Origin of the sequence: Enterovibrio coralii (assembly GCF_001559595.1) — a bacterium.
In the GTDB taxonomy this organism is placed as follows: domain Bacteria; phylum Pseudomonadota; class Gammaproteobacteria; order Enterobacterales; family Vibrionaceae; genus Enterovibrio; species Enterovibrio coralii.
Genome location: NZ_LNTY01000011.1, coordinates 1 through 41,498, shown reverse-complemented (window position 1 = coordinate 41,498; position 41,498 = coordinate 1). Strand labels below are relative to the sequence as shown.

Annotated in this window: 32 protein-coding genes, 1 tRNA gene and 7 pseudogenes; 7 read left to right on the top strand and 33 right to left on the bottom strand. The window is 50.0% G+C overall.

Annotated elements, in window-relative coordinates; genetic code table 11:
- Positions 1 to 364: 364 nt before the first annotated feature.
- The 3 genes from clpB to rluD all read right to left on the bottom strand — a co-directional run bounded on the left by clpB (position 365) and on the right by rluD (position 4,745).
- On the bottom strand, positions 365 to 2,938 hold the full coding sequence (gene clpB, locus ATN88_RS04520) for an ATP-dependent chaperone ClpB (protein WP_067412077.1): 2,574 nt from the start codon (positions 2,936 to 2,938) through the stop codon (positions 365 to 367).
- A 92-nt stretch (positions 2,939 to 3,030) separates the two neighbouring features.
- Positions 3,031 to 3,765, bottom strand: coding sequence for a peptidoglycan editing factor PgeF (gene pgeF / locus ATN88_RS04515; RefSeq protein ID WP_067412074.1), 735 nt, complete (start codon positions 3,763 to 3,765; stop codon positions 3,031 to 3,033).
- A gap of 2 nt (positions 3,766 to 3,767) precedes the next feature.
- On the bottom strand, positions 3,768 to 4,745 hold the full coding sequence (gene rluD, locus ATN88_RS04510; RefSeq protein WP_067412071.1) for a 23S rRNA pseudouridine(1911/1915/1917) synthase RluD: 978 nt from the start codon (positions 4,743 to 4,745) through the stop codon (positions 3,768 to 3,770).
- Positions 4,746 to 4,937: 192 nt separating this feature from the next.
- Between rluD and bamD the strand changes: the two genes are divergently transcribed.
- The 3 genes from bamD (at position 4,938) to pheA (ending at position 7,812) form a co-directional block, all read left to right on the top strand.
- On the top strand, positions 4,938 to 5,669 hold the full coding sequence (gene bamD / locus ATN88_RS04505) for an outer membrane protein assembly factor BamD (RefSeq protein ID WP_067412069.1): 732 nt from the start codon (positions 4,938 to 4,940) through the stop codon (positions 5,667 to 5,669).
- Between the two features lie 360 nt (positions 5,670 to 6,029).
- Entirely contained in the window at positions 6,030 to 6,365 is a 336-nt protein-coding gene (gene hpf, locus ATN88_RS04495; protein ID WP_067412065.1) for a ribosome hibernation-promoting factor, HPF/YfiA family, read from the top strand.
- Positions 6,366 to 6,639: 274 nt separating this feature from the next.
- Positions 6,640 to 7,812: a prephenate dehydratase gene (gene pheA, locus ATN88_RS04490; RefSeq protein WP_067412064.1), complete on the top strand. Its 1,173-nt coding sequence runs from the start codon at positions 6,640 to 6,642 to the stop codon at positions 7,810 to 7,812.
- 61 nt (positions 7,813 to 7,873) lie between these two features.
- On the opposite strand, the gene ATN88_RS04485 is transcribed toward pheA, so the two are convergent.
- The 14 genes from ATN88_RS04485 to ffh form a co-directional block, all read right to left on the bottom strand.
- Positions 7,874 to 8,959, bottom strand: coding sequence for an alkene reductase (locus ATN88_RS04485; protein ID WP_067412063.1), 1,086 nt, complete (start codon positions 8,957 to 8,959; stop codon positions 7,874 to 7,876).
- Positions 8,960 to 8,989: 30 nt separating this feature from the next.
- Positions 8,990 to 9,736, bottom strand: a complete 747-nt coding sequence (locus tag ATN88_RS04480; protein ID WP_198158328.1) for an EamA family transporter — start codon at positions 9,734 to 9,736, stop codon at positions 8,990 to 8,992.
- A gap of 2 nt (positions 9,737 to 9,738) precedes the next feature.
- Positions 9,739 to 9,879 (bottom strand): hypothetical protein, encoded by a 141-nt coding sequence (locus tag ATN88_RS26040; RefSeq protein WP_198158327.1) that lies wholly within the window; start codon positions 9,877 to 9,879, stop codon positions 9,739 to 9,741.
- A gap of 373 nt (positions 9,880 to 10,252) precedes the next feature.
- The gene (locus ATN88_RS04475) at positions 10,253 to 10,963 is read right to left on the bottom strand and encodes a helix-turn-helix transcriptional regulator (RefSeq protein ID WP_067412062.1); all 711 of its coding nucleotides are present in this window, start codon (positions 10,961 to 10,963) and stop codon (positions 10,253 to 10,255) included.
- Between the two features lie 279 nt (positions 10,964 to 11,242).
- Complete coding sequence (gene tyrA, locus ATN88_RS04470) at positions 11,243 to 12,403, bottom strand: bifunctional chorismate mutase/prephenate dehydrogenase (protein WP_067412061.1); 1,161 nt, start codon at positions 12,401 to 12,403, stop codon at positions 11,243 to 11,245.
- 5 nt (positions 12,404 to 12,408) lie between these two features.
- A complete protein-coding gene (locus ATN88_RS04465; protein ID WP_067412059.1) occupies positions 12,409 to 13,485 on the bottom strand; it encodes a 3-deoxy-7-phosphoheptulonate synthase in 1,077 nt (358 codons plus the stop codon).
- A gap of 249 nt (positions 13,486 to 13,734) precedes the next feature.
- Complete coding sequence (locus tag ATN88_RS04460; RefSeq protein WP_067412057.1) at positions 13,735 to 14,118, bottom strand: DUF2799 domain-containing protein; 384 nt, start codon at positions 14,116 to 14,118, stop codon at positions 13,735 to 13,737.
- An 84-nt stretch (positions 14,119 to 14,202) separates the two neighbouring features.
- Positions 14,203 to 14,787, bottom strand: coding sequence for an HdeD family acid-resistance protein (locus ATN88_RS04455; RefSeq protein WP_067412055.1), 585 nt, complete (start codon positions 14,785 to 14,787; stop codon positions 14,203 to 14,205).
- 224 nt (positions 14,788 to 15,011) lie between these two features.
- Entirely contained in the window at positions 15,012 to 15,686 is a 675-nt protein-coding gene (gene yjjG, locus ATN88_RS04450; protein ID WP_067412053.1) for a pyrimidine 5'-nucleotidase, read from the bottom strand.
- Positions 15,687 to 15,804: 118 nt separating this feature from the next.
- Positions 15,805 to 16,158 (bottom strand): 50S ribosomal protein L19, encoded by a 354-nt coding sequence (rplS, locus tag ATN88_RS04445; protein WP_067412051.1) that lies wholly within the window; start codon positions 16,156 to 16,158, stop codon positions 15,805 to 15,807.
- Between the two features lie 26 nt (positions 16,159 to 16,184).
- On the bottom strand, positions 16,185 to 16,940 hold the full coding sequence (gene trmD, locus ATN88_RS04440) for a tRNA (guanosine(37)-N1)-methyltransferase TrmD (RefSeq protein WP_067412048.1): 756 nt from the start codon (positions 16,938 to 16,940) through the stop codon (positions 16,185 to 16,187).
- A gap of 37 nt (positions 16,941 to 16,977) precedes the next feature.
- Entirely contained in the window at positions 16,978 to 17,505 is a 528-nt protein-coding gene (gene rimM / locus ATN88_RS04435; protein WP_067412045.1) for a ribosome maturation factor RimM, read from the bottom strand.
- Positions 17,506 to 17,536: 31 nt separating this feature from the next.
- Positions 17,537 to 17,785: a 30S ribosomal protein S16 gene (rpsP, locus tag ATN88_RS04430; protein ID WP_067412040.1), complete on the bottom strand. Its 249-nt coding sequence runs from the start codon at positions 17,783 to 17,785 to the stop codon at positions 17,537 to 17,539.
- A 221-nt stretch (positions 17,786 to 18,006) separates the two neighbouring features.
- Positions 18,007 to 19,383, bottom strand: coding sequence for a signal recognition particle protein (gene ffh / locus ATN88_RS04425; protein ID WP_067412035.1), 1,377 nt, complete (start codon positions 19,381 to 19,383; stop codon positions 18,007 to 18,009).
- A 270-nt stretch (positions 19,384 to 19,653) separates the two neighbouring features.
- On the opposite strand from ffh, the gene ATN88_RS04420 reads away from it, so the two are divergent.
- From ATN88_RS04420 to ATN88_RS28130, 3 genes are all read left to right on the top strand, one after another.
- Positions 19,654 to 20,451, top strand: a complete 798-nt coding sequence (locus tag ATN88_RS04420; protein WP_067412029.1) for a cytochrome C assembly family protein — start codon at positions 19,654 to 19,656, stop codon at positions 20,449 to 20,451.
- Between the two features lie 90 nt (positions 20,452 to 20,541).
- On the top strand, positions 20,542 to 21,816 hold the full coding sequence (locus ATN88_RS04415) for an HlyC/CorC family transporter (protein ID WP_067412025.1): 1,275 nt from the start codon (positions 20,542 to 20,544) through the stop codon (positions 21,814 to 21,816).
- Positions 21,817 to 22,034: 218 nt separating this feature from the next.
- The gene (locus ATN88_RS28130; protein WP_067412082.1) at positions 22,035 to 23,333 is read left to right on the top strand and encodes a methyl-accepting chemotaxis protein; all 1,299 of its coding nucleotides are present in this window, start codon (positions 22,035 to 22,037) and stop codon (positions 23,331 to 23,333) included.
- Positions 23,334 to 23,398: 65 nt separating this feature from the next.
- Here the strand turns inward: ATN88_RS28130 and ATN88_RS04405 are convergent.
- The 5 genes and pseudogenes from ATN88_RS04405 to ATN88_RS04385 form a co-directional block, all read right to left on the bottom strand.
- A pseudogene (locus tag ATN88_RS04405) lies at positions 23,399 to 24,497 on the bottom strand (ABC transporter ATP-binding protein).
- A gap of 5 nt (positions 24,498 to 24,502) precedes the next feature.
- Positions 24,503 to 25,384: a carbohydrate ABC transporter permease gene (locus tag ATN88_RS04400; RefSeq protein WP_067412013.1), complete on the bottom strand. Its 882-nt coding sequence runs from the start codon at positions 25,382 to 25,384 to the stop codon at positions 24,503 to 24,505.
- Positions 25,371 to 26,273 (bottom strand): carbohydrate ABC transporter permease, encoded by a 903-nt coding sequence (locus ATN88_RS04395; protein WP_067412011.1) that lies wholly within the window; start codon positions 26,271 to 26,273, stop codon positions 25,371 to 25,373. The genes ATN88_RS04400 and ATN88_RS04395 overlap by 14 nt, the downstream gene beginning before the upstream one ends.
- A 90-nt stretch (positions 26,274 to 26,363) precedes the next feature.
- Positions 26,364 to 27,609, bottom strand: a pseudogene (locus ATN88_RS28800) (ABC transporter substrate-binding protein).
- A gap of 73 nt (positions 27,610 to 27,682) precedes the next feature.
- Positions 27,683 to 28,687, bottom strand: a complete 1,005-nt coding sequence (locus ATN88_RS04385; protein WP_067412080.1) for a LacI family DNA-binding transcriptional regulator — start codon at positions 28,685 to 28,687, stop codon at positions 27,683 to 27,685.
- A gap of 352 nt (positions 28,688 to 29,039) precedes the next feature.
- On the opposite strand from ATN88_RS04385, the pseudogene ATN88_RS04380 reads away from it, so the two are divergent.
- A pseudogene (locus tag ATN88_RS04380) lies at positions 29,040 to 30,274 on the top strand (YbiU family protein).
- A gap of 41 nt (positions 30,275 to 30,315) precedes the next feature.
- Here the strand turns inward: ATN88_RS04380 and ATN88_RS04375 are convergent.
- The 11 genes and pseudogenes from ATN88_RS04375 to ATN88_RS04330 all read right to left on the bottom strand — a co-directional run bounded on the left by ATN88_RS04375 (position 30,316) and on the right by ATN88_RS04330 (position 41,378).
- Positions 30,316 to 30,924 (bottom strand): transglycosylase SLT domain-containing protein, encoded by a 609-nt coding sequence (locus tag ATN88_RS04375; RefSeq protein ID WP_067412009.1) that lies wholly within the window; start codon positions 30,922 to 30,924, stop codon positions 30,316 to 30,318.
- A gap of 92 nt (positions 30,925 to 31,016) precedes the next feature.
- Positions 31,017 to 32,569, bottom strand: a pseudogene (gshA, locus tag ATN88_RS04370) (glutamate--cysteine ligase).
- A 133-nt stretch (positions 32,570 to 32,702) separates the two neighbouring features.
- Positions 32,703 to 35,533 (bottom strand): annotated as a pseudogene (locus ATN88_RS04365) (M16 family metallopeptidase).
- A 65-nt stretch (positions 35,534 to 35,598) separates the two neighbouring features.
- Positions 35,599 to 36,032 (bottom strand): annotated as a pseudogene (locus tag ATN88_RS04360) (YqaA family protein).
- Positions 36,019 to 36,288 carry an HAD-IA family hydrolase gene (locus tag ATN88_RS28125; protein ID WP_269748098.1) on the bottom strand — a complete coding sequence of 90 codons (270 nt, stop codon included), beginning with the start codon at positions 36,286 to 36,288 and terminating at the stop codon, positions 36,019 to 36,021. Before ATN88_RS28125 ends, ATN88_RS04360 begins: the two are co-directional and overlap by 14 nt.
- A gap of 134 nt (positions 36,289 to 36,422) precedes the next feature.
- A pseudogene (locus tag ATN88_RS28120) lies at positions 36,423 to 36,542 on the bottom strand (fructose-1-phosphate/6-phosphogluconate phosphatase); the annotation flags it as partial.
- 62 nt (positions 36,543 to 36,604) lie between these two features.
- Positions 36,605 to 37,537, bottom strand: a complete 933-nt coding sequence (locus ATN88_RS04350) for an NADP-dependent oxidoreductase (RefSeq protein WP_067412007.1) — start codon at positions 37,535 to 37,537, stop codon at positions 36,605 to 36,607.
- A 103-nt stretch (positions 37,538 to 37,640) separates the two neighbouring features.
- On the bottom strand, positions 37,641 to 38,771 hold the full coding sequence (locus tag ATN88_RS04345) for a sodium ion-translocating decarboxylase subunit beta (protein ID WP_067412002.1): 1,131 nt from the start codon (positions 38,769 to 38,771) through the stop codon (positions 37,641 to 37,643).
- A gap of 10 nt (positions 38,772 to 38,781) precedes the next feature.
- On the bottom strand, positions 38,782 to 40,578 hold the full coding sequence (gene oadA, locus ATN88_RS04340; RefSeq protein WP_067411995.1) for a sodium-extruding oxaloacetate decarboxylase subunit alpha: 1,797 nt from the start codon (positions 40,576 to 40,578) through the stop codon (positions 38,782 to 38,784).
- A gap of 37 nt (positions 40,579 to 40,615) precedes the next feature.
- Complete coding sequence (locus tag ATN88_RS04335; protein ID WP_067411994.1) at positions 40,616 to 40,861, bottom strand: oxaloacetate decarboxylase subunit gamma; 246 nt, start codon at positions 40,859 to 40,861, stop codon at positions 40,616 to 40,618.
- 440 nt (positions 40,862 to 41,301) lie between these two features.
- Positions 41,302 to 41,378 (bottom strand) — tRNA-Arg (locus tag ATN88_RS04330).
- Between the last annotated feature and the right edge of the window lie 120 nt (positions 41,379 to 41,498).

Below are 41,498 nucleotides of genomic sequence, written 5' to 3'. Positions count from 1 at the left end.
TGTTGCGCTCGCAACCTTCAAAACATCTTGTTGACTTGCCTCAATCGGACAATTTCCGTTGAAGCGGGCGGCAATTCTTACTGATTCGTTTCAACGCGTCAAGCGTTTATTTTCATTCAGCTTTCAAGCCTTCACCATCCGACCTTAGGACGTTTCCTTATTGGAAGCCGCTCTCCGTGTCGGTGAGGCGGCATTATAGGGAGCAATTGGATTGTGACAACCCTTTTTTGAAGAAAAGTATGAAAAAAAGGTTCTTTCGATTACTTTTTAAACCAAGCGACCAAAACATCGGCTTTAGATCACATTTTTCAGGCTATCAAAGACAAAAAAGGAGGCCCTTCGGCCTCCTTTTTGGCGATATCAATTACTGCGTCGCTTTGACTTGGTCATCTTCCACCACCAGCTTGACCGGTTTGCCCGGTTTCACCTCTCCTTTAAGGATCGATTGTGCCAGTGGGTTTTCCACGCTTTGCTGAATAGCGCGTTTGAGCGGTCTTGCCCCATAGACTGGGTCAAAGCCTGCTTGCGCAATTAACGAAAGGGCTTCGTCAGTCACTTCCAACGTCAAGTCTCTTTCTGCCATGCGTGACGCAAGATGCGCCAGCTGGATGCTTGCAATTGACTTGATATGTTCTTGGCCCAGAGGATGGAACACAACAGCTTCATCAATACGGTTGATGAATTCTGGACGGAAGTGTTTGCTCACAACATCCATCACCATCACTTTAATGCCGTCATAATCCAAATCACCGAAGTGCTCTTGAATTCGATCTGACCCTAAGTTCGATGTCATGATCACAACCGCATTACGGAAATCTACCGTACGACCTTGACCATCTGTCAGACGACCATCGTCCAACACTTGCAAAAGCAGGTTAAACACATCTGGGTGTGCCTTCTCCACTTCATCAAGCAAGATGACAGAGTAAGGACGACGGCGAACCGCTTCTGTTAGGTAGCCACCCTCTTCATAACCCACATAACCTGGAGGCGCACCAACCAGTCTTGCCACTGAGTGTTTCTCCATAAACTCTGACATATCGATACGCACCATCGCATCGCTGCTATCAAAGAGAAACTCTGCCAGTGATTTACACAGCTCGGTTTTACCTACACCGGTTGGACCTAGGAACAGGAACGAACCGATTGGACGGTTTGGATCTGCTAGACCTGCACGGCTGCGGCGAATCGCATTCGCTACAGACGTTACCGCTTCTGCCTGACCAATAACACGGCTGTGCAGTTCGTCTTCCATCTGAAGCAGTTTTTCTTTTTCACCTTCCAGCATCTTGGCAACCGGAATGCCGGTTTGACGCGAAAGCACTTCAGCAATCTCTGCGTCTGTCACGCGGTTACGTAGCAGCGTCATTTCCTGCATTTCTGCTTGGCTTGCCAGATCCAGTTGTTTTTCCAGTTCTGGAATACGCCCGTATTGCAGCTCAGACATACGGTTCAAGTCACCCGCACGGCGCGCAATCTCAAGATCGGTTCTCGCCTGTTCCAGTGCACTCTTAATGTGTTGTGTGCCAGACAGTGCCGCTTTTTCTGCGTTCCACACTTCGTCCAGCTCAGCAAAGTCACGTTCTTTATCGTCAATCTCTGCTTGAAGTGTTTCGAGACGCTTTTTACTCGCATCGTCGTTTTCTTTAGAGAGTGCCTGTTGCTCAATCTTCAGTTGGATAAGACGACGCTCTAAGCGATCCAGTTGCTCAGGTTTAGAGTCAATCTGCATACGGATGCTTGACGCTGCTTCATCAATCAAGTCGATGGCTTTATCCGGCAACTGACGGTCTGAGATGTAACGATGCGACAAGCTGGCCGCAGCAACGATTGCTGGATCAGTAATTTCCACCGCGTGGTGCAACTCGTAACGCTCTTTAAGACCACGCAGTATGGCAACGGTATCTTCTACTGTTGGCTCATTCACCAGCACTTTTTGGAAACGACGCTCAAGCGCAGCATCTTTTTCCACGTACTGACGGTATTCATCCAATGTGGTTGCACCCACACAGTGAAGCTCACCACGTGCCAACGCAGGTTTTAGCATGTTACCGGCATCCATCGCGCCTTCTGCTTTACCTGCACCCACCATGGTGTGGATCTCATCGATAAAGAGAATGACGTTGCCTTCTTCTTTTGCCAGCTCATTGAGCACTGACTTCAGACGCTCTTCAAACTCACCGCGGTATTTGGCACCGGCAACCAATGCGCCCATGTCCAGAGACAGCACGCGCTTGTTACGCAGTCCTTCTGGCACTTCGCCATTCACGATACGTTGCGCCAGACCTTCGACAATCGCGGTTTTACCTACACCCGGTTCACCGATAATGACAGGGTTGTTTTTGGTGCGGCGTTGAAGCACTTGAACGGTACGACGAATTTCCTCGTCACGGCCGATAACAGGATCAAGCTTGCCTTGCTCGGCTTTCTCCGTCAGGTCGATGGTGAATTTTTCCAGTGCCTGACGCGCTTCTTCTGCATTTGGATCATTGATGGCCTGACCGCCACGAACCTTGTCGATGGCATCTTCTACTTTCTTCGTGGTCAGACCCAAACTTCTCAGCAATTCACCCAAAGGGCCTTTGTCTTCGACGGCCGCCAGAATAAATAGCTCAGAAGAGATGTATTTGTCTTTACGCTTCTGCGATAGCTTGTCACACATGTTGAACAGCATGCCCATGCCATGGGAAAGCTGAACATCGCCACCCGTGCCGCTCACTTTTGGCAGCTTATCTAGCATCTCGCTCAGGCTTGAGCGCAGCTGGGTCACGTCGACATTAAGAAGCGTCATCAAAGGACGAATGGTGCTGCTGTCCTGATTGAGGAGCGACACCATCAAGTGCACAGGCTCGATATATTGATGATCGCGCCCAAGAGCCAATGACTGTGCGTCGGAAATGGCTAATTGAAATTTGCTGGTAAATCGGTCAAGGCGCATAGGCCCCCCTCTAATAACTTCGGTAGTTGCTTACCGAAAAAAATGGGAGCTGCCCTAACCAATTTCAAGTTGAATGGTGAAAAATTTGTCGCTTATCGGGAAGAAATCCAAATGCAGCTAGCCTGTCGGCCTGTACAATTTTCTCTACGATAGGAAAAGAAACGCTGAGGATCCGATACCGTACAGTGTTCCCCACCGTAAACTTTTGTTACCCCAGCTATTGCCAGTCGTTGTTTTGCCAGCAAGTAAATATCTGCCAACCAACGATCATTGTGGGGTTGGAATGCAAGATGTGCCTCTGGGTTGGCCGCGATAAATTGCTCGCGCACCTCGCCACCGACTTCAAAGGCGGTCGCACCAATAGCCGGCCCCATCCACGCCATCACTGTCGATTTGTCATCGAATTTCGCGAGCGTTTCTTCCAATACGCCATTGACCAAGCCTCGCCAACCCGCGTGGGCTGCACCGACTTGTGTGCCTTCTTCATTACAGAAAAGCACGGGCAAGCAATCGGCGGTCATCACAACGCACACTTGATCTTCAACAGACGTAAACGACGCATCTGCATCAGGAACCTCTGATGCAGATGACAGAGGCAAGGTCATTACCTCTGTGCCATGGACTTGGTTCAACCAAGCTGGTGCTGTTGGCATTTCCATCACTTCAGCAAGCACTGCGCGGTTCTGGGCGACGTGGTCAGAATGATCCCCTACGTGGTTTCCCAAATTGAGGCTGTCAAAAGGTGATGCGCTCACCCCGCCCTCTCGCGTTGTACTCACGGCTTTGATGTTTGCCGGTGCTGGCCAGTTTGGTTGAATCCAATTCATGCTTAGTAATCCAAATCGCCGAATTCCACGGTGTCTGCACGAAGTACTTCGGTCAGGTGCACCATGTCGTCTGGTACTGGCGCGTGCCATTCCATTACTTCTTTCGTCGTTGGGTGCTCGATACGCAGCATCACCGCGTGCAGTGCCTGACGGTCGAATTTACGCAGGGTTTGGATCAACTCGTCACCCGCGTTACGTGGTGGACGTGGACGACCGCCGTACAACTGATCACCGATCAATGGGTGGTTCAGGTACGCCATGTGAACACGGATTTGGTGAGTACGACCGGTTTCCAGACGCAGACGCAGACGGGTGTGTGCACGGAAGTGCTCAACCACGCGGTAGTGCGTGATCGCTGGTTTACCCAGCTCTTGTACCGCCATGTGTGTACGCTTGGTTGAGTGACGACCAATCGCCTTCTCAACGGTACCGCCACCTGTCATGGTGCCAATCGCAATCGCTTCATATTCACGGGTGAACTTCTTACGCTTTTGCAGAGCACGAACCAAACGGGTTTGGGTAGGGATGTTCTTCGCCACCACCATCAAACCAGTGGTGTCTTTATCCAGACGGTGCACGATACCCGCACGCGGTACTTCCGCGATTTCTGGGTAACGGTAAAGCAGACCGTTGAGCACGGTGCCATCTGGACAACCTGCACCCGGGTGAACCACCAAATCACGTGGTTTGTTGATAACCAGGATGTCGTCATCTTCATAAACGATGTTCAGTGGAATGTCCTGAGCTTCCCAACGCTTCTCGTCTTCAATCTCTGCCTGAACAACAATTTCTTCGCCACCCATCATTTTAACGCGTGGCTTATTGACGATCTCACCATCGACACTTACTTTGTCTGCCAGAATCCATTCTTTGATGCGTGATCGGGAATAATCAGGGAACAACTCAGCCAATGCCTGATCCAGACGTTGCCCAAGTTGGCTCTCATTAACTGTACTGCTTAACTCTAACTGCTGTGCCATAACGAACTTTTTGATTCTCTGTGAGACTAATACCTTAGCAGGGACTCAGCCCTTGGGCTTGGTCACGTTTACTTATTGGTATTATATCTGGTCGATGGGTAGAATAACCCTTATCGCGCCATTGTAGCTTTTTGCGGCTGTCTCCGTAATGGCAAAGGCTGAAAATATTCTTTCAAGGAAGCTCTCGTAGTAATGAAACGCCTTACACTCTCTTCTCTGCTCGCCATTTCTTTGCTGGCAGGATGCTCAAGCACCGAAGAAATCGTTCCTGATGTTCCGCCGTCTGAACTGTACCAAAATGCTCAGACTGCCCTGAATGAAGGCAACTGGAACACAGCCATTGAGCAATTAGAAGCACTCGACTCACGCTACCCGTTTGGTGCGTATTCAGAGCAAGTGCAGCTTGATTTGATTTACGCGTACTACAAAAACGACGATCTGGCGTTGGGCGAAGCGACGATTGACCGCTTTATGCGTATGAACCCGGGTCACCCACAAATTGACTGGGTACTGTACATGCGTGGTCTAACAAACATGGCGCAAGACCGTACCTTCCTGCACGACTTGCTGAATGTTGATCGCAGCGATCGCGATCCAGAACCTTCTCGCAAAGCGTTCGTTGATTTCCGTCGCCTGCTAGAACGTTACCCTAATAGCGAATACGCCGCCGATGCGCAAAAACGTCTGGAAGCATTGAAAAACCGTTTGGCCGATTACGAGCTGGCAACCGCTGACTTTTATGTGCGTCGTGAAGCTTGGGTGGCAGTGATCAATCGCTGTCAGCAAATCCAACGCGACTTCCCAGACACAGAAGCGGCGAAAAAATCGCTGCCATTGATGCTTAAAGCTTACGAAGAGTTGAAACTGGACGTGCCTGCGGAAAATACCCGTGAGCTAATGCGACTCAACGGCGTGTCGATTTAACGACGACCGAAAAGAGAAAAAGCAGCCCGAGGGCTGCTTTTTTTGAATCTGTTCATTGGTAATGATGATTTTCTGCACATCTTCTTGTTGATGAAAAATGCACCACAACCTTCTTTGGCACGAGTAAAGTCCCTAACGTACAGTGTTTGTTAGCGACCTTAACCTCTTCATCTTGCAACACTTCTGCAACGCTCTTCAAGCACTTTCTGGAAATTTCATTTCAGAGATTTTGAGGGGATCACAATTACCCGCTCCAGCCAAAAAACACAAACCAAATGTGATTTTGATCACATTTTTTCCTCTCCAGAAACGTAATCTGAAAGTGAGCCCAGCAAAGGGCAAGCAAAAGAGGAAACATCTATGAGAGTTGAAATTACTGGTAAAAACATCGACGTCACAGCTGCCATCCACGATCGTATTACGTCTCGCTTTGAAAAGTTAGAGAAATGGCAGGTCGCTCTCATTAACCCTCATGCCGTTATCAGTGAAGAGCCTGGTAACAAGTTTAAAATCGAAGCGGGTGTTTCCGTTCCAGGGGCAAAACTGATTGCATCAGCAGAGCATGAAGACATGTACGCTGCTGTTAACGAAGTCGGCCACAAATTGGAGAAACAACTGAACAAGCAAGTGCATAAAGGCGAAGCACGCCGCGCAAGCCACGTTGACGCACCAGCAGAAGAACCAGACGTGGTGTAAATCCACTTACCTAAGAAATCAATGTCTCAGCCCTGCATAATGCAGGGCTGATTCGTCTTGACATGAAAGCGTCAGCCCAATAAGGTTGAGTAATATTACGCCAATCAACAGACTATCGATGACACCGACTAACTCGTTTTTCTTTCGCTTTTTCTTCTGCTTCTAATGAGGCGGGGCTAAGGGCGAGCATCGATAACGAAAGATTCCCAGAAGCCTCCCTCAGACAGGGAGGCTTTTTTGTATCAGTCAGGGTCAGATTAAACAGGAAGAGGGAATGACCAAACCAACTTTGTCACTTGATGAAATTCGCGTAGGCGTCAGCAACATCGACCAACAGATCTTATCTTTGTTGGCCGACCGCCGTAAGCTGAGCCTTGAAGTTGCGAAAAGCAAAATCCAAACGCAAAAGCCCGTTCGCGATGTAGAGCGTGAGCAGGCATTGCTTGAAAAGCTGGTTGCTGATGGTCGAACCCACGAGCTGGACCCGCAATACGTCACCAAGATTTTCCACACCATCGTCGAAGACTCTGTGCTGTACCAGCAAGCGTTCTTGCAACGACTGGCAAATCCAGATAACGACCAGCCACTTGCTCGTGTCTCTTTCCTCGGCGGCAAGGGCTCGTACTCCAACTTGGCAGCGCGTAACTTCTTCGCACGCAAGCACACTAAGCCCGCTGAGATTCAGTGCCAGAGCTTCAAAGAAGTGCTGGAGATGGTGGAAACCGGCAACGCTGACTACGGCGTCTTGCCTATCGAGAACACCAGTTCAGGCTCCATCAATGACGTCTACGATCAACTGCAGCACACACGCCTGTCTATCGTGGGCGAAATTACCCTGCCGATTGAGCACTGCCTACTGACTGCGGTCGATACCGAGATTGATAAAATCGAAGTGCTTTACTCTCACCCGCAGCCGCATCAGCAATGCAGTGAGTTTGTGCGCTCCCTAGGCACAGACATCAAACAAGAGTATTGCTCAAGCACCGCGGAAGCGATGAAAGTGGTCGCAGAGATGGCAAGCCCTACCGTTGCCGCCATCGGTAATGCATCGAGCGGCGAACTATATGGCCTGAAGTCACTGAAGTTTGGCATTGCCAACCAGCAAGAAAACCACACTCGCTTTATTGTCGTCGCAAGAAAGCCTGTGGATGTGAACGGCCTTATCCCAGCGAAAACCACCTTTATTATGTCCACCGGACAAACGGCGGGTTCTTTGGTGGAGTGTTTATTGGTACTGCGTAACCACGGCATTAACATGACCAAACTGGAATCGCGTCCAGTGCTGGGTAATCCATGGGAAGAGATGTTCTATGTGGACGTGGAAGGCAACATGCGCTCTGACACCATGAAACTGGTGATGGAAGAGCTCATCAAACTGACGCGCTACATTAAGGTGCTGGGCACCTACCCTATCGAGAATGTCACCCCGACAGAAATCGACGTTTAATCGAAATCATCAATAAAAAGCCTGTGACGATTCATCACAGGCTTTTTTGTTTCACCGAGACTTACGCAGCCACTTCGGATTTATCCAGCGTTGGGTAGTCGGTATACCCTTTGTGGTCACCACCATAAAACGTGGTGGTATCTAGCTCATTAAGCGGCCCGTTAACGCGAATACGCTCAACCAAATCTGGGTTAGCAATAAACTGCGCACCAAATGCCACACCTTCACACAACTGCTGTTCCAGAACGTCACGGGCAATCGCACCAGTGACTGGGCCATCTTCAGCTCGGAGATGCGGATTCAAGATCAACGGACTCGTCAGTTTCGTTGCAATAGTTTCCGTCACATCACGCACGTTTGCTTCCATGATGTGGACATAGGCCAGTGTCGGTAAGTCGTCGACGAGAGCGGTATATAGCTCTATTGTGTCATCCTCTTTGATATCGTTGTAAGGATTCGCTGGAGAGATCCTCACCGCCGTTTTGTCGGCACCAATCTCTGCAATGAAAGCGGCAATCACCTCTCTTGTGAAACGCAATCTGTTCTCCACATTCCCACCGTATTCATCAGTACGCTGGTTGGCATTTGACGACATAAATTGGTGCAACAAGAAGCCATTGCCCGCGTGGATTTCCACCCCGTCAAAACCCGCTTCAATGGCATTTTTTGACGCAATCACAAACCCTTCAATCGCCAAATCAATGTCTGCTTTTGTCATGGCTTTTGGCATTGGAAAGTCCACCATGCCTGCCGGCGTATAGGTTTTCCCCTGCGCTTTCAGGGCAGAGGGTGCGACAGACTGATGCGCAGAAGGATAAAGCGCTGGATGACCAACCCTTCCGCAGTGCATCAATTGAGCAACGATTTTGCCGCCCGCTTTTTTCACGGCATCCGTCACCACGCGCCATCCTTCGACTTGCTCTTTAGAATGCAAACCTGGCGAGTTCATAAAGCCTTGCCCCAACACATCCGGCTGAATGCCTTCGGTGACAATCAATCCCGCCGATGCTCTCTGCGCATAGTACGTCGCCATCAAGGGGGTAGGCACACCGTATTCCGTTGCACGGTTACGGCTCATCGGTGCCATAACAAAGCGGTTTTTCGCGTGAATCGAGCCATAAGCCGTTGGCGTAAAGAGTGTAGTCATTATTCAAATCCTTTCGTTACTGAGTGTGCATCATGCGGTTTGTGGTGATTGTGTCTTTTTTTGCGTGCTTTGGGCTGCCCGTTGCGCCATAAACATTGAAGTAATAATTAAGGCAGCTCCGATGCCTTGCTCTAGGTTGAGTTGCTCATCCAGTACCAGATATCCCAAGGCAGCAGCGGATAGCGGACTCAAGAGCGTAATGATTGACACCAGGAAGGCTGGCAGACGTTGAATGCTTCTGAACCAAATGATGTATGTCAGTAATGCCCCCACCAAACAGAGGAAACCAAGCCCCAAATAGTTTTCCATCGTCATGGACTGAGGAAACGGTTCCCACCACATCGCCAGCGGCATCAATACTATGCCACCCACGGTGAGCTGCCAGCCTGTCAGATCTAGCAAGGAAACGCCTTCTGGCTTGCCCCAGTGCTTCGCCAGCACCACACCCAGAGCCATACAAATCGCACCAAGGATGCTTGCAGACACACCGGTGACATTCAAAGAGGCATCAGATTGAATCACCAATCCCGCGACACCAAGTGCACCGACGACGCATGCCAAGATATGTTGAGCTGTGAAAGCTTGGCGCAAGAGTACGGCACCAAATAGCAACACCCATAACGGTTGCGAAGAAATCAGCAGCGCAGCAATGCCACCGGGCATAGAGTAAGCCGCGAGAAACAACAGGTAGAAAAACGCACCGATATTCAGCGTGCCTAACACCAATGCACGCCACCACCATTGCCCTTGTGGAAGGCGGCGGCAAAAGACGAGCAATATCAGCCTGCGGGTAACGCGCGGAACACAGCACTCCAAAGCGGCGCGCCCTCCGGCAACCATTCTGTGGTCACGACGTAAGTGCTGCCCCAAATGATGGGCACCACCATTGCCATCAGCATATTAGGCAGCATTGCATTCATAATTGCCTCCTTGCACCGTCGTTCCAACGTATCGGCGCTCAAACCACCGTGTTTTCTCGTTACTGCTAGGCGCAGCATTCGTTACTGTCATTTCCATATGAGTTCTCACTGACGCGTTGAATCCTAGATAGCGCGAGTGAAGAGATATTTTCCTCTTCGCTACTAACAGGAATAACTATAAGGAAGAGAAAGAGAGACGGTAAGCTGGAAGATATGTCAGGTTTACGGATTATTTAGCCTGAGTTGCGCAAGAGGGATTAATACACACACAGAAATTAATGAAATAAAAAATATCACGCAAAGAGAAACGTTAGATTATTTTTATCTTTGAATGAACTGAAATGAATCACGTTTTATAACAGAATATTTATCGCTAAATTGCGGGCCTTATCAGTCCTAGAATAATGGCTTTCGATACGGCTTGGTACCGATTTGCACAGCCGAGTTTGCTCATGGCGTTAGTAAGATGAAAAACCACGGTTCTTTCTGAGCAACCGATAATTACCGATGTCTCCCAAGAGCTTTTTCCTTCAGAGACCCACAACAGACACTCTGTTTCTCGCTTGGTGAGGCTGATATCCGCTCTCTTCTTGAGTTGCGCCATCTTGTCGAATAATGCAGGTGCGACGATCTGCGCTTTCAAAATCGCACTATCAATGTGTGCCGTATCGTCACAAGAACTGCCAAAGTTAATCATGCAAAATTCACTTTTGGCCCCGTGAAGTGGAATACAAAATCCCGCTTTTAAGCCCGACTCATGAGCCTGAAGCATGAAGTCTTTTTGGGAGTGCTTTAACGGTCGCTCTCTTAGCTGGTGCCATGAAATAGGCGATGATCTCGATAAGCAATACTCGACACTCGGATCATGTTTGACGAGTTTTTCGCTTTTATATGTATTGCGCCACGCTGACGGGTAGTTATCGATAATGGTCGTTTCTGAGGAGAGCATAGATTCGGCTTTGGTATGCCCCAGCAAGTAATACTCAAGCCCAATGACTGACGTCATTTCTCCAAGAATGTTGCCGAGTTCATCTTTCGATTCAGCCATGCGTATTTTTTCGATAATCTCGAGAACGTCTTTCATGAATCCAACTACTAAAAACACTTTGGACAATAGTAAAATATTCTCAAACTAAAAACTTAATACGTTTTCCTGTGAGGTATCTAACAGCAGGTTTTCATTATTTTTCACATTATTTATCGAGGCAGGTAATATCGTGATATATCACCTTAATCCATACTAATGGGAAGGATATTCATTTGTTCATCGGCTTATGTTTTAAATCGTTTATGTCCTTATATTTTTCATGGGCTATTTTTATCCACTTCAATCGGCGATTTCAAAAAATATAAAAAAGCCAAGTTAAGAAAACTTGGCTTTTTTACACAATGGCTCATTAGCACGATGTGCGGTGTCGTTCGCTTGTCTCAGCAGGTTTTGGCTTTCTTTCATAAAGCGTGGTGCAAAATCACCGAACCAGTTTTCTACTTGGTTGAACGCAGACACAAAGCCTTGCTTATCTTTCTCATCCAACAGCTTGATGGCTTCGCCAAAGCGTGAATGGAAGCGTTTGATCATGTCTATGTTCTGCGGTGACGACATAATGATGTCACCATAAAGCTGCGCATCTTGCGCAAACAGACGTCCTACCATCGCCAGCTCCAATCGGTAAATCGGTGAGCTTAGAGCCGTTAACTGGTCGAGGTTAGGGTTCTCTTCCGCAAGGTGAACACCATAAACGAAAGACGTAAAGTGACGCAGTGCCTGAATAAGGGTCATGCCTTGGTCATGCTCAATCGCACTGATGCGGTGCAAGCTTGCGCCCCAAATACGGAACTGCTCCAGCAGCCATTGGTACGCTTCTGGGTTGCGACCATCACAGTACACAATCACCTGCTTGGCCAAACTGCTGATATCAGGACCAAACATAGGGTGAAGACCCACAACAGGCCCTTTGTGGGATTCCAGCATAGCCTGCAGCGGCTCGCTCTTAATCGATGTCAGATCAGCCAGCAAGCAATCATCAGGCAAATTGCCCAGTGCGCGGATCACGCCATCTGTTTTATGGATAGGAACGGTGACCACTACCATCCCCGCATCAGATAGCATCTCTTGAGCGTTATCCCAGTCCTGACTGCCCAAGACTTTCACTGTGTAACCGGAGAGGCGGAACAGTTTGCCAAACAGTTTACCGAGTTGCCCGTTACCACCGACAATCACGATAGGACGAAGTTCTGGGTTCAAACACTTAAAGCCGGAGTCATTCTCGCTGGCATAAGACTCACGCATGGTACGACGGAGAATGTCTTCAATCAGATCAGGTGGAACGCCTTTTGATACCGCCTCTTCACGACGGGAAGCCAGCATTGCCGCTTCACGATCAGGGGCATAAATTGGCAGGCCATGCTCGCTTTTTACTTCACCGACTTCCGCAACCAATGCTAGGCGACGGGCCAGCAGCTCCACCATTTGTTTATCAACTTCATCAATCTGATCCCTCAGGCGGGACAACTCTGCAACCATTTGGCTTATTTCCCTTGTAAACGCTGTTCTAAGAAGGGTGTCAGTTCGTCGTGTGCACGGTTAAGCAAGTTTTCCGTATCTTGCCAGTTAATGCACGCATCGGTAATCGACACGCCGTAAGCCATCTCTTCACGAGGCAGATCCGCAGACTGGTTACCTTCGTTGATGTTACTTTCAATCATTAAACCGATGATGGACTGATTGCCCTCACGGATTTGATGGAACACATCCTCCGCAACCAACGGCTGACGACGGAAGTCTTTGCGAGAGTTAGCATGGCTGCAGTCTACCATCAGCGAGGCTTCAAGCCCTGCCTGCTGCATCTCATTTTCGCATTCCGTCACAGAGACTGAGTCGTAGTTTGTTTGCTTACCGCCACGAAGGATGACATGACCGTCAGGATTTCCCTGTGTGGTCAGCAGTGCCACCTGCCCTTCTTTGTTGATACCCATAAAGCGATGGCCCGATGCGGCCGCTTTCATTGCATTGATGGCAGTAGACAGACTGCCGTCAGTGCCATTTTTGAAGCCGATTGGCATGGAAAGACCGCTGGCCATTTCGCGGTGAGTTTGTGATTCTGTGGTACGCGCACCGATTGCCGCCCAGCTAAAGAGATCACCAATGTACTGAGGACTGATCGGATCGAGGGCTTCAGTGGCCAACGGCAACCCCATGTCCGCAAGCGTAATAAGCAGTTCACGGGCTTTGTGTAACCCCGCTTCCACCTCGAAAGAACCATCCAGATTCGGATCGTTGATAAGGCCTTTCCAACCGACGGTTGTGCGTGGTTTTTCAAAGTAAACACGCATAACGATGTAGAGCTGATCACCCACTTTCTCAGACAATGCTTTCAGCTTTTTCGCGTATTCAATTGCCGCTTCGGTATCGTGAATCGAGCAAGGCCCACACACGATCAAAAGACGGTGGTCTTTTTTATGGATGATGTCTGCAATTTCCTGACGGCACTTGGAGATAAATGCCAGCGTCTCTTGCTTGACGGGCAACTTCTTTCTCAATTGATCAGGGGTGATGAGTACGGTTTCGTCCTGAATGTGTACGTTGGTCAGTAAATCTCTTTCCATGAAAACTTCCTGCGGCTTTTCTGTTGGTGCGTTGTATTCGTGTTAGCGCCATGCGCTTTGATTCACACCTTAACAGCCTGACAGATGATTGCAACCACTTCGTAAATAAAAAAATACAACGTAAAATTATATTTACACCGAGAGTTTTTCGCTTATTTTTAAAGGAGAATAGAGAGAAAAAGAAGAGAACGGTGGAAATAAAAATGAACAAAGGCCGAGAGTCGGCCTTTGTTTTAACGCACGTTTGGCTTAGAAGGTTTGATCCGCTGATTGGAAGTCTTCAAAACCACGTTGCCATTCAAGTTCGAAACGGACACCGTCTTCCATGTTTGCACACACACCAAGGTACTGCATGCCCGCCAAGCCGATTTCGTAGGCATTGTTCACATCACAGTATCTATCGACACCGTCGTTGTAGCCCAACTCATAATCTGCCACGTTAACTGTGCCAACACCTGCTTTTGCAGCCAGTGCCTTCAGATCGGACATGGAACGTGAAGGAATACCTCTCACACCATCACGCTCACCAACGGCAATCCAGTTACCTTCTTGAACCAACTTGGTGGTATCTTCAATGCCTGCGCAGCCAACCATTAACGCCGCCAGAAACAACACTCCGGATTTTTTCAGCATCCTATTCCTCAATTCTTTGGGTAAGCAGTCCGTGTTCAATCCATTATATTGGTTCAACGCACGATTCTCTAAGGGGTATTCGCGTTAAATGTCCATTTGCTCGGGTTTAAAACTTTTCAGTTTTACAGCCAAGGCAACAAACAACACACCAAACACAAAGGCATACATGGCGATCACCCAAATCAGGGTCAATGCACCTGCTGCTGGGTTTGCCATAAGAAAACCGCCGAACAGAATGGAGATCAAGCCAAGCAGCACCAGCAGCCACTCACCTTTGATTTCTTTGCGCAGTCTGATCGCCGCAATGATTTCCAGCACGCCTTTGGCAATCGCCCACACTGCAATGTAGAACAACAGTGCAACCGCTGTCAGTCCCGGTACGGTAAAGGTCATGATACCGGCCGCGATACCCACCACGCCCCAAAGAACCAACACGACCCAGTTATCGTGGGATTTTCTGTCCATCAACGCAGTCCAAACCTGCAACGAGCCGTCAACAAAGGCAAAGATACCAAAGACCAGTATCAAGGTTTCAATCGACTCTTGGGGTGGCAGCGTCCAAAGCATGATCGCAAAGAAGATGGAGGCAACGCCACGTAGTGCCAGCACCCACCAGTTCTTTGAAAGCGAACTCACCATTTGTTTTGCTAGGGTTTCCGGTGTACTCATCGCTTGTCTCCTCGCTTTTTCTTTTTTCGGTTGTAGGAACAACTCTATCCATTATTTTCTGCGGACAATGAAATGCGTCAGCATGAAAAAATGATACGCCCATCACAAGAGTTGCGTAAGCGCGTAAAATGAGAAAGTCGGCAATTTAACCGGAAACTTATTTTGCAAGGCGTTGAGAGAAAAGAAAAAGCGAGCATCAAGGGCTCGCTTTAGAGACAGGTAGATTAGTTCAGCAGGAAGGTTTTGATGTCCGCCCACGAGGTTGCGGTATAGGTCGGCGTGACGCCTTCTGGCAGTGCCTTACCATCAACATTCAGCCAACAGGTATCCACACCTGCATTGTTACCGCCGAGAATATCTGACGCCGCATTGTCACCAACCATCAGTACGCGAGATTTGTCCGGGTTACCCGCCAGTGCGAAGGTGTGCTCGAAAATGGCCACGTCAGGCTTTGCCACACCCACTTCTTCAGAAATCACGACCAAGTCGAAGTAGTCAGTCATGCCTGTGCGTTCGAGGCGAATTTGTTGCAGTTGAACGAATCCATTGGTGATGATGCCCAGCTTGGCGTGCTTTGCCAGCTCAGGAACGATATCTCTCACTCCCTCTAGCGGTTGGCAGACATCGGCCATGGCATCGAGGAATCGACGATTCAGTTCAGCAGGAGAAATGTTCAGTCTGTCTGACCAAACATTGAAGCGATCTTCTTGAAGCTGCTTGGCGGAGATCTCTCCGTCTTGGTATTGCACCCAAAGCGGCTTATTGACCAGTTGGTACTCCGCGAAATCTTCAGGCGTAAAGTCGACGTCCAAAGCGGCGAACATGGCTTTCAAGCCAGCATATGCATCAAATGAAAACAGGGTTTCATCGGCATCAAACAAAATCCAATCGTACTGCACGCGTATTCCTCCATTGCGAAGTCCAGATTATGCCTTACTTTCAGACCGCCAGAAACGAGAAAAGCCCGCCAAATGGCGGGCTTTTGCTATCCCTTTCGGGCAATAAACGCCGGAGCGATTATTTCTTAGCCAGACGCTCTTTGATACGAGCTGCCTTACCAGAACGCTCACGCAGGTAGTACAGTTTGGCACGACGTACTGCACCGCGGCGCTTAACAGTAATGCTGTCAACAACTGGAGAGTGAGTTTGGAATACACGCTCAACGCCTTCGCCGTTAGAGATCTTACGAACGGTGAATGCAGAGTGCAGACCACGGTTACGCTTAGCGATAACTACGCCTTCGTAAGCCTGCAGACGAGAACGCTCGCCTTCTTTAACTTTAACTTGAACTACAACGGTGTCACCTACGTTGAACGCAGGAACGTCTTGTTTAAGTTGCTCATCTTCGAGCGCTTTGATGATGTTACTCATGTTCTATACCCTAGAATAAACTGATACTAAATATCTTTAGGTACTTGACTGTGTTCATTAATGAACTCAGCAAGCAATAATTCCTGTTCGTCAGTCAGAGCTAGGTTTTCCAGGAGCTCTGGTCTTCTGAGCCAGGTGCGGCCTAACGATTGTTTCAATCGCCAGCGACGAATGTCCTTGTGGTTACCAGATTTGAGTACCGAAGGTACATCTAATCCATCCAACACTTCAGGTCGCGTGTAGTGAGGGCAATCTAACAAGCCATTTGCAAAAGAATCTTCTTCCGCTGACGCAAAATCTCCCAGTACACCCGGAACAAACCGAGATACTGCGTCGACTAACGTCATGGCTGGCAGTTCACCACCACTGAGCACAAAATCCCCGATAGACCATTCTTCATCGACTTCGGTTTGTATAATGCGCTCATCTACCCCTTCATAGCGTCCACAGATAAGAATCAAGTTCTCATTCTGCGCCAGCTCCTCAACACCCGCTTGGTCAAGCTTTCGGCCCTGAGGTGAAAGGTAAATCACTTTCGTCTTACCGTTGGCGGCATTTTTGGCAGCGTGAATGGCATCGCGCAAAGGCTGTACCATCATCAACATACCCGGGCCTCCACCATATGGGCGGTCATCAACCGTCCGGTGTTTGTCGTGAGTAAAATCGCGGGGATTCCACGTTTCTACTTCGAGCAGGCCTTTCTTTACCGCCTGGCCAGTTACCCCAAATTCAGTAACAGCACGGAACATTTCAGGAAAAAGGCTGATAATACCAACCCACATTTTTCCGCTCCTATTGCTTTAAATGTTACTGGGGGAATTAAAATCCAGGATCCCAGTCAACTTCGATCCGTTGAGCAGAGCGATCAATCAACTTGATGACTTGCCCATCGAGGAACGGTACTAATCGTTCCTTCTGTCCAAAAGCATCTTTTGGGTTCGCTTGAATGACCAATACGTCGTTCGAGCCAGTTTCCAAAATGTCGGTGACTTTACCTAGGTTGTAACCTTTGGTCGTAACCACTTCCATTCCGAACAATTCACGCCAGTAGAATTCTTCATCTGACAGTGCTGGCAGAGCATCCGCGTTGATAGCGATTTCAGCATTCGTCATTGCCTGAGCGTCTTCACGCTGATCCAGACCTTTCAGTTTGCCTACATAACCCTGACCGTGGCGTTTCCAGTCTTCAAGACTGAATTCTTTCCACTCACCACGCACCTTGATAAACCAAGGTGAGTAGCTAAAAATGCTTTCGGCTTCTTCAGTGTAAGAAAAAACTTTGAGCCAGCCACGGATGCCATAAGAAGAACCTAGCTTGCCTACTACAACCTTTTCTTGCTCACTCATAACTTTTTCTTTTAACCCTGACACTAATCAATTACGCAGCTTTAGCCGCGTCTTTGATCAGTCGTGCTACGCGGTCAGAAACTGCTGCACCTTCGCCAACCCAATGGTTAACGCGGTCCAGGTCCAGACGCAGCTTCTCTTCTTGACCTTGTGCAACAGGGTTGAAGAAGCCAACTTTCTCGATGAAGCGACCGTCGCGAGTTTGACGGCTGTCAGCTACAACGATTTGATAGAATGGACGCTTTTTCGCGCCGTGACGTGCCAAACGAATGGTTACCATATCGTCCTCTTTGCATTACTAAATTAAATTGGCCCCGTGCTAATACGGGGCCTCGTGCCAAAATAAAGCTCCGGAATTTTACGCTTTCTGTGATCGAATGCAACTGCTTTAGCTAAAAAAGCATCAGCAGTGACAAACAATCAATCACTTAGCGATTCCTTCGCTTTATGTTTTATTAGCGGGCGTTTACCCACCAAATTGAAAAGGGGTTAAGCGCGGTCTTAACGTGGGAACATGCCTCCGCCGCCACCCATGCCGCCCATCATGCCTTTCATATTGCGCATCATGTTCTTCATTCCGCCCTTCTGCATCTTCTTCATCATTTTCTGCATTTGGGTGAATTGCTTGAGTAGACGGTTAACGTCCTGAACCTGAGTACCTGAACCCGCCGCAATACGCTTCTTGCGAGAACCTTTGATCAGATCAGGGCGTGCACGTTCTTTTGGTGTCATAGAGTTGATGATCGCTTCCATCTGAACAAACATCTTGTCGTCCACTTGGTTTTTCACGTCATCCGGCAGATTCGACATACCTGGCAACTTGTCCAGCATGCCCATCATGCCACCCATGTTCTTCATTTGCTGAAGCTGGTCGCGGAAGTCCTGAAGGTCGAAACCTTTCTTCTCTTTGAACTTCTTCGCCAGTTGTTCCGCTTTCTCTTTATCTACGTTACGTTCTAGGTCTTCAATCAGTGACAGTACGTCACCCATGCCCAGAATTCGGCTTGCTACGCGATCAGGGTGGAACGGTTCCAGTGCGTCGGTTTTCTCACCCACACCCAAGAACTTGATTGGCTTGCCCGTAATGTGACGAACAGACAGTGCCGCACCACCACGTGCATCACCATCCACTTTCGTCAGAACCACACCGGTCAGCGGCAGTGCATCGTTGAATGCTTTCGCCGTGTTCGCCGCATCTTGACCTGTCATTGCATCAACAACGAACAGTGTCTCAACAGGGTTGATCGCAGCATGGACGTCTTTAATTTCGTCCATCATTGCTTCGTCGACGTGCAGGCGACCTGCGGTATCGACGATCACCACGTCGTAGAACTTCAGCTTACCATGTGCGACCGCTGCAGTAGCGATGTCGACAGGCTTTTGATCTGGCGTCGATGGAAAGAAATCGATACCCACATCGTTAGAAAGAGTTTCCAGCTGTTTGATCGCCGCAGGGCGATAAACGTCGGCAGACACCACCAGCACTTTCTTCTTGTGGCGCTCTTTAAGCATTTTACCCAGCTTACCGACGCTGGTTGTTTTACCTGCACCTTGCAGACCAGCCATCAGAACAACGGCTGGCGGCTGAGTGGTCAAATCCAAATCAGTGTTGGACTCACCCATGATCGCTTCAAGTTCAGATTGAACGATCTTGATGAACTCTTGACCCGGTGTCAGGCTTTTAGAGACTTCCAGACCCACTGCGCTTTCTTTTACTTTTTTGACGAAGTCGCGCACAACAGGCAGCGCAACGTCTGCTTCCAGAAGTGCCATACGCACTTCGCGCAGCGTGTCTTTAATATTGTCTTCGGTTAGACGTCCACGACCGCTAATGTTTTTTAGCGTTCGGGATAAACGATCCGTTAAGTTTTCAAACATGTCCTACTCGCTCTCTACGCGGCGACACCACTCAGCTCTGATGTTTGTCAGGTGGTAATAAACACAAAATTATGCCGATTATATCTTATTATCCGCTCCGCTTACATGATGGCTTTAATGATTGTTTTAAAGTGCATACGGCGATTTCACTGAGATTTGTAATGCGCGCCTCAGCTTCGAAGCAAAGTTTATTTCGCCATGAATAGCGACGCAGATTTGTGCGGGGTATACTGAACCCTTTCTTTTTTACTCAATGTTGTTGAAAGACACATGGATATTTTCATAGCCATATTGGCTGCAGTGCTGTATTTCTCTGCGCTATTACAGATTATTCCTGGGCTTTCTGGGCCGACTCAAATCCCGGCTAGAAACGTCTTTATTACTGCGTGTGGTGCATTGGGCCTTCATGCCTACTTGCTTGCCGACTTGATCCTGGCTGATGGCGGACAGAACCTCAGCATCTTGAATGTTGCCTCTTTAATTAGCTTTATCATCTCAGCCATCACCACTGGCTTGATGGTACGCATGCGCGTGTGGATATTGCTGCCAGTGGTCTACAGCTTTGCGGCGATTAACTTAACTGCCGCCACGCTCTTGCCCGGCGCATTTGTCACGCACCTTGAAGCCAATCCGCAGGTACTTATCCATATCTCATTGGCACTGTTCTCGTATTCAACATTGATGATCGCAACCCTTTATGCGATTCAATTGGCTTGGCTCGACCACCAGCTCAAAGCGAAAAAACGCATGGTGATGAACCCGAACCTGCCGCCGTTAATGGCCGTGGAACGTCAACTGTTCAACATCATCCTGATTGGTGAAATCCTGCTGACCTTAACCTTGCTAACTGGCGTGGCCTTCGTCCATGACATGATTGCACAAGGCAAAGCGCACAAAGCGGTTCTTTCTGCGATGGCGTGGGTGGTTTATGGCATTTTGCTGTGGGGACACTACCGCTCAGGCTGGCGTGGTAAGCGTGTTATTTGGGTAAGCATTGTTGGTGCCTTCCTGCTGACATTGGCTTACTTTGGTAGTCGCTTCGTGAAAGAGGTGATCATCGGGGCGTGACAACAATGTTGTATTTGCGCCATCAGGTTTGACAGAGTACAAACTTTTCGCCCTTAATTAGGGCTGAACTTTAAAAAAGGAATTTGAAATTTGGACGACATATCGACGGGAACGCTCGTTTCCCTTTTGGTATTGCTCATCGTCATCTCTGCGTACTTTTCCGGTTCTGAAACCGGAATGATGGCATTAAACCGCTACAGATTGAGACACCTTTCAAATCAAGGTCACAAGGGTGCCAAGCGTGTTGAAAAACTGCTTGAGCGCCCAGACAGGCTGATTGGCCTGATCCTCATCGGCAATAACCTCGTTAACATTCTCGCGTCCGCCATTGCCACCATTCTCGGCATGCGTCTTTACGGCGATCTCGGGGTTGCTATCGCCACAGGTGGCTTAACGCTTGTCGTCTTGGTCTTTGCAGAGGTCACACCAAAAACCATTGCTGCGCTGTATCCTGAACGCGTTTCCTACACCAGTTCATTGCTGCTTTCAGTATTAATGAAAGTGCTCTATCCGGTCGTATGGATGGTCAATGGCATCACCAATGGCTTCCTTCGCCTTGTGGGGCTGGGCAAAAACACTGACAACAAAGACCACCTCAGCTCAGAAGAGCTGCGCACTGTGGTTAATGAAGCCGGTAGCCTTATTCCTCGTCGCCACCAAGATATGCTCATCTCTATCCTTGAGCTTGAGGAAATCACGGTGAATGACATCATGGTGCCACGCAACGAAATCACCGGCATCAACGTCAATGATGACTGGAAAGCCATTCTTCGTCAGCTCACCCATGCGCCTCATGGCCGCATGGTGTTGTACCGCGACAACATAGATGAAGTCGTCGGCATGCTGCGAGTGCGCGAAGCCTATCGCGAAATGGTAGAGAACGAATTCACCAAAGAGCACCTGCTGCGTGCCGCCGACGAGGTCTACTATATTCCCGAAGGCACACCACTTAACGTGCAGATGTTGAAGTTCCAGCGCAATAAAGAACGTATTGGTCTGATTGTTGATGAATACGGCGACATCATTGGTCTGGTGACGCTGGAAGATATTCTCGAAGAGATCGTCGGTGAATTTACCACTTCCCTGTCGCCTAGCCTTGCAGAAGAAATCACGGCCTTGCCAGACGGCAGCTATATGATTGAAGGCAGTGCCAATATCCGTGATTTGAACAAGAGCCTGAACTGGGAACTTCCTACCGATGGCCCAAGAACATTGAACGGCCTCATTCTCGAACACCTTGAAGACATCCCCAACAGTGCGCTCAGCATTGAAGTGGAAGGTCACCAGATGGAAATTGTCGAAGTGGCAGAGAATATGGTCAAGCAAGTCAAAATCCTTCCCGTGCCAAAAGCCTCCAAGGCCTGACCCCAAATCGAAAACTAAAACACCAGTCAAAGACTGGTGTTTTATTTCATTCGTTGCGCCAAAAATTCGACTGGTAGCTCACGAGATTTAATCGTTCATTTGTAGGCAACGTCTCAATTATTAAACTATTTATTAATTAGGGAACATCTAATGATGCTGCTCTATTGCTCAATGAGTCGCTTAACCACACTTTGGGTTCACGTTTTAAGGGTAACAGCATGTTCAACGGCAAATTAAAAAAAGAATTAGAGTCTTTAAAGGAAGAAGGTATCCATAACAAAGCGGTATTGGATGCCATCAATAACAGTGTCGCCACCATCTATTTCACCCCTGAAGGCGTGGTTAAACACGCAAACGCGATTTTCCTCGGTGCGGTGGGTTTTTCACTGGAGCAATTGACAGGGAAGCACCATAGAGAGTTGTGTGACCCAGAGTATGGCCAAAGTGCAGAATACCAACGCTTTTGGGAACGCCTTCGCTCTGGTGAAGTGATCAGCGGCCAAGTCCCACGCTTGAACGCCAAAGGCGAGCGTCTGTGGTTGGAAGCCACTTACTTTCCTATCAAGGTCAATGGCGTTGTGACGGAAGTGATGAAGATTGCTGCCGATATCACGGCAGAAAAAGTGAAGCTCGATGACCAAGAAGCCGTATTTGAAGCACTCAACAAATCCATGGCGGTGATTGAGTTCCACCCAGACGGCACCATCATCAAAGCCAACGACAACTTCCTCGGCGCAGTGGGTTATACCCTTGACCAAATCCAAGGTAAGCACCACCGCATGTTCTGTCCCGACAAGTTCTATCAGGACAACCCTAACTTCTGGGGTGAGCTTGCCGCTGGTGATTTCAAAGGCGGACAATTTGAACGCAAAGACAGCATGGGCAATGTGCTTTGGCTTCGTGCGACCTACAACCCTGTGTTCGACAAAGCAGGTAATGTGGTGCGTGTCGTCAAGTTCGCCAACAACATCACGGAAAAAGTCACGCAAGAGCACGCGATCCGTGAAGCAGCACAAGTGGCTTACACCACGTCAGTGAAAACGGCAGAAATCGCGACCCGTGGGTCAGATGTGCTTGGTTCAACAGTCGCCACCTCGCAATCTATATCGGAGCAGGTGGTGGAAACGGCATCGTCTATTTCACAACTGAATGAACAGTCGAAAAGCATTGAAGCGATCGTTTCTACGATCAGTGACATTGCAGACCAAACCAACTTGCTGGCACTGAATGCCGCCATTGAGGCAGCCCGTGCCGGTGACCAAGGCCGTGGCTTTGCGGTGGTGGCCGATGAGGTGCGCCAACTTGCTGCGAGAACCAGCCAATCGACCTCTGAAATCGCAGACGTGGTGAAAAAGAACCGCGAGCTAACGTCAGAAGCCACCCGAAAGATGTCCAGCGTGTCAGAATCTGCAGGCAAAGGTACCCAGCAAATCTCCGAAGCCTCCGCAGTAATGGAAGAGATTCGCTCTGGGGCAGAGAATGTCGCTCAGACGGTATCAGGCCTCAACGTGGGCTAACGGCTATCGATAAAAAAGGGCACGCTTCGGCGTGCCCTTTTTGTTTGTCTATCTTGCACTGAATATCAGCGTATACGGCTGCCAGTTTTAGCATCAAACAGCACCAGCTTTTCAGGGTTAAACCAAGATGCGCCATATCACCCGCATTAAGCGCGGCGTTGGCAGGCATTCTTGCCACCACTTCCTTGCCGCCAAGCGATGTGATGACATAGGTATCCGCCCCAGTTGGCTCAGTGACATCGACTTTACACAGCAAGGTGTCTTCACCGTCTGCTTGTTCTGTGATGTCTTCTGGCCTTACGCCAAGGTTTACCGTTTGTCCTACGTAAGCACCTAGCTCAGCAAATCCCGTGTTAAATGCGATGGACTGGTGCGCACCATCAAAGCCTTCTAGCTCCAAGACGGTGCGATTGGCATCTGCTTCAATCACCTTGGCATCAATCAAGTTCATTGACGGGCTTCCCATAAAGGTCGCGACAAAGGTATTGGCCGGATCGTCATACACCTCAGCAGGCGAACCAAGCTGCTGCAACTCGCCGTCTTTCATCACCGCAATCTTGGTTGCCAGTGTCATGGCTTCAATCTGATCGTGAGTCACGTACACAATGGTGGCGTTTAAACGTTGATGGAGACGTTTAATCTCGGTACGCATATCAACACGAAGCTTGGCGTCTAAGTTTGATAGCGGCTCATCGAACAAAAATATTTTCGGGTCTCGTACCAAAGCACGCCCCATCGCCACACGCTGTCGCTGACCACCCGACAGTTGACCGGGTTTGCGACTCAGCAAATGTTCAATCTGCAACATGGCAGAGACTTCACCGATTTTTTTGTCGCGCTCTGGTTTAGGCACTTTACGCATTTCCAAACCAAAGGAGATGTTCTGCGACACAGTCATGTTGGGATACAGCGCGTATGACTGAAACACCATGCAATATCTCGGTCTGCCGGATGCAGGTCGTTAATCACGACATCCCCAATCGAAACTTGCCCATCACTAATACTGTCCAGCCCCGCAATCATGTTCAGCAGTGTGGACTTGCCGCAACCTGATGGTCCCACCAGCACCAGAAAATCACCATCGTCGATGGCAATGTCTATCCCTTTCAAAACTTCGATATGACCAAAGCGTTTTTTCACGTTATTGAGTGTCAAAGATGCCATTCAGATTATCCTTTTACTGAGCCTGCCATCAGACCGCGAACAAAGTAACGCCCTGCCAGGATATACACCAAGAGTGTCGGTAATGCTGCGATCATGGCTCCCGCCATGTGTACGTTGTATTCCTTCACACCGGTTGAAGAGTTCACCAAGTTATTGAGTGCCACCGTAATCGGTGCCGTGCTGCCCGACGAGAACGACGCACCAAACAGAAAGTCGTTCCAGATGTTGGTGAACTGCCAAATGATGGTGACCACAATGATGGGCCCCGAGCTTGGCAGTAAAATACGGAAGAACATTTGGAAGAAGCCCGCGCCGTCAATCATGGCTGCGCGAATAAGCTCACTCGGGAATGCTTCATAGTAGTTGCGGAAGAACAAGGTGGTGAAACCAAGGCCGTAGATGACATGCACCAAGACCAGCCCAGCGGTGGTGTTCGCTATCCCCAATGTGCCGAGCACCTGACTCATGGGCACCAACACCACCTGAAACGGGATGAAGCAGCCAAACAGCATGAGGCCGAACACCCATTTATGTCCGGGGAAACGCCACTTAGTCAGCACGTAACCGTTCAAAGCACCGAGGATCGTCGAGATCAGCACCCCAGGCACAGTGATCATAATGGAGTTGGAAAAATACCCGCTGATCCCTTCACATGTCAGGCCGATACACGCGGTTCCCCAAGCGGATATCCACGGCTCTACCGTCCAGACTTGCGGCAGCGCCAGCATGTTGCCCTGACGGATTTCATCCAGCTCTTTAAACGAGGTCACCAGCATGACGAAAAGCGGCAACAGGTACATGCAAGCAAACACAATCAAGGTGGTGTAAATCAACGCCCGCCAAAATTTCGCCCCTTGGAACGGCGATTTGTTATCAATGCTGTCCATGCTTAGGCTCCTTCAACTCGCTGTAGAGGTAAGGCACGATGATTGCCGCGATGGTCATCAGCATGATGATGGCACTGGCTGAGCCTACTGCCATTTGGTTTCGGGAGAAGGTGTACGAATACATGAAGGTGGCCGGAAGCTCGGTGGCATTACCCGGCCCGCCGCCAGTTAAGGCAATCACCAAGTCATAGCTTTTTATCGCCATGTGGGCGAGCACGATAAAGGCACTCAAAAACACAGGGCGCAACTGAGGGATGATGATCCGGCGGTACATCTGAAACGAAGATGCACCATCAAGCTGCGCAGCCTTGAGCATTTCACTGTCGATACCGCGTAAACCTGCCAAGAACATCGCCATGACAAACCCCGAGGTTTGCCAAACCCCCGCAATAACGACCGTGTATATCGCCATGTCGGGATTGATGAGCCAGTCAAAACTGAAACTCTCCCAACCAAACTCGTGCATGGTTTTTTCAAGGCCAAGGCCGGGATTTAAAAACCACTTCCAAGCCGTCCCTGTGACAATAAAGCTCAGTGCCATGGGATAGAGGAAAATCGGTCTTAACCCGCCTTCAATCCGTATTTTTTGGTCCAGCAAGATGGCAAGCAAAAGGCCTAGCGCACAACAAATCACGATGTAGAGAATGCCGAAAATGGCGAGGTTTTCGAGTGCGACCTGCCAGTTAAGGCTATTCCACAGTTTCTCGTAAGGGCGTGAGCCATCAAGGTTGTAGTTAGGCAGCATGCGCGATCGGCTGAATGAAATGTAGGTTGTCCAAGCAATGAAGCCATAGACAAAAAAGAGGATCAGCGCGAACGATGGGGCAATGACGATTTTTGGCAACAGTTGCTGCCAAAATTGCCGCGAGCTGTATTTTCCAGAGGCCATAGTTGATCCTTCAAACGGCGAGGTACGACTATCCGTAAGGTTGTCCAGCAAGACAAAGAGGAAGGGCGAATCCCTTCCTCTTATCGCTTGTTATTGTGCGTCTTGAACCGCTGCAACCAGTGCTTTAGTTGCTTGCTGCGAGTCCATGCCGCCATTGAAGTGGTTGGTCACCACATCATAAACGCCATTTTTCACTGCCGCTGGCGCTGCATGACCGTGAGCCATACTGCCCACAAGGGTGCCGTTTTTGTTTGCTTCAGCCAGGTCGGCCATGCCTTTCTTACCACACGCATCAAACGCTTCGTTAGAAACATCGGTACGCGCTGGCACTGAGCCTTTCACCACGTTGAACGCAGACTGGAACTCCGGCGACATGATGCTTTCGCCATCGCTTGCTGCGCTTTGGAATCGCCCACATCAAACATCACAAACTGGTCGGCGTTAAAGGTCACCATGCCTTGTGTGCCTGGCATGCGGAAACACAAGAAATCCTCGTTGGGTATTTTGCCCGCCTTGAGGAATTCCCCTTTCGCCCAGTCGCCCATGATTTGCATGCCCGCTTTGTCTTCAATCACCAACGCAGAGGCGAGGTTCCAATCACGGCCTGGGAAGTTCTTATCCACGTAGCCGCGAAGCTGCGACATACGGTCAAACACTTTCACCATGGTGTCCGAACCCAGTGCTTCTGGGTCTAAGTCAACCATGGCCTTCTTATAAAAGTCGATGCCACCTGTGGTCAGCACAACACCATCAAAAATGGTGGCGTCCTGCCAAGCTGGCCGCCGTGCGCGAGTGGGATATAACCCGCAGCTTTAAGTTTATCGAGCGTCGCAATCAGCTCGTCCCAGTTTTCAGGCTGCTTGGCACCGACTTCATCCAGCAATTTCTTGTTGGCCCAAATCCAGTTGGTGGAATGCACATTCACAGGCGCAGACACCCATTTGCCGTCGTATTTGGCAAACCCTTGCAGTGCACCCGGCACCACATCGTTCCAGCCTTCGGCATCAGCCACATTGTTCAGGTTTGCCACCACATCCTCTGCAGCCCAATCCTGAATATCAAAGCCGAGCATTTGCACCGCGGTAGGCGGATTGCCCGACGTAACACGAGCACGCAGTACCGTCATGGCGTTACCGCCACCGCCACCCGCAACAGGCATGTCCTGCCAGCCAATACCTTGTCCACCAAGGTCTTCTTTCAGAACATTGAGTGCGGCAGCCTCACCGCCAGATGTCCACCAATGCAGAACTTCTACGTCTTCTGCCTGAGCAACGGTTGCCGATAGCAGCAAAGTGCCTGCGAGGGGCAGGGTTTGCATCATGCCTGTTTTTTTCATGATTTTTGTCCCATCTCTGTCGTTGAACTGCGTTCCCGCAGTCTTCCATTCACACCGGGAAAACCTAGACTTGTCATCCAGCCCGTTCCCCCACGGAGCAGCACGAAGAACGCACCACCAGCTCCACACCAACTAAGGCACTTTCCGGCACGCTGTTGTTCTCTCGCCATTGCTGCAAACGCTCACATGCCACCCGACCAATGTCCTCAGCATTTACCCTGACTGTGGTAAGTGCTGGAGACATCAATCGGCTGTCCTCTAGGTCATCGAACCCGACAACCGCAATCTCTTTTCCTGGGGTGAGGCCGCGCTCCATTAAGGCGCTGTAGACCCCGTACGCCACCACATCGGTGAAACACATCACCGCCGTGATGCTGTTGTCACTGTCGAGAACGCGATGCAGTGCGACCTTTCCGCCTTCACGCTTGGTCGAACTCGGCACAATGTCTCCTGCCCGCACGGACAGTTGCGCCTCTTCCATTGCCTGAATAAACCCTTGTTTACGTTCCCGATAATCGGAAATCGTTTCTACCCCGCCTACAAAAGCAATGCGTTTGTGGCCAAGGCTGATCAGGTATTGTGTGGCGAGATAAACCCCTTTCACGTTATCCGGCATCACATAGGGCACATCACTGCCCGCCACGTCTCGCATTAAGCAGATCACTGGATGTTCTTGGGTCGCTAAACCCTTTAGCCATGCCGCTTCAGTCTCTGGTGCCGGCGTCATGAAATACCCCGCCACGTTGTGTTCGCGAAGTGAAGCAATCATGGTGGTTTGCCTTGCGACGCTTTCGTTGATATTCACCACCACAGGCATAAAACCGCGCCGTTCGAGCTCGGCCTCAAGTGCCATAATGACTTGCGCCAGATACGGGTTTGCCAAATCGTTCGCGACAATGGCGATAAGGTTCGACTCTCGGTTTCTCAGTGACGCCGCATCCCGGTTATAGACATAACCAAGTTGCTCTATGGCCTGATTCACCTTGGTCACCGTTTCGGCCTTTACACCATCACTTCCCCGCAGCACCAAGGACACTGTCGATTTCGACACACCCGCCACTTTTGCCACATCAACCACGGTAGCTTTTCGGCCTTCTGCGCCTCGTGAAGATTTGCGTTCTACCAATGGAAAACCCACCTTTCACTCACGAAATCAGGCCAAATGAAAAACAACCTTTTCAATTACAACTATATACGAGCCAAATCGCGATCTGATTAAAAAATAAACTGGAACGTTCCAGTAAACTTAGTATATTTGTGCGATAGAGGTTGCATTTTTGTTAGCAGTAAACCTCAAAACAAGGGATGGATCACGCCGACAGATTGCAGGTTTAGAATCGATATGCACTCCGATTCACTTATAAGGCCTGACGATTGCTATGCGATTGGCGTGTATGACTGAAAAGTGAGAAAACAGGTAGGAGGTTACTATGGCTCTCTCCACGGAAAACTTGCCGCAGCAGATCCGAGATTTTAAAGCCGCTCTAAAAGCGCAGGCTCCCGATTACAAGGCGCGCTTTGAGGACGTGACCAAAGCGATGGAAGCCGAAGTCGAGCGTATCAAAGAGGCTGAAAAATGCGGCTCAGCCATTCCTCAATTTGCGTATTCCGATATCGCTGAAAGCGGGTTTAGCGAAGCGCAAAAACAGCAGGTGCAAAGGGCGGGTTGTTGCATAATTCGCGACACGCTGCCAAGCGACGAAGTAACTGCCCACAACGAGAAACTCTCTCGCTATATCGTCGAAAATGGCTACTACGAACATGTGCCCACCGTGGAAGATAACTACTTCAGTCAATTAAAGTCAGATAAGCCACAGATCTTCGGGATTTACTGGTCTCCAGCACAAATTTGGGCTCGCCAACATCCCAATATGGCAAAGGCACGTCGTCACCTGAATCACCTATGGACTTGGCAAGATGGCGGTCATACCTATTTCAACCCAGATTTGGAAGCCAGCTACGCCGATCGCCTCAGACGCCGTGAGCCTGGCGATGCCACACTCGGCTTGTCTCCTCACGTCGATTCAGGTTCGGTGGAACGTTGGATAGAGCCACACTATCGCAAGGTCTACCACGATGTTTTCCAAGGTAATTGGCATGACTATCAAGCCTTTCATGGGGCTAACCGTATCGAGGTCGAAGAGTTCCCTTCCCCTGCGGTGTGCAGTGTATTTCGCACCTTTCAAGGCTGGGTCGCGTTAACGCCACAAGGCAAAGGTGATGGCACGCTGCAAATGGTGCCTTCTACCTCGCCATGCCTTATATGCTTCTGCGCGCCATTCAAGATGATGTGCCGGATGAGGATTTGTGTGGCGCGGCACCGGGGCGGGCACTGACGGTTTCGGCCCAATGGCATCCGCTGCTTTTAGAAGGTTTAGTCTCGATTCCCAAAATGAATCCGGGCGACACGGTCTGGTGGCATCCTGATACGATTCATGCCGTGGAGGACAAGCACAACGGTGATGGTTTCAGTAACGTCTTATTCATTGGTGCTGCACCGGATTGTGAGAAAAACAGACAGTTTCTGGTCAAGCAACGCCACGCTTTTTTGGCGGGTGAAAGCTGCCCGGACTTCGCCCCTGAACATCACGAGCGCACCTATTCAGGCCGTGCAACGGAAGCCGATTTGTCGCCATTGGGTCGACAGCAAATGGGCTTCGACTAAAACGAAAAAAGCACCGAGAAATCGGTGCTTTTTCACTGCGGTTAAAACGGCCACCAGCTGCGATTATCTTCGAGCTCGGCGCGACAGCTTCGTAGCTGACCGCCGTAGGTCTTGGCTTGACGGTCAACCTTTCTCGCCACTTGCATGACTTTGGGTTTGGACTTGTACGTACCGCGTTTAAACCCGCCACGTCCTTCATGATACGCAAGGTATTGGTTGTAAGCATCCCATTTGGAAATACCTAACTGACGCTGCGTTTCTGAGGTATACCAACCAATAAATTGCAGCGCATCGCCGAAGTCCGTGCGCGAACCACCGTTATTAGTCGCTTTCTGGTAATCAGACCATGCCGGGTCTTGCGCCTGTGCGTAACCATAAGCACTGCTTACGCGTCCCCACGGAATAAAGCCCAGCACATAGTCGCGCGGCGGCAAGGCATCATGGATGTAAGAGCTTTCTTGTTTTACAAACGCCATGGCAATGTGAATCGGCGTTCCCCAGTCGTCTTCCATATCAACCGCATCTTCATACCAGTCATCGTACTCGCGGAAAATGCTGCAGAGGTTATCGGGGTTTTTAGGTGGTGGCGTTGCACAACCTGACAACACCAATGGTGCCAGCACGAGCAGCCACTTGGGAGAAAAACGCATAACAGTCCCTAATGTTTTGACATGGATACGCAGATAAAAAAACAGGCCGGAGATACCGACCTGTCTGTCATTCTATGTGCGAAGGTATCTTATTAGAGCGATACACTATCACCAAAATACTCAGCCAGATACTGTTCAAAGCTGATAGCGTCGCCCTGCTCCACATCTTTTTGGCGCGACAAGCTCGCCGCACTTTCATCAATGAAAGCTTGCTCGGAGAACGCATCATAGCCACCGGTGGCAAACAGCTCTTTGTTTTGCGCCGCAATAGAAAGGCCCACTTTACCAATGCTTTCATTCGCAATGATTTGCTTCAGAAGGCGTGCAGACAAAGTTTTGTCTGGGTCTTCGAACCAACTCGACAGTTCACGACAGACCGACTGGTACTTGTCGCCACCGTAGGCTTTGTCCATCAGTACGGCCAGCTCAGCCAAATCAGCAAACACGCGCTTGCCCCATTCAGCTTGTGTCAGTTGCTCACCTTCACAACCAATCTGCAGCGTCAGGCCCGGCTTACGGCCTTCCAGAACAATCTTGTTCCAGTTTTCACGCCAGCATTGCAGTTCGCAATCTGTCATCGGCTCGGACTCAGACAACACACTCCAGGTCAGGAACAAATCCAAGAAGTAGGCTTGTGTTTCATCAATGCCCGTCGGGGTGAACGGGTTTACGTCCAAAGAACGCACTTCGATGTATTCCACACCACCACGTTCAAGGGCTTCTGACGGTTTTTCGCCGCTTTTCGCCACACGCTTAGCACGGATAGGTGCGTAGAGCTCGTTTTCAATCTGCAGCACATTGGCATTCAATTGACGGTAACCCGCGTCATCTTTCACACCGATCTTGGCGAAATCCGCCGACGGCGTACCGATCGCCGCACGCACACCCTGAAGGTATTGCTCAAGCTGTTAAAGCCAATCTTCAAACCGCTTTGCGCGCTGTTGGTGTAACCCAGATCGCTCAAACGCAACGACGTGGCGTAAGGCAGATAGCAGGTACCCTGGCCTATGGTTTTAAAATCCAGCGAGGAGTCGGTCTTCTTGATGAACGATCCACAAAGTGCCGGTGATGCACCAAACAGATACGGGATCATCCAACCGAAGCGGTAGTAATTTCGGATCAAACCAAAATAGGCATCGGAGATAGACTCCTGACGCGCATACGGTGTTTGATCGCCAAACAACTGCTGCCAAAAACGGTCAGAGAAAGAGAAGTTAAAGTGCACGCCAGAGATAATCTGCATCACACTGCCGTAGCGGTGCTTCAGGCCTTGGCGGTACAAGGTTTTCATGCGACCAACATTCGACGAACCATATTGGGCAAGCGTAATGTCGTCTTCTTGCGCCACGTAACATGGCATGGAAAGTGGCCACAGTGACTCACCGTCCATTGCACGGTACGTGAAGCGGTGAATATCCTGCAACTGAGTCAGCATTTCAGGCACTGAATGGCTTACTGGGGTAATGAACTCCAGCAACTGCTCTGCAAAATCAGTGGTGATCCATTTGTGGGTCAGGGCAGAGCCTAACGCCTCTGGATGTGCGGCAGACGACAGGGTTCCTTTCGGTGTAATACGTAGCGCTTCACGCTCCACACCACGTCCAATACCTGCTAGCGCTTCTGGATGCTCAGAAAACGCCGCCAACCTTTGGGTAAAACTAGTCAAGGCTGTACTCGTTTATATTTTTAAACAGTAAGATGGCTAAGCATAATCACTCTTTTCTGCAAAAGCCATCTCACTCTTTTTTAACTTTACCTAACTATCTGTAAAAAGTTATTCAATTCTCAATCAATAAACGTTTTACAGGCAGACCCAACGTCTTTAAGGACGGTTCAAGGGACGCTGCATCACCCACAACAATCACCTGATAGTCGTCTGGTTGGAACCATTTTTGCGACAACGCATCGAGGGTTTCTGTGTTAATGGATTCAATGATGGCTTTCTGCTGAGCCTTGTAATCAGACGGCAAATCATGGCGCATGATGTTTGCAATAAGACCGGCTTTGTCTCCCGGCGTTTCATAGCTCAGCGCATCTTTTTGTCCTACCGCCAGACGCAGGAATGACAGCTCATCATCCGTCATACCATGGGTGGCCATGTTGCCAAGCTCTTTGCGCATTTCTTTGACGGTATCCACCGTGCTGTTTGCGCGCACCTGAGCCTGAAACACAATGCGACCTGAATTGTCACCGCCAATCACATAACCGCCCGCCCCATAGGTGTAACCTTTGTCTTCACGAAGGTTTAGGTTCAATCGCGAGTTGAAGTTACCGGCAAGGTTAAAGTTCGCCAGTTGGGTTTTGAACATCTCTCCCGTTGCATCATAAGGCATGGCGTGGCGCACCATCTGTACCACACTTTGCGGCGCACCCGGTTTGTCTACCAGCCAAATTTGCGGTTTTGCGTACTGCTTCAACACGGCTTTTTCCGGTGCCTTTGCCTCGGGGCCTTTCCAACGGCTCAGACCATTGATTTTCGACAGCAGTGTTTGTTTGTCGATGTCGCCGACCGCAATTAGTCGGGCATCATCCGGCGTGTAGTTATTGGCGTAAAACGCTTTAACATCATCGAGCGTCAAGCTGCTTAACGTTTCTTTGGTGCCTTCAGAAGGCAACACATGCCAAGGGTCGCTGAACAACACTTCACGTCGTGCCTGACCCGCTTGCCATTGTGGCGTTTGGTGGCTGAATTGAATGCCTTCAATTGCCTGCTTCTTCAAGCGGTCAAAGTCTTCCTGACTGAAGCGCGGGTTAAACAGCATGTCACCGGCAATCATCAAGGTTTCACGAAGGTTCTTGGTCAGCGAAGACACGCTGACTGTCGTCCCTTTCGACGACGCACTGAAGCTCACGGTTGATCCCAAGCGATCCAACTCTGCGGCGATTTCCTCGCTGGTTTGATTGGTGGTGCCTTCCGCTATCAGATCGGCGGTTAAAGACGCCAAGCCATTCTTACCTTCCGGTTCCATCAAGCTGCCAGCAGGAATGATAAGGTGCATGGCGACGGTCGGCGTTTCGTCGGATACGGCACCGGTAATTTCGATGCCATTCCCAAGTTTGGAGTGATAAAGCTCCGGCACTTTAACCGTCACTGCCCCGCTTGGTGGTGGGACAATGTTTCTGTCGAATGTCTCTGGGGTTTCACGCATCGCGGTTTTTTCAGACGCGCTGTCATCGCGCTCTGCGCGCACTGGGGTGAAGTTTTGAGGTTCAGCTTCGAGTGCCTTTTTACCCGCAGGTACCACAGATACGTTGACCGACGGCTTGTGCCAGATGTAATCATCAAACGCTTGCTCAACGTCTTTGGTGGTCACATCATCCAAGTCTTTCAGCCATTGCCCCAAACGGTCTGGTTCACCATAGAAGGTCTCGTTGGACGCGAGCTGAGCCACCTTGCCATGCACGCTCTGTAAGCCAAATACTGCGCCCGCTTCGGCACTGCCTTTCACCTGCTCAAGGTCATCTTGTTTGATGCCGCGGGTTTGCAAGGTATCCAGCACATCCATCACGTCTTCACGAATGTCCGTCAGATCATCACCTTGATTGCCCAGCACATAAAGCTGGAAGTTACAGGCAAGCTCACCACAGTCTTGGTACGCACTTGCGCTCAGTGCTTTGCCCGGTTTCACCAAATCTTGGTAAAGCAGGCTGTTTCTGCCTTGCCCCAACACTGATGCCAGCATATCCAGTGCCAATCGCTCGTCAGCATCTGGGTATTCTGTCGGCCAGCTCATGACCAGCATAGGCTGTTGGATTTTATCTTCGAGTGTCACAAAGCGGTCGGCATCAATGGTCACAGGCCACTTGTCAGCCTTCTTCACTTTAGGACCTTCAGGAATATCCCCAAAGTATTTTTCTACCCATGCGAGGGTTTGAGGCACATTGATGTCCCCGCCGATAGTGAGCGTGGCATTGTTAGGGCCATACCAACGCAGGAAGAAGTCTTTCAGATCGTTGACGTCGACACTGTTGAGATCATCCACGTAACCAATAGTCGGCCAACTGTAAGGATGTTGCGGCGGGTACAAGGTTGCCGCAAGTGTTTCCTGAACCAGCCCATATGGACGGTTATCAAAGTTCTGCGCGCGCTCGTTTTTCACGGTATCGCGTTGAATTTCAAACTTGCGCTGAGAGACGGCATTGAGCAAGAAGCCCATGCGGTCGGACTCCAGCCACAGCATTTTTTCCAGCTCGTTGGCAGGCACGGTTTCGTAATAGTTGGTGCGATCACGATTGGTGGTGCCGTTTACGCTACCGCCTGATTCCGTCACCATTTTAAAGTGCTGTTGATCGCCAACATGCTCCGAGCCTTGGAACATCATGTGCTCAAAGAAATGTGCAAAACCAGATTTACCAGCCTCTTCACGGGCAGAGCCACGTGATAAGTCACATCGACATGCACCAAAGGATCGGACTTATCAGGATGCAGGATAACAGTCAGTCCGTTATCTAATGTGTATTTTTGGTAGGGGATCGCAGGGCCATTGCCTGCTGCTTTATGTTCTTCAACGAAGGTGACGCCTTCAGGTAGCGTCATAGTCGTGGAGGCTTGATACGCTCCACAGCCGGACAGTCCTAGCGCGACTGCCGTAAGAAAAAAGTAACGCACACGCTATCCTTCAAATTTCAATGACAACACGAGAGGAGATAGACCGTCTCGTGTTGTTTTAAGCTTCAAATACTGAGCAGTCCACGGGTGATCAGTGCCAACAGCAAATATCTCACGCCTTTTCCGAGCGCAATCAACAACCAGCACCAACGCTGCTTGAGACGAAGCCATCCCGCAGCGAGACACAAAGGGTCACCGATGATCGGCAACCAGCTCAGCAATAAGGTCCAATAGCCATACTTTTGCAGCCAGCTAATGGCCTTTTGACCATGTTTTTGCGACAGGGTTCGCTCTGGAATAAATCGACCAATCCAATAGTTGGTCATGCCGCCAAGCGTGTTACCTAATGTCGCGACAAGCACCAATATGGCGATGCCATAACTGCTTTCTTTGAGCAGGAAAATCAGATTGGCTTCTGAGCTCCCGGCAGCAAAGTGGCACTGAGAAAACCGGTTGAAAATAGAACCCACAGTGCCGAATCACCACTAATCCAATCCAACGTCTGTCACCCGTACATCAATGACATCCATTCCGCCTGCTACCGCGGCATCCACACCAAAATCGGCATCTTCAAACACCAGACATTTGCTTGGCGCAACATTCAAAAGCTCGGCACAGTGCAAGAAGGTGTCTGGAGCGGGTTTGTGTGCCTCGACGTGTTCAGCACCCACGACCACATCAAACAGCTCATACAGGCCGGCTTTTTTAAGCATGTCGGTCGCAAGGCCGGACATGGTGCCCGTTCCCACTGCCATCGGTTTTTGCCCGCATAGCGGCGCGCGACGTCGGCAAACGGCAGCACTTCTACGTATTTGTCGAGCAGACTGACAAAGTGTTCTGTTTTACGCTCCGCCAATACTTTTGGGTCAATATCCAGCCCAAAGTCTTCCACTAAGGATTTTGCCGTCAGCAGTGTTGGACTACCAAAACGGGTTAAGTACCACTCTTTGTCTACTTCAAAACCAAAATCTGACGCGGTTTGTTGCCAGGCACCAAAGTGTCCCGGCATGGAATCTATCAGCGTTCCATCCATATCAAAAATAAAGGCGTCATATTGGTCGTAACGACTCATCAAGGCATCTCCAGCAAGATTTTGCCGCGTGTGCGGCCAGATTGAATATCGACATGCGCCTGAACGCCTTGTTCAAGCGGATAAATTTTGGTGATTTCGACAAGTAAGGATTTGGCTTCAATGGCTGCTGTCAGCATATCGAGTTGCTGAGTGTTAGGCTTAACCAACATCCCCTGCGCTTCTATGCCTTTCTCTTTTGCGGCATCAATAATACGCGGGGCTGTGATTGTGGGTACCGTAACCACGCGACCGCCAGCCTTGACGCAAGCCAGTGCTGCTTCGCCCACATCACCGCCCATTAGGTCAATCAAGACATCGATGTCCTGTACCTGCGCATCCAACGCTTGGTCTCTGTAATCCAGCGCCGTTGCGCCTAATGAAGACACAAAGTCGGTATTGGCTGATGAACAGCTTGCGAACACTTCTGCGCCTTTGGCTTTACCAAGCTGAATCGCAATGTGGCCAACGCCACCGGCACCCGCAAGGACTAACACGCGATCGCCTGCTTGAACATCTGCAAGCTCCAATGCTTGCAGCGCAGTTAACCCTGCGACAGGCAGACATGCAGCTTGCTCAAAAGACACGCCATCTGGAATACGAGAAAGGGCATCAAGATCAGCGCAAAGGTATTGTCCATAACCGCCACCTTCAACGATGCGCCCAACAACACGATCACCTGCCTTGAACGCCCCCGCATCAGACACAATCGTGCCTGCCGCGTCAAAGCCCGGCACCCAAGGCAAACTGTCTTTGATTTTCTCCGCGCCCCAACCCAATCCCGCACGGGTTTTGGCATCAATTGGGTTCACGCCAGCAAACGCGACTTTCACCAAGGCTTGGTTGTCGTTTGGCGTTGGAACAGAAGTGTGTTGAAGCTTGAGGGTTTCAGGGCCACCAAATGCGGTGATAGCCAGTTGAAGGTTTTGAGACATACCTGTCGTCCTTACTTGCTCAGTGAGTGACGAACAGTGTCGATAAAAAAGGCGGAAGACTCAATGCCTTCCGCCTGTTTATTTTATTTCTGCGTAAATGGGGTTAGCCAACCAGTGCCAACAGTACACCGGCAGCTACTGCTGAGCCCAATACACCCGCTACGTTTGGTCCCATTGCGTGCATCAACAGGAAGTTTTGAGAGTTCGCCTCAAGACCTACCTTGTTCACAACACGCGCAGCCATCGGCACTGCCGATACGCCCGCGGCACCAATCAATGGGTTGATAGCATCTTTGCTGAACTTGTTCAGCAATTTCGCCATCAGAACACCTGCGCCGGTACCGATACTGAACGCAACCGCACCCAATACCAAGATACCCAGAGTTTCAAACTGCAGGAACTCGTTCGCTTGAAGCTTAGAACCAACAGCCAGACCCAAGAAGATGGTCACGATGTTGATCAGCTCGTTCTGCGCCGTGTTCGACAGACGGTCAACCACGCCACTCTCACGCATCAAGTTACCCAGACAGAACATACCGACCAGCGGCGTTGCTGAAGGCAGGAACAAGATTGCCATCATCAGAACGGCCAGCGGGAAGATGATCTTCTCGGTCTTCGAGACATGACGGAGCTGGTCCATCTTGATCTTGCGCTCTTCCGGCGTGGTCAGTGCTTTCATGATTGGCGGCTGGATGATTGGCACCAGTGCCATGTAGCTGTATGCCGCGACCGCGATCGCACCGAGCAAGTCTGGCGAGAGTCGGCTTGCCAAGAAGATCGCCGTTGGGCCATCTGCACCACCGATGATGGCGATAGACGCCGCATCAGCCAGTGTGAAGTCCATACCCGGGATCAGGTTCAACAAGATCGCGCCAAACAAGGTTGCGAAGATACCGAACTGCGCCGCCGCACCTAACAAAAGCGTACGAGGGTTAGCAATCAAGGCACCAAAATCGGTCATCGCGCCCACGCCCATGAAGATCAGGAGCGGGAAGATACCGGATTCAATACCCACGTAGTAGATGTAGTAAAGCACACCACCTGGCTCAGTGAAGCCCGCATTCGGGATGTTTGCCAACACTGCACCAAAACCAATCGGCAGCAACAGCAAGGGCTCAAAGCCCTTGCGAATTGCTAAGAAAAGTAGCACACAGCCGACGGTGATCATCACCAGCTGGCCAAAGTCAAAATTTGCCAGACCTGTTTCAGACCAGAGGATCAATAAACCTTCCATGTTTACCCTCTTACGCCAGGCTCATCAGTGGCGAACCAACAGTGACTGAATCACCCTCTTTCACCATGACATCTTGTACAACACCAGAGCGTGCAGCGCGGACTTCGGTTTCCATCTTCATCGCTTCAAGGATAAGCAGGACATCGCCTTCTTGAACTTCGTTGCCTTGTTTCGCAACCACTTTAAAGATGTTACCTGCCAGCGGTGCTGCAACCGCTTCCGCTGTGCCTGCCGTTGGTGCTGGCGCTGGAGCCGCAGCTGGAGATGCTGCTGCAGGCGTTACTGAGGTCAGTTCGCCTTGAGGACCAACCACCACATCATAGGTCTGGCCGTTCACCTGAACGCTGTACGCTTCGGTTGCGCCCGCTGCAGGTGCAGGAGCTGCCGCTTTCGGTGCTTCTGCCACTGGCGCAGGCTCTTTACCCGGTGCAGGTTCAAACGCGTCAGGGTTGCCACGGTTTTTCAGGAACTTCAGGCCCACTTGTGGGAACAGAGAATACGTCAGTACGTCATCGACTTGTGCTTCTGCCAGCAAGATGCCTTCTTCTTTTGACTTCGCGATCAGCTCGTCAGTCAGAATGTGCAGTTCAGGCTTAAGCAGATCCGCTGGACGGCAAGTGATCGCTTCACCACCGTCAAGCACACGTGCTTGCAGCTCTTGGTTTACGTCAGTCGGTGCTGCGCCGTATTCGCCTTTCAACACACCTGCTGTTTCTTTGGTGATGCTCTTGTAGCGCTCGCCCGTCAATACGTTGATAACCGCTTGGGTACCTACGATTTGAGACGTTGGCGTTACCAGAGGAATGAAGCCCAGATCTTCACGAACGCGCGGGATTTCTTGGAGTACTTCATCCATGCGATCCGCTGCGCCTTGCTCTTTGAGCTGGCTTTCCATGTTGGTCAGCATACCGCCTGGCACCTGTGCAATCAGAATGCGCGAGTCGATGCCTTTCAGTTGGCCTTCAAATTTCGCGTACTTCTTACGCACTTCACGGAAGTACGCCGCGATTGGCTCCAGCTTCTCAAGATCCAAGCCCGTATCGCGCTGAGCACCTTGCAGCATCGCCACCACGGTTTCAGTTGGCGTGTGACCGTAAGTCTGGCTCATTGACGAGATGGCGGTATCCAAAATATCGATACCCGCTTCTACCGCTTTCACCGCCGTTGCGGTAGAAAGGCCGGTTGTCGCGTGGCAGTGCAGTGCCAACGGAATGTCTGTTGACGCTTTGATGCGAGAGATCAGCTCTTCCGCTTCGTAAGGCTTGAGCAGGCCAGACATGTCTTTGATACACAGAGAATGGCAGCCAAGGTCTTCAAGACGCTTCGCCAGATCGGTCCATGTTTCCAGGGTATGATAAGGGCTGGTGGTATAAGAAAGCGTACCCTGGGCATGTGCACCGACTTTAACGGCTGCTTTGACTGCGCGTTCAAAGTTACGCACGTCATTCATTGCGTCGAAGATACGGAACACGTCCATACCGTTGGCGTGCGCACGCTCAACGAACTTATCGACAACGTCATCCGCGTAGTGGCGGTAACCCAATAGGTTCTGACCACGCAACAGCATTTGCATTGGGGTCTTCGGCATGGCTTTTTTCAGCTCACGCAGGCGTACCCATGGATCTTCGCCTAGGTAACGAATACACGCATCAAACGTTGCTCCGCCCCACGTTTCCAATGACCAGTAGCCGATATCGTCCAACGCTGCGGCGATCGGTAACATGTCATCAAGGCGCATACGTGTTGCAAATAATGATTGGTGCGCATCGCGCAAGACAACATCTGTTATAGCGAGTGGCTTAGACATACGACATAACTCCTTGTAATTGTATGTTTCGCATCAGCTAGCGCTGGCGACTACGGTATTTGTGCACTGCAGCGGAAATTGCTGCGATGGTTTCCCCCGGAATTTGCCCGCTCACGTTTCTTGAAGGCGTGGTTGTCGAGGCAGTTTGAGGCGGCAGTTCTTCAGGGACAAGCTTGGACATGAGTTTGACCAAGCCAATCAAAATGGTGAGAAAAATGAAAACCACCGCCATACCTGTGAGCATGAGCGCGGCAGCCTGCTGGAGTGTACTTCCCAGATCCATATCTTTGCTTCCTTTGCATCCTACTGACAAAACGAAAAGTTAAGTCAGTCCCGTCAATCTCGAAAATTGGGTGTGACTTTTTTTGAGATTTTACTTATTCATTTAAGTAGGTGGTCAAAATACTAACAAATGACAATGATGACAATCCTGTAATGTTCACGAATTGCGCCATTTTCGGCCTCTGACGCAATAAAAATACGCAATTGTTGCCAAGATGTTAATTTCGGTTTGAGGAATGGCTACTGGATTTGTTGCCAAAAAAACATGCTAAAAAATAGTGTTTTATTGTGTGGTTTATGGGTTTTTTTTGGGTTTATGCGATTGGAAAGTTCTGAGAACTGGCAAAACAATAGAAAAGAATTAGGGTATTGAAAAGGATGTGTTACAAAAAGTAAGGATTTATTCTTTTGAATTGCATGAACATGCAAAAGAAGAAGAAATGGCGCGACCGGGAGGATTCGAACCTCCGACCGCCTGGTTCGTAGCCAGGTACTCTATCCAGCTGAGCTACGGTCGCGCAGGCATGATTGAAATAGGCATCAATCGGGTTTGAAAGTGAAATGGCGCGACCGGGAGGATTCGAACCTCCGACCGCCTGGTTCGTAGCCAGGTACTCTATCCAGCTGAGCTACGGTCG

Coding starts and splice junctions, on each gene's coding strand:
- ffh (WP_067412035.1), bottom strand. CDS start 19,383: ATGTTTGAAAACTTAACGGATCGTTTATCCCGAACGCTAAAAAACATT.
- rplS (WP_067412051.1), bottom strand. CDS start 16,158: ATGAGTAACATCATCAAAGCGCTCGAAGATGAGCAACTTAAACAAGAC.
- ATN88_RS04400 (WP_067412013.1), bottom strand. CDS start 25,384: ATGGACAGCATTGATAACAAATCGCCGTTCCAAGGGGCGAAATTTTGG.
- ATN88_RS04455 (WP_067412055.1), bottom strand. CDS start 14,787: ATGAGTACACCGGAAACCCTAGCAAAACAAATGGTGAGTTCGCTTTCA.
- pheA (WP_067412064.1), top strand. CDS start 6,640: ATGACCAAACCAACTTTGTCACTTGATGAAATTCGCGTAGGCGTCAGC.
- bamD (WP_067412069.1), top strand. CDS start 4,938: ATGAAACGCCTTACACTCTCTTCTCTGCTCGCCATTTCTTTGCTGGCA.
- hpf (WP_067412065.1), top strand. CDS start 6,030: ATGAGAGTTGAAATTACTGGTAAAAACATCGACGTCACAGCTGCCATC.
- ATN88_RS04345 (WP_067412002.1), bottom strand. CDS start 38,771: ATGGAAGGTTTATTGATCCTCTGGTCTGAAACAGGTCTGGCAAATTTT.
- ATN88_RS04485 (WP_067412063.1), bottom strand. CDS start 8,959: ATGACTACACTCTTTACGCCAACGGCTTATGGCTCGATTCACGCGAAA.
- ATN88_RS04375 (WP_067412009.1), bottom strand. CDS start 30,924: ATGCGTTTTTCTCCCAAGTGGCTGCTCGTGCTGGCACCATTGGTGTTG.
- rluD (WP_067412071.1), bottom strand. CDS start 4,745: ATGGCACAGCAGTTAGAGTTAAGCAGTACAGTTAATGAGAGCCAACTT.
- pgeF (WP_067412074.1), bottom strand. CDS start 3,765: ATGAATTGGATTCAACCAAACTGGCCAGCACCGGCAAACATCAAAGCC.
- ATN88_RS04350 (WP_067412007.1), bottom strand. CDS start 37,537: ATGTCTCAAAACCTTCAACTGGCTATCACCGCATTTGGTGGCCCTGAA.
- ATN88_RS04420 (WP_067412029.1), top strand. CDS start 19,654: ATGGATATTTTCATAGCCATATTGGCTGCAGTGCTGTATTTCTCTGCG.
- clpB (WP_067412077.1), bottom strand. CDS start 2,938: ATGCGCCTTGACCGATTTACCAGCAAATTTCAATTAGCCATTTCCGAC.
- ATN88_RS04465 (WP_067412059.1), bottom strand. CDS start 13,485: ATGGAAAGAGATTTACTGACCAACGTACACATTCAGGACGAAACCGTA.
- ATN88_RS04475 (WP_067412062.1), bottom strand. CDS start 10,963: ATGAAAGACGTTCTCGAGATTATCGAAAAAATACGCATGGCTGAATCG.
- ATN88_RS04395 (WP_067412011.1), bottom strand. CDS start 26,273: ATGGCCTCTGGAAAATACAGCTCGCGGCAATTTTGGCAGCAACTGTTG.
- rimM (WP_067412045.1), bottom strand. CDS start 17,505: ATGAGTGAGCAAGAAAAGGTTGTAGTAGGCAAGCTAGGTTCTTCTTAT.
- ATN88_RS28125 (WP_269748098.1), bottom strand. CDS start 36,288: ATGGCAGTGGGAACGGGCACCATGTCCGGCCTTGCGACCGACATGCTT.
- ATN88_RS04335 (WP_067411994.1), bottom strand. CDS start 40,861: ATGGATCTGGGAAGTACACTCCAGCAGGCTGCCGCGCTCATGCTCACA.
- ATN88_RS26040 (WP_198158327.1), bottom strand. CDS start 9,879: ATGAATGCAATGCTGCCTAATATGCTGATGGCAATGGTGGTGCCCATC.
- trmD (WP_067412048.1), bottom strand. CDS start 16,940: ATGTGGGTTGGTATTATCAGCCTTTTTCCTGAAATGTTCCGTGCTGTT.
- tyrA (WP_067412061.1), bottom strand. CDS start 12,403: ATGGTTGCAGAGTTGTCCCGCCTGAGGGATCAGATTGATGAAGTTGAT.
- ATN88_RS28130 (WP_067412082.1), top strand. CDS start 22,035: ATGTTCAACGGCAAATTAAAAAAAGAATTAGAGTCTTTAAAGGAAGAA.
- ATN88_RS04460 (WP_067412057.1), bottom strand. CDS start 14,118: ATGCTGAAAAAATCCGGAGTGTTGTTTCTGGCGGCGTTAATGGTTGGC.
- rpsP (WP_067412040.1), bottom strand. CDS start 17,785: ATGGTAACCATTCGTTTGGCACGTCACGGCGCGAAAAAGCGTCCATTC.
- oadA (WP_067411995.1), bottom strand. CDS start 40,578: ATGTCTAAGCCACTCGCTATAACAGATGTTGTCTTGCGCGATGCGCAC.